This window comes from Paenibacillus pectinilyticus (assembly GCF_001700435.1).
In the GTDB taxonomy this organism is placed as follows: Bacteria; Bacillota; Bacilli; order Paenibacillales; family NBRC-103111; genus Paenibacillus_E; species Paenibacillus_E pectinilyticus.
The window spans coordinates 1-57671 of the sequence record NZ_LYPC01000030.1 but is presented as its reverse complement, the minus strand read 5'-3'; the positions used below and the strand labels follow the sequence as shown (position 1 = coordinate 57671).

The following is a 57671-nucleotide window of genomic DNA, read 5'->3' as shown; positions in this document are numbered from 1 at the left end:
AAGTCCGCCCGGAAGGACGGCACCGATCATAGCGACAGGAACCTTTTGTCCAGCATCAATATTTTTAGCTCCACACACGATCTGCAAGTCTTCGCCTTGTCCTGCGTCAATCACGCATACACTCAATTTATCAGCGTCTGGGTGCTTCTCGCGAGACTTAACAAATCCGACAACAACGTTAGATACACCTTTATTACGATCCTCGACGATATCCACTTCGATACCGCTGCGGGTTAATTTTTCAGCTAATTCCTCGGCTGTGAAGCCAGTTACATCCACGTATTCAGATAACCATTGATATGAAACTTTCATGCTTATACCCTCCTTTTCCTAGTGCTTACACATGTAAAAATTGCTTTAAGAAACGCAAATCATTGGTATAGAAATGACGAATGTCTTCAATGCCGTATTTCAACATGGCGATACGCTCAACGCCCATCCCGAATGCAAAGCCTGTGTACTCCTTCGGATCATAGCCACCCATTTCAAGAACGCGCGGATGAACCATACCTGCTCCGAGAATTTCAAGCCAACCTGTTTGCTTGCACGTACGACAGCCTTCGCCGCCACACATCGCACAGCTCACATCAACCTCAACGCTAGGCTCTGTGAATGGGAAGAAGCTTGGACGCAAGCGGATTTTTGTTTGTGGGCCATACATTTCTTGCACAAATTGAAGCAAAGTACCTTTGAGGTCACTCATCCGCACGTTGCGATCAATCACTAAGCCTTCGATTTGTGTAAACATGTGGGAGTGAGTCGCATCATCGTCATCGCGGCGGTATACTTTACCTGGGCAAATGATTTTGATCGGAACTTCACCTTTACGCTTCTCCATCGTTCTTACTTGAACAGGGGAAGTTTGTGTACGCATCAAAATTTCCTCTGTAATATAGAACGAATCTTGCATATCACGAGCCGGATGATCCTTCGGCAGGTTCAACGCTTCGAAGTTGTAATAGTCCTGCTCAACCTCTGGACCTTCAGCTACCGTGTAGCCCATCCCGATAAAAATGTCTTCAATCTCTTGAATGACTTTGCTTAACGGATGCACAGCACCTTGTTGCGATGGACGTCCTGGCAAAGTAACATCGATCATTTCTGCGCGAAGTCTATTTTCCGTTTCTTGCATCGTGTAAGCTGCTTGTTTTTCTTCAATCACAGCTTCAATCGCTGCACGAACATCATTCGCCACTTGGCCGATGACGGGTCTTTCTTCTGCGCTCAGCGCGCCCATACCGCGAAGAACCTCGGTTAACGGTCCCTTTTTACCCAAATACTTAACTCTTAGATCGTTCAGCTCCTGCTGACTCGAAACGCCGCTAAGCTCTTGCAGCGCTTCCTGCTTCAAAGCCTCTAACCGCTCTTTCATCGAAATCCCTCCTGAATTAGGCCTCTTCTCGCCATAAATGAAAACACAAAAAAAGACTTTCCGCTCCCTCGCAAGGGACGAAAAGCCGTGGTACCACCCTAATTAGAATCGTCTATGTACAGTTGCCAAATAAACGAGTCTCACTTCATTCCAGATAACGGACGATGTGTCCGGTTCCTCCTACTGAGAAGCTATGTTAACGCTTCTGTTCAAAGGACTGCTCGGGAGCGAACTTCCACAGCCTGATTCTCGGGGTCAGCTCTCAATCTTCGGCTTACCCTCCCTGTCAAGAAGCACTGCGTACTCTTCTCCGTCAAAGCATTTCCACGTATATGTACCAGTTATTATATGCAAGATACAAAGGATATGCAAGTGCACGCAACCCGCTTTTCTGAAAATTTCAGAAATCACCTATTGACTTCACCTACCGACAGGTTTATATTTTACTTAAACAGTTTAAATGTTTCTTCATTTAATTATTAGAATGTTTAATTATTAGATAATTCTAACAATTCGCATTTGCAAGGAGGTTATGATTTGGAAGAGGAATTGACGGAGTTTACCAATCGCTTCCGCGCAACATTTGAGTTAGCTCATCGCAAAATTTCGCATAGTGTTCTCAGTGAACTCAATTCTGAGTTAACAGCTCCACAATTATTCATGTTAGCGATGATTTCTAAGGAAAATACACCCAAACAATCCCATCTTGCCGATAAATTAGGCGTTAAACCCAGTGCCATTACGGTGATGATTGATCGACTCGTCCAAAGTGGGCATGTTATACGTAAACACCATGAAACGGACCGACGGATCGTGCTTGTTGAGAACACCCCTGAAGGAACCGCTGTCCTAACACAGGCCAATGAAGTTCAGAAAAAAATCATTGCCCGCGGTTTATCACAGCTTCCACCGAAAGAGTTGTCTATTTTCGTAGAAGCATTTGAAAAGTTTACTTCATCTTATTAATTTTATATTACATCTAAGGAGTGAAACACGTGGAAAACATTCAAAAAGCAGCATCTCCCAAAGATCTTGCTGAGGCAGCATCTCCGGTGCTCAAGAATCGGGGGTTACTGCTCACCGGTTTGATCATCGCCATGCTCTTCGGCGCACTGGACGGGACGATTGTAGGAACAGCAATGCCTCGTATTGTCGGTGAATTCGGTGGTCTTGGACTGATGACTTGGCTGACGACAGCTTACATGCTGACCTCAACCGTTATCGTGCCCATCGCAGGTAAACTGGCTGACTTAATAGGCCGCCGCGTCATTTATGTCACAGGTTTAATCATCTTCATCGGTGCTTCGGCCCTGTGCGGATTGTCTCAAAACATGACTGAACTTATTTTATTTCGTGGTCTACAAGGTCTAGGCGGCGGTATTATGATGCCGATGGCTATGATTATTATCGGGGATTTATTTACGGGTAAACAACGTGCCAAATGGCAAGGTGTTTTCGGGGCTATCTTCGGATTATCCTCCGTTATCGGACCCCAAGTGGGTGGTTGGATCGTTGATGCTTGGAACTGGCGTTGGGTGTTCTACATCAACCTTCCTGTTGGTGTTCTAGCTGTCATTTTGATCTCAATCGCATTGCCTAAGCATAAATCGACGGGTAAAGTTAAATTTGACGTTCCTGGTATTATTACCATGATCGTTGGGGTTGTGAGCTTACTTCTTGCTTTAACATTTGGCGGTAAAGATTACCCTTGGGGTTCTTGGCAAATTATTGGTCTATTTGTATTAGCTGTTGTATCTTTAGTTTCTTTCGTCTTTATTGAAAGTAAAGCACAAGAACCAATTCTTCCTGTTCGTTTGTTCAAAAATAGAACCTTCTCCACCATTAACGGTGTAGGCTTCCTGATGGCTGTCGGTATGTTCGGTGCCATTATGTTCGTTCCTCTGTTTATGCAAGGTATCGTCGGTATCAGCGCATCTGCATCTGGTACTGTTATGACGCCGCTCATGATTACGATGATTATTGCCAGCGTAGTGTCCGGTCAACTGATTCAAAAAATCGGTGTTCGCAGACAAATGCTAATGGGTATGATCGTTATGGCAGTAGGCTTCATTTTCTTAAGCACAATGGGCATCTCAACAACGAAGTTGATTGCATCCAGCTATATGATTCTTCTCGGTTTAGGAATGGGGCTTGTTATGCCAATTCTAACCCTTGCTCTACAAGAAAGCTTCCCGAAATCAGAGCTTGGGGTTGTAACATCTTCAAGCCAATTCTTCCGTCAAATTGGTGGTACGTTCGGGATGACCATCCTAGGCGCGATCATGAACCACAAATCAACGATCTTGCTCGAACAAAACCTTGAGCCCGTTGTAAAACAGTTCCCCGCGGAAGTTGGGACTCCGTTGATTGATATGATTCATAAGAATCCTCAATCCTTGTATTCTTCTCTATTGAGCCCTGAGGCGATGGCCAAATTGCCAAAAGAATTGATAGATAAATTGCCAATTATCAAAGATGCGCTCGTATCTTCGCTTCATCAAGTATTTATCTATGGTCTTGTGTTCGTTATTCTCGGTGCCATTCTTACGCTGTTCGTTGGGAACATTAAAGTTTCCGATCGTAAAGCGAAGAAAACCGAAGGCGATGGCGAAGACGAGAACCAAATGCCAGCTCATATGGTGTAAATCAAAAAGCTCCCTTCCTCCTACGAGGTTGGGAGCTTTTATCATCTTCTTTCTAGCTATGTGTCACGCATGATATTAAGGCTGATCTAATCAATCGTCCCCATCGAACTGAACGGAAAAATGCGGAACACTGCTTTGCCAATAATATCTTTTTCAGCTACAAAAGGTGTCGTCGGCCATAAATGGGAATCATAACTGTCATTACGATTGTCCCCTAGGAAGAAGTATTTGCCCTCGGGTACGGTTATCTTGTTGTACGTGTAGGTCATTGGGGTTTGCACATAAGGCTCGTCTACTTTGGCACCATTGCGGTAAAGGGCCCCGTTCTTGATCTCAATGGTATCCCCAGGAAGCCCGATAAGACGCTTGACATAACGATCTTTATTTCCTTCAAGCGGAGGCCAGAAAACAACAATGTCACCAAATTCAAAATCAGTTAAAGGCTTCATTTTCTCCACGATAAGCTCGTCTTTCAATTGAATGGTCGGCAGCATGGAACCCGTCGGAACCGTCATCGCTTGCGCTATATACGTGTTGACCACAAGTGCGATGATGAGAGCGAATGCGATCGTTGGTACCCATTCTTTTAACAGACTAAGCAAGTACTTCTTGATCAATAGAATCAACATCCTTTCGTTCCCCAATATGGGCTCTTACCAACGTAACCTATTTATTGCTTGCTTGCATTAAGAAAAGATAAAATCTTGTTGTATAATGAAATTGGATACTTAAAAAAGGAGAGTGTACTAGATGAAATATCGTAGACTTGGTAAGACGGACCTAAAAGTGTCCATCGTTGGCGTTGGCACTTGGCAATTTGGCGGAGAATGGGGATTAACGTATACCCAAGCTGAGGCTGATGCGATTCTGGATCAAGCGGCTGATCTCGGGATCAATCTCATTGATACGGCTGAATGCTATGGCGATCATTTGTCGGAGTCCTTTATCGGTAATTATTTATCTCGCCGCGACCGTGACAAATGGGTGGTTGCAACGAAGTTCGGCCATCATTTCCACGATCTGTTCTCACGGACCGATGAGTTCAGCAGCGAATCTGTCATTAAGCAACTTGATGCTTCGCTTCAAGCTTTACATACAGACTACATTGACTTATACCAATTCCATTCCGGGCCAGATGCGATGTTTGATAATGATGATCTCTGGACAACCCTTGATAAACAAGTTCAAGCAGGTAAAATCCGTCACTTGGGCACTTCCATCGGCAGCAATGCCAATATCCATCAGACTTCAGCATCTAGCAAAGTCAATTCCAAAGCAATTCAAGTTGTTTACAACCGTCTGGATCGTGCACCAGAAGAGCAGGTCTTCCAGTCTTGTATCGATCAAGATCTCGGCGTTCTAGCCCGTGTGCCGCTCGCTAGCGGATATTTGAGCGGAAAATACAAGCCGGGTGCCGTATTCAGCAATACGGACGTTCGTCATCGTCACGACGCGGACAGTGTTAGACAGAAGCTGGAAGAAGTTCAGCGCATCCAGCAAAATGAAGTCCCTGAAGGCATGGATATGGCCAAATGGGCCCTTGCTTGGTGTTTGAAACACGATGCTGTCACATCCGTCATCCCAGGTTGCAAAAACCCGGCGCAGGTTATTGCGAATGCCGCGGCAACTGAACTGATCAGCGATAATCATCCGCAAGCTTGGAAAGCCTAGACAGAAGGAAGGACTGACTTCACCATGCGTCACGAACAGCACGAGGCTACCTGGAAGCAACTGAATGCACATATCGATGAATGGGTTGCTAGTAGCAAAACGCATACCTCTGAAGGACATGTCGCTTCCTATATTCCCGAACTAGCGAACGCTCCAGCCGATATTCTCGGTATTTGTATCATGGATAGCGAGGGAAATACTTGCTTGGCTGGTGATTCTGATTTTCGCTTCACGCTGCAAAGTATTTCTAAAGTATTTACCTTGATTCTGGCGCTTATGGATAATGGCGAAGACGTTGTATTCTCCAAAGTAGGCATGGAACCGACCGGCGATGACTTTAACTCCATGTTGAAGCTTGAGTTGGTCGAGCCTGGCATACCTTTCAATCCTTTAATTAATGCTGGAGCTATTGCCATCTCCTCCTTAATTGCCGGCGATAGCACGGACACACAAGTGGAGCGAATCCTAAGTTTCTTCCGGGAAATTGCGGATAACCCCTCCCTTACCATCAATCAGAATGTGTTCAAATCCGAATCCGATACAGCCCACCGCAATCGTTCCTTGGCTTACTTCCTCAAGGATAACGGCGTCTTGGACCGAGAAGTGGATGATGTCCTTCGTGTGTATTTCAGCCATTGCTCCATCGAAGTGAACTGCACGGATCTTGCACGGATGGCTCTTGTACTCGCACATAATGGTGTAGATCCGATTCGGAATCAACGCCTGATCCCGCGGCGCTTCGTGCAAATCGCCAAGACCTTCATGTTCACCTGCGGCATGTACAATGCCTCTGGCGAATTCGCCATGAATGTCGGGCTGCCCGCGAAGAGCGGGGTGTCCGGCAGCATCTTGACGATGGTGCCCGGCCACTATGGCATCGGTCTTGTCGGGCCCGCGCTGAACCGCAAGGGTAACAGCACCGCTGGTGTTCATCTGCTTGGCATTCTGTCCCAAGAATTCGATTGGAGCTTGTTCTAGCGGATCCGGTGCTGCCTTACGGTGCCGGCATCAACCAAAAAAACCTTCCCACTTGCTGCAATGGCAGCTACAGGGGGAAGGTTTTTTCTCGTCATTTTACCATTATCGAATCGATTGTTTCACGCGTTGCAGGGCTTCGATCAATTCATCGACCTCATGTTCACGCAAGCGAATGGTCACATAGTTCGGTGAAATACCACCATCATTGATTTCAATTAAAGCCGTATCATCTTGATTATCGAGTTTGACTGATACATGTTCTCTATCAAGGATTTGAATCCAAGCCATGTTCGATCCACCCTTTCTTTACACGTTTCCAACGCTATGCCAAGTTCCGAATTAATACACCATGAAATCTTTGGTATAGACCGTCTCGTTATCGTCCGAATCCATCACACGCATTTCAAGCTCCCAATTCCCTCTAAACGGCAGGTAGGCGCCCTCCGATTTATAGCTGAACTTGGCGAAGCCGTACGATTCTTCCTCTGTATTATCGGTGTAAAGGGTTAATGGCACCGAAATCGGAGCGATTTCTTCGTCGTCCTTATTATGCATAATCAACAGAACTTGCTTCGGTTGACCTGATTTCTCTGGCAGCCAAACCTTGGCTACAAAAGCATTGTTTCCAGGTACTTTAGGCGTAATATCAACCGATACGTGAACTTTCTCTCCCATCTGATGCCACTGCAGCGGCTCATTCGATGGGATTGGCGCCATATAAGTGAGGATACCGACTAGCGCGACGATAACGACCATGAGAGACATATCCAGCTTCACCCAGCTGATCGATTGATTCACTTTCTTTTTGCGCAGGAAGAGGCGAATGACGAAACCGATCAGTGCGACGAGCACGACCACGCCTACTTTGACAAGGATGAGAATGCCCCATGTTGTGTACAACAAGTAGTGCAGATTCGGCAGGAATAACAAGACTGATATCGACCCTGAGATGGTCAAAATAACAATCGAGACAAGGGCAAATTTCGAAAATTTTTGCATATAGGTGCCGATATTCGCCCTGTCTTGCCGCCATTTCGCGTATAGCAGGATGAGTCCACCGACCCAGCATGCTGCGGCAACAAGGTGAACAAAGTCCAGCCCGATTGTCGCCCACAGCGGTGAAAAAGAGGCCGCGTGACCGCTAAAGCTTTTGACCCCCAATAGCGCCAAAGCCCATATAATGTCCACCCATGCGAAGCGGCCGACCAGAACAAATCCCAGGAAGGATAACACGAGCAGCAGTACCCACGAAATCCCGATGTTCGTAGAGGTCAGCAGCTGCCACACTTCATCGACACCGCCGCCACCCAAGAGGTCCTCAATATGGGTAAAAATAAGCAGCAGTAAGGCAACGATATGGGCACGTTGCAGATTGAGCGTCCAGCCAGAGAGCAGTTTCCGTGATTCAACATTCTGTACTTTCGCTAAACGCAGCCAAAATGCCCATCCGGTCAATGCTAATATCATCAGGAACCATAGGCCTCGCGAGGCGTATTGCAGCAAGCCCTTGGTCGTAAGTGGACCTGAACCATGATCATGTCCTGTATGCGCGGTTGGCACATCAAGGATATCCTCCTGTGGGGGATTACCGACCGTAATCGGATAACTTCCGCCAACGGGATGACCGTCTGCTGAGATAACGTGATAACTGATCAAGTACACACCCTCAGCTAACTTAGGCAAATCAAGTACAATGCCTGTCTGACCCTTATTCATCTGTGCTTTGCGGTCTGTGATCTCCGTTCCGCTATGGTCATACACTTTGATATAGAAGAGTCCACTATCCAATTGTTCATTGAACGTGACAGATACTTGCGCAGGTGAGCTCTCCAGCTTCGCACCTGCTTCCGGCTTCTCTTCCACGACGGAAGCGTGCGCAGAGGCTGATTGCGGCGCAATAACAGCGCTCATGATCATCAACGCTATGACTGCAAACAAGCAGGCGGGCAATCGCAGAAACCACTTCCTCGTTCGTTGGTTACTTAGTTGCATCCCCATCCCTCTATTCCGCAATCGGTCTACGGCCAGCAAAACCATCTTGCTCCCCGTGATAATAACGAATCCGATCCTCTCCTTGCTTCCAACAAAGCAGCACTTCTTGTCCATTCATCATAGCGGGAAAATCCACAAGTCCCGTATCTATGTCCTTCAGTTCAATCCCCGTCTTGGCAAAGCTTTGAATGAGTCCACGGGCCTCAATTTGCAAAAATTCAAGCGCAGCTTCCATGACAAAAAACGGATCCTTCTCCGTTCCAGGCTTTTCCGCGTGGGCATTTTTCATATGGCGTAATTCCATATATTTGTCCTCAAAATCACTCTTCAAGGCTTGCATCTTCTTCAATTCCTGATCCACAAAAGGCAATAAACCATTGGCCTCTTCCAAAGAGAACCATTTCTTCTCAGACATAACGCACCTCCATGTCCTTATTTTAGCAAAAATAAAGTTGAACTACGAATTCTACTCCTGTGTAGATGGCTTGCCAGAATCGTGATGATCGTGGTTGTGTCCATGACTATGGCTATGGTTATGGCTATGACTATGCTCGTCCACATGAGTAACGGATAACTCCGCATAGCCCACACCTTTTAACACTTGAATCCGCTGTTGTAGCTCCCGCAGCTTCTGGACTTCTCCACGCACAACGAGTATTTCCAAGCATTGCTGATGGTTTAAATGGATATGCATCGTCGAAATGATCGCCTGGTGATAGTCGTGCTGAAGCTCCATCAGTGTAATCGGCAAATCTCTAATTTCATGGTCATACACCATCACTATGGTGCCAGCAACCATTTCATTCGGCTGCATGCTGCTTGATGTTAACAGCGCTTTACGCGCCAAATCTCGGATAGCCTCCGAGCGATTATCATACCCTTGCAACGCGATAAGCCGGTCAAATTGCTCGATTAAGGATTGCGGCATGGAAATACCGAAACGGACCAAACTATCTTTATCCGACATTCATCTTACTCCTTCGTCTGTAGCCTAACTCTATATTCCTACTGTAGCAGAAAGCGGAGAAGTCGCAAACCTCAAACAAGGAGGAACTGTTACATTTCGTCAACAAAATAAAAAAAGAGAGGCACTTGGCCCCTCTGCGTCTTATTCAAGTTTCATTAATGCTTTCATGCGAGCTTCCAGCTCCACGAGGGAGAACGGCTTAGTCATATAATCATCGGCTCCCAATTGAATGCCTTTGGCCACGTCCGACTCCTTCTTCTTCCCAGAAAGCATGAGCACTTTCAAATCCTTCAAGCGCGAATCCGAATCCGATTTGATCTTCTCCAACAGTGTAAACCCATCTAGTCTTGGCAAAACACCGTCGAGAATACAAGCGTCGAAGGCTTGCTCATTCAATACGTTCCAAGCTTGCTCACCATCAGAAGCTTGTGTAATGCTTATCGGTAAATGCTCTAACTGTGAAATTAGAATCGCACGTAAAATGGCATCATCATCAACGATCAGGAGCTTTTTCTTGTGCAGCTGTGCATGAGCATGCGCGACAAGCTTCGTGAATTGTGCACCCTCATCCTCTAGATCGGCTCGTACAATGCGATTCTTACCTTGCTGCTTCGCTTGATACATCGCATCATCAGCCTTATCAACCCACTCCGGGATCATCATACCAACTTGCCATTCAGCAACACCCGCTGAGAAGGTGATTGAGAACGTCTGCCCCTCGTTCTGGGCCACTGGGTTCTGGCGCACCTTTTCAAGAATATCTTGCATAATGCCTAGTCCTTGATCCACGGTTGTATTCGGCAGCGCAATCACGAACTCTTCCCCGCCGAATCGCGCAAGCAGGTCTGTGGAACGTAAATTCACCTGAAGTAAATGAGCTAAGCCTTGCAGTACCAAATCCCCTACATGATGCCCATACGTATCATTCACCTTTTTGAAGCTGTCAATATCGATAAAAACGAGAGAAATGGGTGCCGGATAACGCTCAATCCGCTGCAGCTCTAATCCAATCTGCAGGTCGAAGTAGCGCCGGTTGAAAACCCCTGTCAACGGATCACGGAACGCCAATTGTTCAAAATTTTTGGTCCGCTTGAGCAGTCCATAGATACGCGCTGCCAGCTCTTCATACTGGAATGGCTTCGTAACGTAGTCATCGGCACCTAGGTGGAAGCAGCGTACTTTATCACTTAAATCATCCCGTCCCGATAAAACAATGAGCGGCAGCCATTTGAGTGTAGGATCTTCCTTCAAAAACTCAAATAACTCATAGCCTGACTGTGGATGCATCATCAGATCCAGGGTCACTAAATCATACGTATGCTCACGAAGCAATCTCTTCGCAGATTCGACATCGGCCGCTTCGTCAACTACACAATCATCAAGCTGCAAGCGTCTTGTCAGATAGGAACGCAATGCGTCATCATCATCTACTAATAAAATCCGGCTTTTCAGTGATCGCAGCATCGAGACCCCAGCGGTGTCCTGCTGCTCATCCATCTGAATTTCCGTAACTCCGATATCCAGTTCCATTTGCAATTCGTGTAAGAGTCCAACCGTTCGTTCTATACTTTCTTGTACAGGATTGGTTGCCAGAAGTGGCTCATTACTTTGCCCATCTAAGTTTTGCGTCCATTCCCATGTCCGCACCAAATCCTCAGCAAGCTTACCGATTCTGACATAGCCGAAAACGGGGGCACTGCCTTTGACGGTGTGCGCGATCCGATAGCATTGTTGTAACTTCTCCCGAACAGGCTCCGTTTGAAACGATTCCTGCAGCGATTGAAGCTGGTTCAACTGCTTCTCAAATTCCCGAATAAACAGCTTTCTTCCTTGTTTAAGAATTCTTGCATCTCGTTCAGATTCTGAACCTGAATCCTTCGATTTCTCTAGATTTCTATGGCTCATTACAGACATTCACCCTTTATAAGCTTAATCAATCCGGTTTCATCCTCATCTTGTTCGACCTAGCGCTGCAGCAGCTGACCAACGGTGTCTAATAATTGAAGCGGACTGAACGGTTTCACAATATAGGTAGTGACGCCTGCTGCCTTCGCTTTCTCTTTATCTTTCTCCAATGCTTTAGCTGTCAAAAGGATAACGGGCAAATCGCGATTCACATTATCACTTTGTCTCAACCATGCACATACCTCGACACCTGTGCGTTCTGGCATCATATAATCAAGAATGATTAAATCATAAGTCTCTTTATTAAGCTGGTCGATTGCGAGCTGACCATCTTCAACCTCTGTAATGACATATCCCTCATCGGATAAGGTTTCTGTCAGTAGGAACCGAAGTGCTAATTCGTCATCGGCTAATAAAATTTTGAAAGCTGACATGGTTATCTCCTCAAGTCCATTAATTACTATTAATTATAGCATCATCATCCATGGCAAGATAGGAAAATGTCGGAAATTCTCGAAACAAGTCACATCTGCTTTAGGCGCCGATGAGCTTTCCAAGACGAACCTTTAATCTCCTGAAGTCCGCGCGGGCTTGTCCAGCAATAAACCCAACCTTCTTGCTGTCCATTGACGTCTTTTACCCATATACGCTCGTATTCATTGTCTGGATGATCAGGCCCAAAGTACGTTTCTAAGACATCCATCGCGGCTAAACCATCCTCTGTAACTTCGATCCATTCGCCTTCAATCACATGTTCATCCTCCGTACGTACAAGTGCAGGATAAGGACCTACATCATATAAACGACCAGTGATCGCTCCGGGTTGCACATTCCGTAAATAAGGAGAAACCACACCATGATTGCTCTCCCCGACCAATAACGTTCCATACACAAATACCCTAATCATCCTAAGTCCCTCCTAGTCATTCGTCCTTCGTAGTCTCTGTTCTATATAAATGATTTCGCCGTGGAGGCTGGTGATACCTACAAAAAAAAAGCAGCATCGCGGTGGATGCTGCTTCTAAGCCTGACTGGCTGTTAATTCGCGTGTTTTCACGATAATTTTGCGGATACTGTCTTCGGACAAATGAAACACCTTGATCAGCTCCAACACCGTTGATCCGGTTTGATAAAGTCTGAATATCTCACGGTTTCTTCGCTCAATGATGATACGAGTTCCGTTATTTTCTCCCCATCCAGCGCGTTTCTGCTCTTTCTTAGGGATATATACGATTTCACCTTGGATATATTCTTGTAATTGTTTTAATAGGTTAGGGGGAAGAACATCTTTCCCGTTCTTGTAACTCATGGATGAAAACCTCCTCAAATTGTCGCAAAGCTAAACTTCGACGGATTTGCAGAGAGTATCTTCATCGCCCCTTAACCTCCTACCATTCTCAAAAATGGAATAAAAAAAACACGATCATAATCGTGCCTGTCGGTTGTATATGCAATTATACACAATTCAGGTGAACGGTTATTCCACGAATGATATTCAGTTAGGAGACGAGTACCTCTGCGGCGGCCGCAACATTCATCGCTACTGTCATTGTCATTGTCGTTGTGTTCATTATCAAAACACTCCCTTCACCAAAGTTTGTTTGTGTGTGTTCACTTCGTGTTCACATTTCTCATTATATGTAAAAAGCGTCTCGCTGTCTACTCGTTCGTTAAAGTTAGGCGAGGGCCGAAGCCCCCGCTTGGAACAGTGACCCCTGCTTACGCAGAGATCACCTCTGTTTGCGTTGTAATCACCTTGATCACTCCTTTCCGAAGGAATTAGCCCGGCCGGCTACATCTCTATTAACTCATATTGGCGCAGAGCTCTCAAGTGAAAGAATGGTTATAGGGATTCTTTATTGTTGTGGGGGGTTGTTTTCACCCTTACAACAGTTAGCTTGATTTTCCCAGCTCATACATTCCCTTTAATTTTGTAGATACGACAGAATTTCGGTTCCGACGATACCTCTAAGAAAACGCCTATCAGCGTCCTTGGTTCCGCGAAAAGAAAAAGGGAGAACCCCTTAGGTTCACCCAAAATGATAAACTTTTATTATGTTAAAAAACCTAGCTAGTCGCTAGGTCCCAAGCGGCATGACCGCGATGCCGCTGCTGGTCAACAGCGCGCGGATATCGCGCGCAAACTCCACGGCGTGAACGCCATCGCCGTGGATGCAGATCGTGTCCGCGCGCATGCTCAGGCTCTCTCCCTCACGGGAGAGAACCGTGCCCTCGCGGACAAGCCGCTCCACCTGCGCCGCAGCATCGGCGGCGCTCTCCAAGAGCGCCCCCGCCTGATCGCGGGGCGTCAAGCTGCCGTCCCGCTGGTAGCTGCGGTCCGCGAACGCCTCGCTCGCGGTTCGCAGCCCCGCGGCGGCACCCGCCCGCAGCAGTTCGCTGCCGGGCGGGCCATACAGCGTCAGCTCCGTGCTGACGCTGGCTGTTGCAGCCGCAATCGCGGCCGCAAGCTCATGGCGCTTCGCAGCCATGTGGTAGAGCGCGCCATGCGGCTTGACGTGCTGCAGGCGTCCGCCTTCGGCGTGGACGAACGCCTGCAGCGCCCCGAGCTGATACAACGTCAGCTCGTAAGCCTCAGCCGGCGTGATCGCGATCTCGCGCCGGCCAAAGCCTTGCAGATCGGGCAGGCCCGGATGGGCCCCGATCGCAACGCCTTTGCGCATGCACAGCTGTACGGTGCTGCGCATGGTTGCAGGATCGCCTGCATGGAATCCGCAGGCGATGTTGGCGGAGCTGACGTAGTCCAGCAGCTCCGCGTCCTTCCCCAACCGATAAGCGCCAAAACCTTCGCCCATGTCACAGTTCAAATCAATGCGCAGCATGTCCACCATTCCCCTTTCTATTTATCCAAACCCCAGTCTCCCTCATCCAAGCCCTTGTTCCCGCCTCCAACAGCTTGAGATCCATCTCTTGCAACAGCAACTGCTCTTGCGCTTCGCGATGTGTAATCTCCTGAAAACGAAGGAATCCACCAGGTTTGACTTGAGCGACCAGCGGAAGATCTGCTGTAATCACGTGTCCAATACGCGGATAGCCCCCCGTTGTTTGGCAATCCGCCATAAGCAGGATCGGTTGTCCACTCTGCGGGACTTGGATCGTTCCTGTCGCAACGGCTTCTGAGATCATTTCGAAAGAAAGGCCATCTTGAAGTTCAAGCTCGGCTTCACCCGATAACCGATACCCCATCCGATCCGATTGCGTAGTCACCTGATAACGTTGAGTCAGCAGTTTCGACCAGCTGCTTGAGGTGAAAAGGTCCTTTTCTCTACCGCGAACTATCCGTATAACCGGATTGTCCTGATAGGGAGGACGAATGTTCGTGCTCACAAATTTAGAACGAAGCTCCTGCTCCCCCTCCGCAACAGTGAACCCACCTGCTACCACATCCTCTACCTGCAAAACGTCGCCTGCCTCCAGAGCCCTTCCCTGATATCCCCCCATGCCAGCGCGCAAGTAAGTACTTCCGCTTCCGAGCACAGGGTCAGCCCTAAATCCACCATGTACAGCCAAATACGCTCTACAGCCTTGTACCGCATAACGAAATTGAAGTTCACTACCTTCATCTATGATGAACGGTCGCCACAGCGGTGCTGACCTGCCATCCACTTCCGCTCCCATATCTGCTCCGCAAATTGCAATAAGCATCTCACGATGTGCAACAAGGCAAAGTCCCTGAAGTGTCATTTCTAACGTCGCCGCCTCCGCCGTGTTGGCTGCCAGCAAGTTCGCAGTGCGGTGAGCAAAACGATCCATCGGTCCTGACACAATTACACCGTGCTTGCGATATCCATAGCGCCCTACATCCTGCAAGGTAGATAATATACCCGGTTTAACAACCTCAAAGCCCATATTGCCTATTCCCTTCATCTAGAACGTCATAACGCTCGGACGTGATCGGCACGAAACGCACTTGATCCCCGACTTTTAACAACGAGGGAGGATCGGCATCCGGACGAAACAAGCGCAGAGGTGTTCGGCCAATGAGCTGCCAACCACCCGGAGTTTCGAAAGGGTAAATACCCGTTTGCGCGCCGCCAATAGCCACTGAACCAGCAGGAATATGTGTGCGGGGCACCGATTTTCTCGGTGTCGAAAGTCCTTCCGGTAATCCGCCTAAATAGGGAAAACCCGGTGCAAAACCAATCATATACACCGGGTACAAGCCTGAGGCATGTCTAAGCACGATTTCAGCCTGACTCACCCCATGATAGGAAGCGACTTCCTCCAAATCGGGCCCAAAAGGAGCTTCATAACAAACAGGAATCTCTACGATCGCTCCTAGCTGACCTGTTAAGCCGTCGTTCTCATAATCATCTAATAACTGCTCGATGTACTGCCTTACATGATCATAGGGAAGCCACGTTGCCTTCCAATTGAAGCGTCCACTTTTTAGCACATCATCAGAAGCATAGTTATACATACGGAAAGCATCATAATAAATAGTAATCGTCGTATAGGCTGCAACAAGTTCAATAAAGCCCTCTTGCCAATTATTTTCCAAATAATTCACTACTTGCCTAACTCTATGTAAATTCGTTACCGATATGTCGGAACCGAGTCGAATGACAATGGCCGAGTCACCGAGCGGATGGCATTCATAGGCCAGACCGGTCATGCAAAACGCTGCTTTTTCAACCAATTCGCACAGACTTCAGGCCAAATATAGGCTTCAGAATGATCCGCCGCGATACCAATTCCATGGCGTCCTGACTCGAATACATGCAGATCAAACGGGACCTTATTCCGACTAAGCGCACTTGCAAAAAGCAGACTATTCTCAACAGCAACCGCTGCATCATCCGCCGTATGCCAGAGAAACGTTGGCGGTGTATCCGTTGTAACTTGAAGTTCATTACTTAGGTCGTTCACCAGTTCCTCGGACGGTGTTTCACCAATCAGATTGATGCGTGAGCCCTGATGCCCTTGTCCGCCAAACGAAATCACAGGATAACAGAGCACCATGAGATCGGGACGGGAGCTATGACGGTCGATAGGGTCGGATGCAGTTAGATCTCCTCCATCAAAATGAGTACCAGTTGTCGCGGCCAAATGTCCACCAGCCGAAAAACCGAGAATCCCAATGCGGTTCGCATCAACTCCCCATGCTTCGGCATGATGTCTTACCGTACGAATAGCACGCTGAGCATCCTGCAAAGGAATGGGGTGTTTATATGGCGCTACGCGATAGTTCAACACATAGGCAGAAATGCCAAGTCCATTGAGCCACTTCGCAATCGGCTCTCCTTCATGGTCAGCACGCATGCCGTAGCCGCCGCCTGGGCATACAATGACCGCCGCACGCAAGCCATCTCCTTCTACTGGGTATAAAGTTAAACTCGGACAGCCTTGATTATTTTCACCGAGACTCCCCTCCGTTGCACCAGGCCATAATTCAATTGTTGTTCTTGCGCTCAATGTTGAAACCCCCTTAAGTAATTAACGTACTAAGTTAATAATATCCAATCCTTACCCCGTAGAAAAGCATCTATTTTTAACACGAAGGAGCGATTCACAATGATTGTAGTTACCACAGAAAACATTGCAGGTTATGAGATTACCGAAGTTTTGGGAAGTACGTTTGGGGTTGTCGTGCGAGCAAGAGGGATTGGCGGGGATATTATGGCCTCTCTGAAAGGCTTAATTGGCGGAGAAGTCACGCAATATACCCAAATGGTGGAGGATGGGCGTAGGCAAGCTATGGATCGACTGGTCAAAAATGCGGCTGCTATGGGCGCTGATTCTATTGTCATGATGCGTTTTGATTCTGGGGATATCGGTCAAAATATGAGTGAAATCGTCGCCTACGGCACGGCCGTTCGAACGCGAAGGTTATGAGCGGATTCCTCCCTTTTTTTCTCATCTACGGCCTATGGATTGCTGGCTTCATTATCTTACTTCTACTTGGCTATTTCGTTTATGACAAACGCTACAAAAGTAACGGTGCCGCGACGCCAAAGACGCCTCCGAATGGCTATCTCTATACAACCGAAGTCTTCATTGACCCCAAGGATGGCATAACCTATCGGGTCTATTACAATCCTAGAACAGGCGATCGTGCTTACGTTCGCGAATACTAGCCCTCAGATCAACAAAAAGCCTGACATGAGCAGAGAATTCAATGATTCCCTCACTCTTGTTAGGCTTTTTCTCTATATCAAAAGCTAGTCCCAAATGACTTTCCAGTTCTTGTTCACACTAGCCTCGATCGTACCTCTTTCCATGATATATCCGGCCAACAGCTCCGCTACATCGGTAGGAATATCCTTGATTACTGGCTTATCCTGGAACATCGCATAGTTGCCGCCGCCAGCTGCACGATAATTATTCATGACAACATCAAAGGAATCATGCAGACGTATAGGCTCACCATTGTATTCCAGCTGTACAACGCGTTTCCCAACAGGGCGGGAAATGTTCAGCGTGTAGGTGATGCCTTCCCACATGTCATAATTGTAATGCGCCGGCTTCGGTTCCATGAACGATTTACTGACCCCAACTTCTCCCTGATCTGTAATTTCAAAATATTCCGCAGATTGCTCTAACGCATCTATGATATCCTGACCCGAAATACGGATGACCTTCAGTGTATTCGGATAAATGTAGTTGGAAACGATGTCACGCATCGTAATATCACTTGGAAAACCTGGTGAAACGTTATCGAACAATGCCGTGTTGGAAATGTGAGCGCCCGAAAGCTCCATCTGCACTTTGTTGATAAACTCAATGAGCGCATTGTCTCCCAAACGGATTTGCATCGGATCTTTTACAAGCATATCGCCTGTCAATTGACCAATCGGCTGATCCAACCACAACTGTGTCTTCGCCTCGTAAGGGCTAATCTGCTCGATCAACACCTCATCCGCCATTATATTCGCTACAGAAATCAATGACGATTGCTTGGTCGCGATACGCCATTTCTCTTCCACGTATTCCAGCACGATGTCTACTTTCCCAAGTGTAACGCCGGCCGTACCTGGCTGAACAATCGTTACGCCATTAATGCTCGCTCCGGCAATACTTCTGTGCTGATGGCCTGTCAGTAACACATCAATGCCTTCCACTTCCATACACAGCTGATATCCTTGGTTTTCACCCGTCAATGGCTCTGTAGGTTCTCCAGTCTCGATATCTCGTTCAAAGCCGCCATGATAAGCAACGACAACGACATCTGCTTGTTCTTGTTCCTTGAGGCGTTGTACCCATGTACGTGCTGTAGCGATAGGGTCCTCGAACCGCAAACCTGCGATATGCTTAGGGTCTTCCCAATTCGGGATATAGGGGGTCGTCAAACCCAAGATTGCAACACGAATTCCTTCTGGGAATTCCTTGATCAGATAAGGCTTTCCAAAGAAAGGCTCACCAGTCTCGGCACTCACGATATTGGCACACATCCAAGGGAAATTGGACTCTCTGACCGCTTTTTGCAGCACGTCCATGCCATAATTAAATTCATGATTCCCGAGCACAGCTCCATCATAATTCAAATAATTCAAGCCTAGCACCATCGGGTTCATCGGCTCGTTATCTAATCTCGCATGATGATACGCGAGGGGTGTTCCCTGGATCAGATCGCCATTATCAATGACAATTACATGCGCTTCCTTCGCTCTTTCCTCCGCAATTAACGTAGCGATTTTCGTTAAACCGACCTGATTCGGCTGATTATTCGCATAATGAATGGGTAACATATTACCATGGAGGTCGCTCGTTTCTAATATGGTTATATGGCTTGTCTGTCGCTGAATTGAAGACGTCAAGCGCTTCACTCCATTCCTTTATTTTGTAAGATTTTACATATGATTTGTCAGTTTAACAAATACTTCACACTATCTTCCATATCTCTTATGATAATGTTATAGTACAACTTAGACAAAAAGTAAATATTTAAACGGAGGTCAAAAAAAACATGAAAAAATTAACAGTACTAAGTTTATCCATGGTCGTAGCTGCAGGTGCACTTGTTGGCTGCGCGAAAAAAGACGAAACCCCAGCGGCTTCATCAACGGCTAAAGCAACAGCAGCAGCTACTACAGCGGCTACAGCTACACCAGCGGCAGCAGCAGGTTTTGTACCTAAAGAGCTTCGCGTTCAATTCGTTCCATCGCAAAATGCAGAGACACTTGAAGCTAAAGCAAAGCCGCTTGAGAAATTGCTTGGAGACAAGCTTGGCATTCCAGTTAAGGTATCCGTATCTACGGATTACAACGTGGTAATCGAAGCTATGGCTTCCAAACAAGTTGATGTTGGCTTCTTGCCTCCAAGTAACTATGTTGTTGCTCATGATAATCGTAAAGCGGCTGACCTGCTTGTACAAGCACAACGTTTTGGCGTTGACGATGCGACAGGTAAAGCAACAACTGAGCTTGTTGATTTCTACAAATCCGAAATTCTTGTTAAAGCGGATTCCCCAATCAAATCCGTTGCTGATTTGAAAGGTAAGAAAATGGGCTGGCAAGGTGTTACTTCCGCAGCTGGTTACGTATACCCAGGTCTAGTATTGAAACAAGCTGGCGTTGATCCTGTGAAAGACGTTACAGGCGTTCAATTCCAAGGTCACGATAAAGCGGTTATCGCACTTCTTAACGGTCAAGTTGACGCTGTAGGCGTGTTCCAAGACATCCGTACTAACATGTTAAAAGATTACCCAGATATCTTTAAACAAACTAAAGTTCTAGCGTACTCCGATAAAATTCCAAATGATACGGTTGCTGTTCGTTCCGATATGGATGCGGCTTGGAAAAAGAAAATTCAAGATGCTTTCCTTGCACTTGGTAATGATCCAGCAAGCAAACAAGTCATCATTGACGTTTATACGCATCAAGGATATACTACGACTGATGATAAGAAATTCGATATCGTTCGTGAAGCTAACAAAGCAATGGGCTTGAAGTAAGACTCCATTCTATGCATACAAACCACCGCAGCATGAGCTTTACATCCATGATGCGGTGGTTTTTTCTTTCTCATTTTACATTCTATTACAGAGTTTCCTTGCATATTATGAAGATGGCACGTCCACAAGCTCATCGTTTACTTATATCGAACAAACGTTTATGAAGTCGTTGGCCGTGTCATAAATCAATGTGGGGTGAAATCGGGATGTTCGAAGTACTGATTACAAGAAAAAAAGAAGTCCGCATCCGGTGTGGAAAAGATGAATTGCAAGGCGTTATTTCGCAGTATTATCCGGAATTTCAACTCATCAAAATAAATAACATTATGATTCCTATAGGGCTCATTGAACAAATCGAAATCATGAAACCCGATGAACCTACTAAGAAGCCCCTCTATGGTGGCCTCAGAGAACATCGTTCACTCCATTTGGTCGCTCGAGCAAGCTGTTCGAAGTAATTGGAAGCCAGACGTAGATGGATCCCAAATGAAACAATAAAGGCTGCTCCTGCAGGTCTATGACCTCGGGAACAGCCTTTTCTTATACGAATGACCGATGCACGTTCATTACACGATCCGTTTACGCAGTGTGCCTGAGATGTAATCAATGATCGAGACTGTGATAATAATCCCAATCAGGATAATCCCTACCCGCGGCCACTGTCTGGCATTAAGCGCGAAGATCAGCGGTGTCCCGATACCTCCAGCACCGATGACCCCCAGCAAAGTCGCCGAGCGAACATTGATTTCAAAACGGTACAGCGTGTACGAAATGAAATCTGGGATGACCTGCGGAATGACGGCGAACGACATTCGCTGCCAGAAGTTGGCACCTACGGCCGTCATTGCCTCTGTAGGCCCCATATCCATGTTCTCAATGGCTTCGGCATAGAGCTTGCCTAACATACCCACGGAATGCAGCCCAAGCGCCATTACGCCCGCGTACGCGTTAGGGCCAACGGCTTTGATAAAGATGAGCGCCATAATGATTTCTGGAATCGTCCGAACAATACTCAAAAACAGCTTCCCTGTGCCCGAAACAGCACGGAAACGGCTCATGTTCGCCGCTGCCCAGAACGCAAAGGGAATACAAACAACAGCAGAGACGAAATTACCTAGATAGGAAATCGATAAGGTTTCCAGCAAACCGCGAAGTAGATCTTCCCCTTCAGGAATATACACATACGCCCAGTCCGGGTGGAATAATCCTTTGAACATCGCCTTCGTCAAAATCCAAGTTGTTGGTTGGAATCCTGTCAATTCAAGTCCTGTAATGGACCAAATGATCAAACCAACAACGACCGCCCAACCGATGTACTTATAGGCGCGTGCGCGTCCTTCAGGAATCGGTTTAGCACTGCCTTTTAACAAAAAGGTACGGAAACGTGTACTCACTAAGTCGATAATCACAACCACAAGCAACGTGTAAATAACGATGGCACAAGATTGATCGTAACGGAACAAATCTAGTGTGTTTTTGAGCAGCAAGCCGATACCGCCTGCCCCAACCAAACCAAGAATCGCTGACGCACGAATACTCACTTCGAATGTGTACAGCAAATGTGCTAGATACGTTGGCGCAATTTGGGGTAACACACCGAAACGGATCAATTTCAGCTTATTGGCACCAACAGCAGTCATCGCTTCAAGCGGACCAGGATCAATCGCTTCTGTTGATTCATAGGAAAGCTTAGAAAGAATACCGAAGGTAAAGAAAATCAACGCTAAGGTACCCGCGGTAGGACCGAAGCCCACGAGAACAGCAAATAAGGCTGCATATAGCAAGTCAGGAATAGTACGGATAAAATTCAAAATAAACCGGGCTGGATAGTACAGCCATGGTGACGTTGTCACATTACGAGCAGCAAGAAGTGCCATAGGGAATGCTAATACGGCTCCAATTACAGTACCAATAATGGACATTTGCAAGGTTTGTGCCATCGGCTTCCAAATATCTGTAAAGAACGCCCAGTCTGGCGGAAACATTTCTCCGATGAATTTGATAATTTCCGGTGTTCCCGAAACTAATTTGGACAACGTAGCATCGGTTTGATAAATACTGCCAATTAAGAACAATACCATGATCGCAAGTATGGCATAAAACTTCGTACGCGAGGGCTTTTTGACAGTTGCTACGCTCATCCCTCCTGCACCCCCAGCAGCTCGTCTTTCTTAGGCGCGCGGCCGTAAATCTCGGAGAACACATCATCCGTCGCATCAGCAACAGGCCCATCATAGACAACCTTACCTGCACGAAGCCCGATAATGCGCGTCGCATACTCGCGGGCTAGATCGACGAAGTGAAGATTGACGACCGTTGTGATGCCTAGGTCTTTGTTAATTCGCTTCAGGTCATCCATAACCTGACGGGTGGTTAGTGGATCCAGTGAGGCCACGGGCTCGTCGGCCAAAATGATCTTCGCTTCCTGTGCCAGCGCTCTCGCGATGGACACACGCTGCTGTTGACCACCGGACAATTCATCCGCGCGGGAGTACGCTTTTTCACGGATATTGACCCGTTCCAGCGCTTTCAGCGAAAGCTCAATATCCGCTTTAGGGAATAAGCCGAACATCGTGCGAAGGGTTGAATGATAGCCCACACGGCCAGAAAGGACGTTGCGAATGACGGTTGATCTTTTGACTAGATTAAAAGTTTGAAAGATCATGCCGATGTCTCTGCGCATCCGGCGCAGCTCAGCACCGTTCGCTTTGGTGATGGATTTGCCATCAATGAGAATTTGACCACTGGTCGTCTCATGCAGACGGTTAATTGAACGAAGCAGCGTGGATTTACCAGCGCCTGATAAACCAACAATAACAACGAATTCCCCGGGATGTATAGTTAGGTTAATGTCATTCAAACCAACAGTTCCATTCGGATATACTTTAGAAAGATTTTTAAACTCAATCATATGCGTCCTACTTTCTTTACTCAGTTTTCGAATTACTCGACAGACTACTTTCAACGAATAGAGGGAAAATCCTTTTTTCTATCATAACCTTTAGAAAAAATTCATATGCCATTGTTCACCATGACAAAAAAAGGGGCCTCAACCGCTTTCGTTGAGGCCAGCATGATCTTATGGATGGTAATTAGCGCCCCAGCGCTCCTCAATCTTCATGCCCTTCCAGACGGCAATCGATATGATCCACGCAATGACGAACAGTCCAACCAGAATAAAGCCCAATGTACCAAAATCAATGTCCTGCAGCCACGTCCAGAACGTGCCTTCCATGCTGAATTCTTCGGAAAGCACCTGACCTAGCTCAATGATGCCAATAATTAAAGCCGCAATCACCGCAAGTGCGGTAACGGTTAAATTGTAGTAAAGCTTACGCACGGGCGTGTGGAATGCCCATTTGTATGCTTTCGTCATAAACATGCCGTCCGCGGTATCGAATAGGCTCATCCCCGCTGCGAACAGCAGCGGCAAGGAGATCACGCCGATAAAAGGGATCGCATCCTTCGCGGCATGTGCCGAAATGGCCAGCAGCGCGATCTCACTCGCGGTATCAAAGCCTAATCCGAACAGAAACCCAAGCGGGTAGACGTGCCAGCTTTTGCTGATGAATGAGAAGAGCGGTTTAATCATCCGTGCGATGAATCCGCGTGATTCCAGCAGCTCTTCAAACTCATTGTCGTCGTGCTTGCCGCCGCGAAACTTGAGGAACATTTTATACAAACTAATAAGAATGATTAAATTGATGACGCCAATTACGACAAGGAAAAGTCCTGAGACGGACGCGCCGATGACACCGCCGAAACGTTGCAGCCAAGGGAGCTCACGCGCCGCCCACGTCACTGAGAACGCGGTCACGATCGACATGATAAATACCACTGAGGAGTGTCCAAGTGAGAAATAAAAGCCGACACCTATCGGGTTTTTCTTTTGCTGAACTAGCTTGCGAACGGTATTATCGATGGCCGCTATATGATCAACGTCAAAGGCATGACGCATTCCTAAGGTATAGGCAAGAAGTCCAATTCCCCAGAAGGCTGGCGATGTTTTGGCAACGGAATAAAGCCCGATTAGTCCCACTACGTGAAGAAGAAGAATGAAAAATACGTACCCTCCCCAACTTTTTCTATCTTGTAGCAACGATTTCCACATCTACGTTTTACCACACCTTTCTCGATTCGTGTTACGATTTACTAATAATGTAGCACACGTGTGCAGGATTTGAGAAGGGTTGTGCGGATTTTTTGTGAAGAAATCTAAAGGAGATCTGCTATAATAGAATCCGTTCCAACATCTTTCTATGAAAAGGAGCTGAGCCGCTATATGTCGCTGGGCAAATATAAGCTGTTTACGGTGCTTGTACCCGTCCTTATTATCGGTGGATTTGAATATATCCGTCATGAATATTTACTTCGTTATTTAACTATGGGCGCTGGTAATTTTACGATTACCGTGATTACGTTATTGCTATCTTACCTTTTTGCTACTTGGATGTTTAATCGGATCGAACGCAGTAATGAGCAAATCCTCCGCAGCGAAGGCCGCAGAGCGGTTTTTGAAGAACGAGAACGATTGGCTCGCGAGCTGCATGACGATTTGGCCCAAACGCTCTTCTTCCTTAATGTGAAGCTGCGGCAAGGGGATATTGAAGAAGCGAAAGCCGCTGTTTCTGAGATCGACAATTCGCTGCGTCAAGCTATCTTCAACCTGCGTACGCCACCTGAAGAAGGGACTGCTTTTACACAACGCATTCATACTTACTTAGCCAATTGGCAATTAGTGTCTGGCATTGAGCTTCGAGAAGATGTGAAAATCGAAGAAAACAGCTTCTCGCCTAACGAGGAGGTTCTGCTCTTCGGCATCATCCAAGAAGCATTCACTAATATTCGCAAACATTCGATGGCGACGGATGCTGCGATTGTTTTGGAAGCAGATAAGGATCACTGGCGCTTGCATATCACAGATAATGGCTGCGGGCTGCTGCAAGATACCGAGAAAAGCACCACGTATGGGATCGACCTGATGCAGAAGCGTTCTGCGGAGCTAGGCGCTGCCTTAGAGCTCAAAACGAGCGATCATGGCTCAGGTACCGAAGTGATTGTTTATGCGGAAAGAGAGGAGAATCCTCAATGACGCTGTCGGACGTACTGCCTTTTCGTATCCTAATCGTCGATGATCATCCCCTAGCCCGCAAAGCCATCCGAAGCATGCTGGAATCCGATCCTGATTTTCTCATCGTTGGCGAAGCCAGCTCCGGCGAGGATGCCATCCGACTCTGTGGCGAAGTTGCCCCTGACGTAGTTCTCATGGATATCCATATGTCTCCGATGGACGGCCTCCAAGCCACACGCCACATCAAGCAAGCTTATGGCGCCATCCGCATCGTTATGCTCACCGTATCGGATGACGTGGCTGATCTCTTCACTGCTCTGCAATTCGGGGCACAAGGCTATCTGCTCAAAAACATGGATCCCGACGAATGGCTTAGCTATCTCCGCGCCCTGCTCGACGATAATTCGGAGGTCGCCCGAGGGATGGCGGATATGCTTTTCAATCGCTTCCGCTCGAAGGCAGGCGCGCAAACGGAAGGTCCTAGCCCGCACATGCTAACTTCTCGTGAGCAAGAAATTACCGCCCATGTCGCGCAAGGCGACAACAACCGGGTCATTGCTGAGAAGCTGCTCATTTCGGAGCATACGGTGAAAAACCACATGAAAAATATTCTCGTCAAGCTCTCCCTTGAGAATCGCGTCCAGCTTACGGCTTTTGCCATCAAGCATGGTTTGACACGCAAATAAGGGGAGCGTTATCAAGAGGTACATTCCGGACAAGTATAGGGACTCAAAAGAGACAATTATCGCATAAAGCTGATAAATGCTACGATTTAGACAAATCTAGTCGAAAAAATAGCCCACTCGAGTCATACTCATCTGCTTGTCTATCAGGTAATATGGACAACATGATAAGAGTTGAATGTGAGAGGGGAATATAATTCCATGTTTAAAAAGTTTATGTTAACGGCAAGCTCCATGATGATCGCTTCCATGCTTCTTGTGGGTATCGCAAGTGCACACGTGGTGGTGTATCCGAAAGATACGACGCAAGGCAGCTATGAGGTATTTACAGTTCGTGTACCATCTGAGAAAGATAGCCCGACGACGAAAGTCCAAGTCAAATTTCCTGTTGATTCCGTAGCTGTGTCTCGTTTCGAGCCAAAAGCGGGTTGGAAGTATGATATTGAGAAGGACTCTGCTGGTAAAATTGCAGGCGTCACATGGACAGCAACTGGCGATGGATTAGCAAGCACAGAGTTTGGCGATTTCAGTATGCAGGGAAAAGTTGCGGATACGGCTACTAAGATCACTTGGAAAGCGTACCAAACGTACAAAGATGGTTCCGTAGTTGAGTGGGTTGGCGCAGACGGATCAGACAAGCCGGCATCTGTCACAACGGTGAAAGCCAAAACCGCTTCTGGTTCTACAACTGATAGTCACGGCAATGTAACGGCAGGCACAGCGGCTTCGGATACGGATTCCGGTTCGAAGACATCCCTATACCTCTCCATTGTTGGCGTGGTGCTCGGGGCATTGGCTTTGATCGTGTCATTGGTTAGAAAACGCGCGTAGTGCGTGGGTAAGATATAAGGAAGGGCTGTTTCGCTAAGTAGATAACTTCTACTTAGCGAAACAGCCCTTTTCTTTGTCAATATAAGGTCTTCGGCGCTTGAGCAGCCTGTAAGTCGATTTTATCGACTTGCGGCTCGGGCTGGCGGCGCTTGAGCGTCCTGTAAGTCGATTTCTTCGACTTGCAGGTCAGCATGCGGCGCTGGAGCAGCATGTAAGTCGATTTTTTCGACTTGCAGATCGACTCGCAGCTATTGGGCTTCCTGTAAGTCGATTTTTTCGACTTGCAGATCGACTCGCGGGGATTAAACATCCAGCAAGTCAATTTTTCGGAGAAACCCCTGGTTCGTACTGAGCAATGGCATTATGGATGCAGGTAGTCGGGAAAACCCACTATCTCGTCATCAGCAATGGCATTAGGCGGGCAGGTAGTCGGGAAAACCGACTATTTCGCCATCAGCAATGGCATTATGGATGCAGGTAGTCGGGAAAACCCACTATCTCGTCATCAGCAATGGCATTAGGCGAGCAGGTAGTCGGGAAAACCGACTATCTCGCCATCAGCAATGGCATTAGGCGGACAGGTAGTCGGAAAAACCGATTATCTCGTCATCAGCAATGACATTAGGCGGGCAGTTAGTCGGGAAAACCGACTATCTCGCCATCAGCAAAGGCATTAGGCGGGCAGATAGTCGGGAAAACCGACTATCTCGTCATCAGCAATGGCATTAGGCGAGCAGTTAGTCGGGAAAACCGACTATTTCATCATCAGCAACGGCATTAGGCGAGCAGTTACTCGGAAAAACCGAGATAATCGACTAGTTCCGTTCGTAAACCCGGAAGTAATACTCATAGGGATTCTTCTCGTTCCGTTCGCCCTGCTCACTGGAGACCAGTGTCCAGGCGGACAAGTCCAAGTCGGACATGTACGTGTCCGCTTCGAACTCGTGCTCAATGAACGTGATATACATGCGATCAACGGTGGAGGCGAACAGCTTGAACACCTCCGCGCCGCCGATCACGAAAAGCTCTTGATCACGGAAAGCTTCTAAGGCTTCTCCCACCGAATGAAGAACTTCGCAGCCTTCAGCACGGAACGCCGTATTTTGCGTGAGAATGACGTTGCGACGACCGGGCAGCGGCTTGCCGATGGACTCGTAGGTTTTGCGTCCCATAAGGATGGGATGTCCCATGGTAACCGATTTGAAAAATTTCAAATCACCAGGCAAATGCCATGGCAATTGATTATTAACGCCAATCGCGCGGTTACGATCCATCGCAAATATAAATGAAATACTCATATTAGGAACACTCCTCTACACAACAACTGGATAGACAGGTTCTTTAAATCGCTATTGGCGCTTTAATCCCTGGTTGCGGGTTGTAATTCAGAAATTCAAAATCCTCGAAGGTGTAATCCAAAATGGAAGCTGGCTTCCTTTTGATAACGAGCGTCGGTAAATCTTGTGGCTCTCTCAAGAGCTGCTTGTTCACTTGTTCCACATGATTCTGGTAAATATGAACATCGCCGCCGTTCCAGATCAGATCTCCGACCTCCAGATCGCACTGCTGAGCAATCATATGCGTTAAGAGCGCATACGACGCCAAGTTGAACGGAAGGCCTAAGAATGTGTCCACCGATCTCATTTGGAACATACAAGATAGACGACCGTTCGCTACATAAAATTGAAAGGCATAATGACAAGGCGGCAGCGCCATGCTATCCACCTCGGCAGGGTTCCATGCACTGACCAAGTGTCTGCGCGAATCCGGATTCGTCTTGATTTGATGAATCAGCTTCTCGATCTGATCGATGACCTGTCCATTCGGAGCCAGCCATGTGCGCCATTGCGCCCCGTACACGCGGCCCAGATCTCCATTCTCGTCGGCCCACTCATCCCAAATCGTAACGCCATTGTCGCGTAAATATTGCACATTCGTGCTTCCACTCAAGAACCACAATAGCTCGTGAACGATGGATTTAATATGCAGCTTCTTCGTCGTTAACAGCGGGAAGCCTTCTTGGAGATTGATGCGCATCTGTCTGCCAAACACAGAAATCGTTCCCGTACCTGTACGGTCACCCTTCTCAACACCTGTATCTAAAACATCCTTTAACAAATCTAAATAAGCTTTCATGATTCCGTTATTCACCTCGTAAATTAGAACTCTTCCTTATTTATTGTTCTATTATAATCATTATCCTTTCCCTTGAACATCATTTGAACATCATTATTTAACATCTGAACTGCCTATTCGACAATTCCTCCCAATTTACACCCGTATACAAGAAAACAAGCATTGTTCATAATTAAACATGAATTACCATCCATTTCCAAGGAGTGATCTCATGTCCAAAAGGATCTTATTTCTAACTGGTGATGCTGTTGAAGTATTGGAAGTGTACTATCCCTACTACCGTGTGTTAGAAGAAGGGTATGACGCTGTTATCGCTGCGCCTGCGAAAAAAGTGCTTCGCACGGTGGTTCACGATTTTGTAGAGGATTGGGAAACGTATACAGAAAAACCTGCACATCTTCTTCCCTCTCATGTCGCTTTCGCCGATGTAGATCCTAGTCAGTTTGATGGACTCATCATTCCTGGCGGCCGAGCCCCTGAATACATACGTTCGAATGAAGATGTTCCACGCATCCTTCGTCATTTCCTTGAAGCCGATAAACCAATTGGCGCGATCTGCCATGGTGCGCTCGTATTCGCTGCGCTGAAAGATAATTCCTTCTTCGAAGGCCGCACGATGACGGCGTATAACGCATGCCGCTTGGATGTAGAAGCACTTGGTGCCACCTACGCCAAAGATACCCTGCATGTCGATGGTAAGCTCGTCAGCGGTCACGCTTGGCCGGATTTACCAGGCTTTATGCGTGAGTTTTTGAAATTGCTATCTTAACATACATATCCAAAAAACGGGACTACCCCAAAAGCAGATGACACTGCTTATGGGTAGTCCCGTTTCATTTTATATAAGCTCCGCAACCATCCGATTCGTCAAACTTCCGAGATGTTCGATTTCAATCGTAACGATATCCCCATCCTTCAAATACACTTGCTTCTCCAGTGGATAGCCTAAAACAACACCTTCAGGTGTCCCCGTTAGAATAATATCGCCAGGCACTAACGTCATATGATGTGAAATGTAACTGACGATTTCATCACAATGGAAAATCATATCTGATGTATTTGAGTGCTGCCGCACCTCGCCGTTTACAATGGTTTTAATGGCCAGATCGTTCGGGTTGCCCACTTCATCTGCCGTTACTACATAAGGTCCGAGTGGGGCGAACTTATCGCAGGATTTACCTAATAACCATTGCTGCGTTCTGACCTGCAGATCCCTTGCGGATAGATCATTCGCGTTGCAATAGCCAAAGACGTAATCGAGCGCATGCTCTTTCGAAACATATTTGGCTGTTTTCCCGATGATGATCGCTAATTCCGCTTCATAATCCACTTTCACCGAAACTTTAGGTAATGCAATGTCTTCGCCGTGGCCTGCTAAGGCGTTATTAAATTTGTTGAACAAGATTGGAAATTGCGGAATCTGTGCGTTCGTTTCCTCTGCATGTCTGCGATAATTAAGTCCCACGCAAATCAGTTTATTCGGATGCGTAACACATGGACCTAGGGTTAGCGTAGACTCTTCCAATAGATAAGCCCCTTGATCTGTATCCGAAGCCAGAACCCGATCTACAAAGGAATGAAGACTATTCAAAGCTTCGGCTCCGCCATCGATAACCTCGTGGATGGTTGTTGGTATGGCTGTTACTTCCGGTACTGCGGAGAGCGCGGCCACTACATCGACTACACCTTGCTCCCTTTTGACACCTAAACGATAGCGGCCTTTATGAATAAATGTGACTAATTTCATGTGCAGTATGCTCCTGACTTTGTATTATTTCTGAACCAGCTCTTTCAATACAGACTCCATAATGTCCAGTGTCGTATCTACATCCTGATCCGTATGCGAATAACTAATATGATTGCGTTTGATGTTCATCGGCATTTTAAAAATGCCTTTCTCGATCAGTCTCTTCCGGTAGGAAACGTACAGTTCTGCGTCATTTTGCTGCAAATCGGTATAGTTCTTCGGCTCGAAATCCATGAAATACGTTGTCCATACGGAACCGAACCCAGCTACATATGCCTCAATACCTAGCCGCTCATGAATGCCCCGCAAGCCGCAACGCATTTTCTCGCCCAAACGGAAAATGTGCTCATGCACAGGCTCGTTCTCCATCAATTCAAGCGTCGCAATCGAAGCGGCCGTGCCTACGGAATGGCCATTATAGGTGCCAGCAAACCAGACATCTCCACCTGGATACGTATTAAAACGCTGCATATATTCACGCTTACCCGCTACAGCTGCGATTGGATAGCCGTTCGCCATCGCTTTACCCATCGTTGTCAAATCAGGGGTAACTCCTGCCACCTTCTGATAACCACCGATGTCATGGCGGAAGCCTGTAATCACTTCATCGAAGATGAGCAGAGCGCCATGTGCGGTACAAAGCTCGCGAAGCCCTTCCAAGAAACCAGGCTGCGGCATCACACAGCCGATATTATGAGGAATGGGCTCGACAATTAACGAAGCGATTTGCCCTTTGTTCTTACGGAACGTTCTTTCCACATCGTCCAAATCATTAAATGTACAGACTAAGGTATTGTCGATCGCTTCATCTAACATGCCAGCAGAACCCGGGTCCCTTTTGCCAATCATATCCCATGAACTAAGCATGTTGCGTGCCACATAATCGTGCCAGCCGTGATAACAGCCTTGGAATTTGATCAGCTTGTTGCGTCCTGTAATCGCCCGTGTCAAACGAATCGCATGATAAGTGGCTTCCGATCCTGAGTTGCAGAAAAGCACTTGCTCCGATGAAGGAACGTGCGTACAAATCTTCCGTGCCAGTTCTACTTCCAAGTCCGTACAACCAACACCATATAAATCCGTTCGCTCAATGGCTTCAATCACCTTGCGATTCACATAAGGATGACTATGCCCCAAAATAATTGGGCCGAATGCGCCCTGATAATCGATGTACTTTTTACCATCTGCATCATAAATATAAGCGCCCTCCCCCTTGGTAAATACCATCATTGGATTCACGTTGCGAATCGACGTATGAACCCCGCCCGGTGCGTATAATTTCGATTCTTCATATAGCTCTGCATTTTTGGACATATCAAATTACCTCCTGTAGATGGTTTACTTCTTGGATGCGGTCAAGCCGAGTATCTCTGGCGTGTTGCGATGAATGATATCTTCAATAATTTGCTCGGGAATGTGCGGCATCTTCGTGCCTTCAACCAAATGGTTAATATTCCGAAACAAGTCGATGGTTTGTTGGGTAGTGAAGAACGGATAATCGGAACCGAATAAAATTTTGTGAGTGACCCCATACTCCATCGCTGAAACAAGCGCATTATAGAACTGCCAAGGTCGTGAACCAAGTGCCGACAAATCCATATACATATTGGCATTTTTACGAACAACGGCAATACATTCATCCACCCATGGGTGGCCCATGTGGGCAATGACCATTTTCAAATCAGGAAAGGCACGAGCAATCGGGTCTAGGGCAGCCGGCCTGGAAGCATCTAAGTACCCTTCAGGTACGAAGGAAGTGCCCTGGTGCCACAGAATCGGCAATCCCAATTCATCCGCCTTGGCATACAACTCAAAATGATGCTGCTCGCCTGGGTAAAAATTCTGATAGATCGGTCCAAGCTTAAGTCCGCTAAGACCATATTCTTTGATGGCTTCCTCCAGCAGACGAGCCGCGCCCGGCCTATTGGGATCGATACTTGCAAAGCCGTACAACCGTCCAGGTTGCTTGGAAACATACTCAGCAACAACGTGATTAGGCACTTGAATGCCCGTAGCAGGAGCGTCAAAAGCAAGCACAATCGCCCCATCGAATGGACGAATGTTGTCTTCATGCATCTCCGGCGTAGCGATGATATCCATGTGCTCCCCCCAACTGCGCTTCACAGCAGCTAAGAAAGGGCCATTGGTTTGACCGGGAAGAAATAAATGGGTATGACAATCGAAAATCATCTTCTGCACCACCTTTTAGCTAAATAATCTAGCATTCTAGTCATGTGTGTTGGCGTTTTATGGCATCGGAAAGAGACCGTACTCCATCCGGCATTCGCCCTATAGAGTCGATCTATTTCACATCTATTCGTAATGAGATTTAGCTAAGGTCTGTTCGTCTCATCTGTACGAGACTCCTTGCGCGACTGCAGCGGAGGCAGTGACTCCTCATCCTCCATGAATCCCTTGGTCCCTTTCTTAAACTCCCGCAAGGTCTTGCCAAATGCTCGACCTAATTCGGGCAGCTTTTTGGGGCCGAACAATACCAGAGCGGTAATAACTAATAACATAATCGTTGAAGCACTAAAATGCGGCACCACATCAATCACCCCTTTTGGATTAAAAAGCCTTAAACCTGTGGTACGTGACTGGACCTCATCTTACAAGGAACTAACGGTAAGGCGCTCTTCGATATGTGAACACAGCACTTCCTCGGTTTCTAAGCCAGCCCAATACATCTTCAATTCCTGATTGATATCAGAAAGTTCTTTGGAGCTGATGGCTAAATCCGTGAAATAGCGGAAGCCAGGAATCGTCTCGCGAAACAAGGAAAATCTAGACGGTAAATAACGTTTTTCTTCCCCCACCCACTCTGCAGCAGCTTTACGTGCAGGGAGCGTGTAGGTATGCTGACGAACGAAGAGTTGGGCCTTATAACTCGTTAAAAATTCGACTAATTTGACTGCCGCATCCTTCACTTGTGACTTTCGGTTGACGGCGAGTCCCGTGTTTAGCAGCATAGTTATCGGTGTACCGAAATGCGGTACAGGTGCAATGTCAAAGGACAATCTCTCGCCGAGCAAATAGTTCAGGTAAAAGTAACTGGTCATGATGATCGATGCTTTGCCTTTGGCCAGAAGAAGCTCCGATTCGCCGGTCGTGATCCCTTCTGATAAAGAAGGAATACTATGCTTCATTTCCCCGCAGTAGCGAAGCGCATCCATCATAGCCGTTCCGGCAAGCTTAAGTCTTCCATCTTCATGCCGCTCGAACTTCCCGCCGGTTTGCAGCAATAGCAAGGGCCAGCGATTGGATGAATACAAGTCGCAGTGAAAGCCGAGTCGTTCATTCGGAATGGCAAGCTTGGACGAATAGGTAATCAAATCCTTCCACTGCCAGCTGCTATCTGGCTCAGGCAGGTTCGCCTCATGGAAATGCTCGCGGTTATAACATAGAATAAGCGGTGAATAAATAAACGGCTGCACCAACTGACGACCATCCGCCACAAAAGCGTCTGATAAAAATGAATATAACTCTGGATTTCGTTCCGTTGGCTCCAGCATGCCTTCCTCGCCGGTTTCCACACATTCCTGGAAATCCTTAAAGTTCATCATCACCACGTCGAGCAGCCCGCTGGACAAGTACTCGCTGATGTAGCTGTAGTTATTGCTGGATGTAGGTACAGCTTGTACCCGAATATGCGGGTTTTCCTTTTGAAAACTAGACAGCAGCCGATGAATATCTGCTTCATCTGTAACGGAGCTATGGAAGCCAAATTTCACGGTTACGAAAGCGCCTTCAGGAGCACCGACAACCTTGGTGCCAACACGTGGGATTTTCTCAATTAATCCCTCTGCAACCAGAATATCCAGCCCTTTGCGCACCGATTGGTTACTTAAATTGAATTCCGCGGCGAACGTTTTCTCCGATGGCAAATATTCACCTACCGGCCGCTTTCCTGTCAAAATATCTTCCCTTAATGTGTTAACGAGTTCACTCAATCGCGTGCGGGACGAGCTGCGAGTTGTCCGATTTTCCATCTATAAACCTCATTTCCATCCGATACACTGACAAGAACAGGAGCTGTGGACTATGCCTGTATCTGCCTTGTTATTTGTATTATAGCAACGATCCACTATCACATGTCAATGTACTTCAGGTTTCACGACATAACCATGAAGGTTGCGCCCTGAAACCCTTAATTCTCTAAGCATCGCATCCTGATCACCTGTCGATCAAACGAGCAAAAAGTTACCCGTACTGTGTTTCACAGTATCGCTTTCTGCCGGCAGTGCCGCGCGGTTGACACCCTCTTCCAGGCAAGACACCATGAAGAAGTACGAGCCGTTTCCGAAGGCGCTATCCACAGCCTCGTACTTCCCACCTGTAAATTGTGATCCGTTCGCTCTGAGCTTATTCAATCCGCCTAGGATCTGAAAATGTGCCGTACTTGCGTCTGCAGCTACACTCGTACAGTTCCCGAAATTCCAGGTGATCACATTCGTCGGATCTACACTTTTCAGAAACGCCTTCTCCGCATTCGTCCCGCTGCATATCGCGCCGCCGTCAATCGTCATCCACTGATCTGGATTATTCCTTGCATTATTAACATCACCAACCTTATCCCAAGCGCCAGTGAATAAGAAGCAGCAATCGACGAGCCCGCCACCCTGCATGATGATCTCACGAGTACCGACCTTGACCGTGCCTCCGACCTGCGGAAGGCCTTTGAACCATGTATTAATGAGGGTAAGCTTATTGATGCTTCCCAGTGTAACCTCTTCGATGTTGTAAAATTCACTGTTAATGATCGTCAATTCACCGTTGCTTGGCGTATAACCGACCTGCGTCGTTCCTGTTCGGATCGGTCGGGCAATTTCGTAGCCCTTCAGCATGCCGAATGAGCAGCTATCGATCATGTTCTTCCTTTTCGCCCGCGAGGAGCCTTTCGAAATCGTCACCATCTCTTGTGCCGTGCATCCTCGCATTTGAAGGCCATCCATGTTCACCCAGAACGAGCCGGAATTCGCCATCTTCACGCCAGGCTTTGTATACGTGACAACCGCATGGCAGTCCTCCAGCGTCAAGTCCGTTAACCGTTTGCTCGCGACGATCCGTGATGCGATGTGCTTCTTGACCGTCACCCGTTTGGCGCTATCTCCCCACGTGGTACCGCTGTTCGCAAACGACAACAAACCGGAATTGTTGATGTACGTCAGATCGTGCTCGTACTGGCCATGTGTAACGAACGGACCATATTCATCACCGTCGCCATGGCAATTCTCAACCATACAATACCCTGCGCATGTAAAATCATTCAAGTGACGCGCATTGCTCGTATTGCAATCTCGAATATGCCCGTAAAGCACGTTGATCTGCTGTGTTAAATAACCAGTGCCGCCCCAGTCGCGTTCCTCGGGGTTCATCAACTGACAGCGCTCCGTCACATAATGCGTGTTATATCTGCGCATGACAACCGGCCAGAACACTTTGCTCGCCTTGATGCCCGATGCGTCGCATTCCACAGCGAATTCGTAAGCGACTGGATTCGATCCGATCTGATCCCACGTCGGGAACGGCCTAAGGCTTGTGCCATTAGGCGGCACAGGTATGCCGATAAAACTCATATTACGCACATTGCACCGGAAGGCAGGATTGATTTTTTTGTAGGTAATGGGACGTCCCTTGGCAAGCAGCCAACCGAGCTTATAATTCAACCTAACGTGGGTGGCATCGAAAATCTCCGTTACTTTGACCAGGTAATCGAGCTCACGCTGGGCACCGCCCGCTGCATTGTTTTTGACCTGGGCGTGCCACCAGCTATCGACTTCAAAGATCGATGAGTCCGCCACTTCAAATATATCTGAATATTCAGATATATCTTCGGTTAGTGTAACGGTTTGTGTCACACCGGTTGCAACCCCTTGGAAAAACATCACAGCACCGAATGGATTGTCCAATGTGTTCAGCTCAATGCCCTCGGTCGTCACGGTATGACCGTGGAAATCAACTTCGATGTCGCTGCGATGGTATACATGGCGCTTCACGAAGTTCAGATCAGAGTGCGCTTCGACACGATGGATCGCAGGGTCGTTGATTAACGCATCCAGAGCGTCATCCGCATTCTGGCTTGCACCAAAAATACCGAACCAGCGGAAATCACCTACGCCATTATGTACAACTTCAAAGCAGCCTTCTCCTTTGGGCGGCTTGCCTCCTTTGGCAGCGTCATTCGACTCGCGTCCATTGCCGCCTTTGGTCAGCTTATGTACCGTTCCGCCGTTGTCAGCCTTCGTGCTGCCGGCTACAAAACGAACCAGCTTGCCGCCTCCGTCACCGCTCTGGTTGTAGCCACCTACGAACACATGTTGACCATCCTTAAGCTGACCTGGCGGGAGTGACTTCAGCTCAGCTACGTTGTTCACTTGCTGTACGCGATCTCCGCGATCACCATCGTCGTCTTTGTATTTCTCGTTATCTGCCGAAGCAAATCGAGGGCCGAGAACGCTTCCTGCCAGCACAGCACCGCCAATGCCTATCGATGCTAATACTTTTCGCCTGCTGATCATATCACTCTTCTTATCGTGTGTCGGATTCTCCTCGTTGCTTACGTTCGTCGGATTCGATTTTCCCTTCTTGTCATCTAGGAAGAACATCGTTCTCAACAACTCCTCTTCGTAAGGGGGATAGATAAGCCTACTACTTACTTGCTATTCCGTAATTCTGGCGGCAGCAGGAAGTCGAAATCACAACCTTCGTCTGCTTGCAGCACGCGTTCCAAGAATAGGAGTCCATACCCGCGATCATACGCAGGAGTCGGCGCTTGCCACTTGGCTTTGCGTTCCCGAAGCGTTTCTTCATCGACCAGTAAATCCAGCTTACGCATGTCGATATCGAGCTCGATCTCGTCTCCTTCTTGCACGAGCGCAAGCGGTCCACCAATGGCTGCTTCCGGTGCCACATGCACAATCAAAGTGCCGTATGAAGTACCGCTGATGCGAGCATCGGAAATCCGCACCATGTCGCGTACTCCCTTCAGCAGCAGCTTCTTGGGAATCGGGATTTGCCCGATTTCCGGCATCGCTGGGGCACCTTTCGGCCCTGCGTTTTTCAACACGAGCACACTGTTCTCATCGACGTCCAGATCTGGATCGTCAATCCGTGCGTTCAGATCAGCCGGCGATTCGAAGACGACGGCACGGCCACGGTGCTTCTTCAGATGCGGCGACACCGCTGTTTGTTTGATCAGTGCACCGTTTGGGGACAGATTCCCGCGCAGTACGGCAATGCCGCCTTGCGGAGCAATAGGCTGATCAAGCGGATAGATCAGCTCGCGATCCGTGACCTGCACGCCTCGCAGGTTTTCGGTAACTGTTTGGCCTGTAACGGTCAAACAATCCCCATTCAGCAGCGGCTCAATCTCCTTCATTAATGAAGGAACACCGCCAGCTTCGAAAAACTCTTCCATCTGATATTTACCGGATGGGCGAACGTTCAGGATGAACGGTGTCGTTGCGCTGATTTCATCGAACCTTTCCAGCGGTAACCGGTAACCAAGTCGTCCGGCAATTGCTACTAAATGGATAATTGCATTGGTTGATCCTGCGCAGGCCATTGTCACTCGAATCGCGTTATCCAGTGATTCCTTGGTAATAATGTCACGAGGTCGAATGTTCCGCCTAACAAGCTCAACGATTTGCTTCCCTGTCTGTTCCGACATGTGCCGGCGTCTGGAATCGGGGGCAGGAATGGCTGCACAGCCCGGCAGTGCCATGCCCAGTGCCTCGGCGATGGCCGCCATCGTGCTGGCCGTGCCCATCACCATGCAGTGCCCATCGCTGCGGCAAATGGCATTCTCAGCGATGGTTAGCTGCTCATCTGAGATGTTCCCAGCTTTATGCTCAAGCGTAAACTGATAACAGTCTGTGCAGGCACCCAACGTCTGACCGTTCAATTTGCCATTCAGCATCGGTCCGCCAGTAAGTACAATCGCAGGAATATTGGCGCTTACAGCAGCCATCAATTGTGCAGGTACGGTCTTATCACAACCGCCGAGGAGTACAACACCATCGATCGGATGCGCTTTGACCATTTCTTCGGTATCCATCGCCATCAGATTTCGCAAAAGCATGGTCGTCGGTTTCACGTAAGGTTCCCCGATCGAAATTGTCGGGAATTCCATAGGCATGCCGCCTGCCTGCCAAACACCGCGCTTCACATATTCCGTCAACTCCCGGAAATGAGAATGGCATTTGTTCAGCTCACTGAACGTATTGCAAATGCCGATAACCGGCTTTTTCAAATCATCATCCGTGTAGCCCATGGATTTCGTGAAGGACCGATGGATAAATCCCCAAAGTCCGGTGTCGTTAAAATATTTTTCACCACGAAGCTTATCTTCACCATTGGCTCCAAGATTGTTGTCCTCATCTGCCATGTTAGTAAATCCTCCCTGCACGTAATCTCGATGTGTATTTACAAATCACAAGCGTTGGCGAGATGACCTCCATCCACAACAAGTGTCGTACCCGTTATGTAGGACGCTTCGTCTGATGCCAAAAATAGAAAAGCATTCGCCACTTCCTCGATCGTCCCTAGCCTACGCATCGGGGTGCGCTCCGTCAGCGAAAGCGTGACTTCCGATTTCTCTTTCAACTCACGATCTAGCGGTGTGTCGATGAAACCGGGCGCTACAGCATTAACACGAATGTTGTTCTGAGCCAAATCAACGGCCATAGATTGCGTTAGCAGTACAACACCACCCTTAGAAGCGTTATAATGGGCCAACAAGGCGCTTCCCGCCAAACCGTTCTTCGAAGCCATATTGACAATGGAGCCGCCAATCCCATTGGCGATCATCATCTTCGCCACCCATTGGCTCAACTGAAACGTTGCATTCAAGTTGATGTTGATCACCTGCTGCCAACGTGAAAGTGGAATATCGACGAATGATTCCCGCGTTGCAATGCCAGCGTTATTGACCAGAATGTCGATTCCGCCCCAGTAAGCCCAAGCTGTTTCGGCTGCCCTCTCCACTTGTACCGAGGAGCTTAAGTCACAGACAACAGTGGCAACATGAGCGACTTGCCCGCGATCCATCGCTTGTCTCCGAATCCTCTCCGCAGATGCTTCCAACTGATCCGCTCGGTAGTCCAGCAATATGACGCTTGCCCCTTCTTGCACGAATGCAGCTGCGATGCCTTGGCCGATGCCTCTGGCACTCCCCGTGATCAATGCTCGTTTCCCTTGCAAACGCACGCGGAAAACCTCCATTCTATAAATAGCAGGAACATCTCATACGTCAGACCGACGAAACCATGGTGCGTTCGTCAGTCTGATCGAAATGAGCAGAACACGAATTGCTAATTAGTTTTCCGATTTGAATTTGATCGTTTTGCCTTTCGCTGTGGACGTGAGCTCTGCATAGTTATCAAAAATCGCTTTGCCGCCGAATTTCGTCATCACTTCTTGGCGATATTGCGGCCAATTGGATGCATCCTTCTCTTTGTACAGGATTTGAACGTGCAGCTCGTTCATGCGTTTGCGCATTGCGCCGATGTCCATACCTTCTTTGACGGTAAGGGCAGTACCCACGGACGGAAGAATTTTGTAAGAGTTGATTTTCTCAACGATTTTCTTATCGCGCTCCGTAACCTTAGGATCAATGATATTCAATCCGAATACTTCTGGTTTACGAGGTGTGAACCATCCGTAGACTTCAATAAAATTGTTATTGTCGACAACGTCTTTTTTGTAGGCATCTTGATTGACTTCGATGTCTTTCCCGTTGCGTTTATAATCAACGTTTTCTTTCCCGTATCGCGTCAACAGGAAGCCTTCTTCACCAGCGAGCCAATCTAGAATTTCAATGGAGCGCTGAACTTTCGCGTCCGAGCTCTTGGAGCTTATCAAGAACGGATTTTGCGGAATCGTTTCAACCCATGTGCCGGTTTTTTCCCACGGATGGAATGGCTCCCAGTCTGCGGTCGTTTGACCTGCTGCCTTTGATTTCATTTGTAGTCCAGCCGGGTTGTTGTCAAATGCAAGGTCTCTGCCTTGGCCGATCACGATACCTGCTTTACCTTGTGCAGCTTTGTCAAAATGCTGGCCATACTTGTTCAGGAACCAATCCGGATCGACAACTTTCATATCCAGCAGTGTCTTAATATCGGTAAGTACATTTTGCATGCGGATATCGGTACGAACATCAATGAACTGATCATTTTCAACATACGTGTCCCCAGCTAAGCCATTTTTCAGGAATTCTGGGAAGTCCATCGACACGCTTGCGCCGCCGCCTGCCGCTGTAAAGCCATACGTATCGTTCTTGCCGTTACCGTCTGGATCATTGAACGTGAAAGCTTTCATGACGTTAACAAGCTCGTCGTAGTTGGTTGGCATTTTCAAATTAAGCTTGTCGAGCCAGTCTTTCCGAATATAGAAGGTACGGTAGTAGCTTGTTTCGTACGGAACAGGGGCACGCTTGAACGCACCTTGTACTTGGTAGGATTTCAACGTTGCTTCCGACACCCAATTTTTAAAGTAATTTGGCATTTTAGCCGGTGTGACGAGCCCCGTCAAGTCTCTCGCAACACCATCTCGGATGTAGTTATTAGAAGGAATACCGTCAGCGTAGAAAACATCAGGAATATCGCCGGAAGCGATCATCGTATTTAATTTATTGGTATAGTCTTGGCCTAGCGGCAAATAAGTCATTTTCAGAGAGACATTGAACTTCTCTTCAATCGCTTTTTTCACGAAGTCTTTATCAGCCGAAGGAAGTTGGGCGCTCGCATCAGCGATAACCATCCAACTCAAGTCTAGCTTTTCCTTCTTCGCTTCTGGACTCGCCGTCGTTGTTGACGTGTTCGCTGGAGAAGATGTCGAACTCTCATCTTTCGAATTCGAGCATGCAGCAAGGACCAGTGAAGATGCTAATAAAACAGTAGTTACTTTTGATAACGTTTTCAAATGAAAGCCCCCCCTGTTCGTTTTAGAAGAATAAGTATGAGAACGAGAATGAAACTACTATCAAGCCATTTTACTTTTGTCAATCATTGGATACGAATCGTTTGCTCGCAAACCGCTGCTGATCTTCTCCCCCTTGCCACCTCCTCGTACTTAATAAGTGAATAAGTGACTCTCCTAACACCATTGCGGCAAAGCCGCTGTTAGACTTATCCTTTGACAGCGCCTAACAGCATGCCTTTGACGAAATATTTTTGTAGAAACGGATAAACGATGAGTACCGGTACGATCGCGACTACAACGGTTGCCATTTTGATGGTTTCTGGAGGCATCGTATTCAAGGAAGATTGGGATATCGCAAGCTCCTGGCTGATAGCTGGTGACACAATCATGTTGCGCAGCACGACCTGTATCGGATACAGGCTGCGATCATTCAAATACATGACCCCGCTGAAGTAAGCATTCCAGTGATTTACCCCGTAGAATAACCCAAGTGTCGCCATAATCGGCATCGAGAGCGGCAGCACAATCCGTATCAATGTACCAATGTCGCTGCAGCCATCCACCTTCGCCGCCTCCTCAATTTCATACGGAAGCCCTTCAAAGAAAGTTTTCATGATCAGAATATTAAAAGAAGATACAAGACCGGGTATGATAAGTGCCCATAACGTATTCATCAGGCCCGTAGCTTTCACAGTTAGATAGACGGGAATGATCCCCCCTGAGAACAGCATGGTGAACACGATCCCCATTAAGACGATATTACGCCCTGGTAAAAATTTCTTCGATAACGGATAGGCCAGCATCGTTGTAATCGCTAAGTTACACGCTGTACCAACAACCGTAACAAATATCGATACTTGCAAGGCTTTGGGCACTGTGTTGCTGGAGAAAATCGTTTTGAATGCTTCGAAGGTGACCGCATGCGGTACGATGACAAATCCGCCGTTCTTCAGCACTTCGGTGTAAGGCGTGATGGACATGATGAAGACAAAGTAGAGTGGAAACAGTGTCGCTAAGCAGAAAAGCCCGAGTACGGTGTAAAGAACGGCATCTACTATTCGGTCTGTTTTCGTTTTCTTAAGTATGAATGGCATAACGATGCCTCCTTTACCAGATGCCGGACCCGCCGACTTTTTTAGCCAGTTTGTTCGCTCCAATCACGAGTACCAGACCGATCACTGATTTGAACACACCCATTGCCGCTGGAACACTGAATTCCATTTGTTCAATACCCCGGCGGAAAATCCAGGTGTCGAGAATGTCACCCACATCGTAAACGCGAGCATTCAGGAATATATATACTTGTTCGAAGCCAGCGTCCATAATGTGCCCAATTCGTAAAATCAACAGTAAGATGAATACCTCGCGAATGCCTGGAAGCGTAATATGCCACATCTGCCGCCAACGACCTGCACCATCAACGACGGCTGCTTCATATAATTCATGGTTGATCGAAGCTAGTGCTGCCAAGTAGATGATCGCTCCGAAACCAGTACTCTTCCAAATATCGGATGTGACGAGCAGCGGACGGAAAAATTCAGAGTTCGTCAGTACATCCAGATCTCCCCAACCCATATCCCGAAAGAATGTTGTGACTAACCCTGCACCGGGTGCAAAGAAAGAGAACACAAGACCATATACAATAATCCAAGACAAGAAATGAGGTCCGTAGGTGATCGTCTGTACGATTCTTTTGAACCAAGGAGCACGAATTTCATTTAAAATGAGTGCCAGCATAACATCCGGGAGCATGTTGAACAAAATACGATACACACTGATCAGAAGCGTATTTCGTACAAGACCAGGGAATTCCGGCGAAGCGAAAATCGTTCGAAAATTATCGAAGCCGACCCATTCACTGCCCCACAGCCCTTTCATGAGGTTATACTTCTTAAACGCGATTACGAGTCCGAACATCGGCACATAGTGATAAACAATGTAATAAGCAATGCCTGGAACCATAAGTAGATACAACCATTTGTAACGAAGAAACGTTTTCCAAACATGCGTGGTCATTCGTCTTCTTCCTGGATGTTCACCGGAAATCGACTTCACACTTGCTCGCATACCCCATCACCTCCTTTATAAGTTGTCAAAGGAATCTGCTGCTCCGGCGGGATTAGGCTGGTCATATCGCACGACAATACCCAAGGATTTCTGTGGCTTTTCAAAACAGCTTTGATACATGATAGGTAACTCGTCGAGTGCGCATTCATTCGTAATCAGTGATTGAATATCAATCTTATGCCCATCTATCAAACGTAAGAATTCCCCCATATTCCTGCCTTCCGTCCATCGCACATAGCCTATCGGGTAATCGACCCCTTGCTGCTCGTACGTTTCCTCGTAGCGGCCAGGACCGCCCGCACGTGAAATATGTACACTCGCTTCTTTCATAAAAAGCAGATCCCGATCAAATTCCGTGCCCGTATCCCCGACAATCACGACGCGACCACGGTCCCGCAGCCAACCAATCGCATCATCTATCATACTAAACTTCCGGTTGCTCGCACAAAGCATAACGGCATCCGCGCCCTTACATGCCTGATCAGATTCTACAGCCTTCTGAAGCTCATCTTGGTTGCGGCAAGCTATTGCCCCAATGGCCTCTAACATACGGCAGCGCTCTTCCATCAGCTCTAGACCAATCACTTTATAGGATGCTGCATGCGCAATCCGGGCGATCACTTGCCCTAAGATACCAAGCCCAGCTATGATAATCGTTTCCCCGAAGCTCAGTTTAGCTTGGCGCAACGCATGTATCGCAATGGCTCCAATACCGACAAATGCCGCTTCCTGCTGTGTCACACCATCTGGCACCGGTACAACCAAATGCTTCGGTACAAGCAGCAGTTCCCTATGAGCCGGTACCCCATAACAGGCTACGCGTTGTCCAGGAACAACATGTGTAACACCTTCCCCAACTTCCATCACAATGCCACTAGCGCTATAACCTAAATTAGCATCCCCATTATTGGTTATCATCATTAGCTCGGTGCCTACACTAACGACAGAATATTCCGTTTTCACTTTGACAAATTGAGGAATCATTTCCGGGTTCGGAAGCTCCAATACTTGCGCTGACCCATTGATGCCCTTTACTGCTCGCATAACCCCCACCCCTTTTCTGGTTTACTTCTGATTTGATAAGTGCACCACAATCTCATTTATTAAATCACTGTGGTTTGTTTCTGATTTATTTTTATTATAGTTAGCCTAGACATGTATTGTCAACACCTTTTTATAATTGAAATCGCTTACAGTGTAAGGTAACATAACATAACTGAATATAAACATCACATATAATTGACATTAAAAAAGAAGCCCATCCTCTAACAGACAGGCTTCTCCGATATTCAAGGCATGATTACATTCCCGTTTCGATGTTTTATTCTATCATTTTCAGCAGGTAGCTCTGACCTGTCTACCCCTTCTTCCACGCAAGCTATCATGAGGAAATAAGATCCTGCTTCCCCTGTTGCGAAAGCTCCTTCCGCTATCTCATACTTACCGCCAGCATAGCGAGAACCCATCGCTCTCACTTTGTTACAGCCGCCACGCATGCTGAAATGTGCTGTCTCTGCATCGATTGCTGAGCTCTTGTAGTCGCCAAAATCCCACGTCATAATACCTGACATATTTTCACGCTTGATAAAAGCCTTATCGGCATTCGTTCCACGGAAAACCGCGCCGCCATCTATTGTGATGGATGAATCCCTCTGGGCAGTCAGATCAGGCGAGAACCCTTCCTCGAATCTCAAACCGGTGTTCTCGAAACCGCCGCCTTGTATGATCACCTCAGGGCACCAGACTTGCATCGGCTTCGCTTCTGGAGAAGCTCCTTTAAACCAAGTATTCAGCAATTCAAGCCGGTCCATACTGCCAATGGCATTCTGATCAACGTTGTGAAATTGGCAATTGCGCATGGTGAAACTCGTCGTGACTGGACGAAACCCGACTTGTGTATTGCCGGGCAGACGAGCGATTTCAGCCCCCTTCGTCATACCGAAGGAACAACCGTCAGCAAGATTGCTTCGCTTCGATCGCGATGAACTCTGCGACAAGGTTAGCATCGTTTCTGCCGTACAGCCCCGCATTTGCAAGCCATCTGCATTCGCCCAAATCGTACCGGAATCCACTAAGCCATCTTTCCAGACAGCGTGAACATCCTCAAGTGTCAGATCGGTAATGCGCTTGTGCGCAACCACACGTGAGGCAACATGCTTCTTCACCGTGATTCGCTTCGCACTATCCCCCCAGGTGGTGCCGCTATTCGCAAACGAAAGTAATCCTGAATTTCCGATAAACGTGAGATCATGCTCGAATTGACCGTGGGTAACAAACGAACCATGTTCATCCCCATCACCGTGGCAGTTCTCCACCATACAGTAAGCCGCACAAGTGAAATCGTTCAAATGTCGCGCGTTACTGGTATGACAATCACGAACATGTCCGTACAAAACATTGAGCTGCTGCGTCAGATAGCCAGTCCCGCCCCAAATCACTTCCTCAGGATTCATCAGTCTACAACGTTCTGTGACAAAATGGGTACAGTAACGCCGCTCGATAACCGGCCAGAATACCTTCGAGGCTGTGATATCGCTGACATGACAATCGACTGCGAACTCGTAAGCAATGGGGTGTGATCCGACTTGATCCCAGTGCTCAAATGGCTTTTCGCTCGTTGAACCATTGTACGGCACGGCCACGCCTATAAAATTCATATTACGCACATGACTTCGTTTGACGGGTTGCATTTTCTTGAATGTTAGTTCCCGCCCTGCCGTAAGCGTCCAACCGAGCTTATAATTGATCCGAATATGACTATCATCAATAATTTCGGTGACCTGAAGCATATAATCCAGCTCGCGCTGCGCATACCCTTCCGGATGATTCTGAATCCTTACAATCCACCAATCTTCCACGGCAAAAGCCGATGCGTCGAGCACCTCTAGCACATCCGTTTGCTCCGGAAGCTCGGCAGAGAGTATGAGTGTTTGCGCGTCACCCGTTGCCTTCCCTTGAAAAAAAATAAGTGCTCCGAACGGGTTGGCCTTCGTATTTAACGCGATCCCTTCTGTCGTGACGGTATGACCGTAAAAATCAAGTTCAATATGACTGCGGTCGTATGTATGCCGTCTAACAAAATTAAGATCTGTATGTGCCTCAATCCGATGAATCGAGCTATCGTTCACCAGTGCATCCATGGCGTCGTCCGCATGCTTGGTCGTGTCGAAAATACCGAACCACCGAAAATCGCCAACGCCCTGATGTACCGTTTTCCAGCGGCCGCTCCCTCCTTGCAGAGGAGCATGGACCGTGCCTCCGTTGTCGGCTTCGGTACAGTTTGAAGACCAGCGAACAAATTTCCTGCCCTCGTCTCCCTTTTGATAATACCCATCAAGGTAGGCAAGTTGTCCATCCTCAATCGTATGAACTTGAACCGCAAACAGCTCTTCTAGGTTGGATACTTGGATCATAGCATGGCCTCCAAAGTCTTAAATTCCTAAACAAAATTCAACCCACCCGCATGTGGAAATGGGACGGGAAACAGTTGATCCAATTGATCTTTTAATCGTTCAGGAACGTTCATCTTAGGCTGTGGATCAAAAAATAGAGCAACAAGCTCCTCTGCATGCAAAGTTGCCTCTTCCCTGTTATCCAACAGCAGAATAGCCCCGCCATTCAATGTTTGTCGAAGGGACAATCGGGCAGCTGCGGCAGGTGCTTTCCCCGTTAAATAAGGCAGCAGTTCGTTAAACAGACGCTCCGGATTCACAATGTGCACGGTGCCATGGTTCCTCATCTTTTTGTACGGAAAAATCGATAAGGCCTGCAGCAGCTTAGTTTCGTGCCACACCACTGGAATTTCTAGGGCTTCCAACTTCTCCGCATGCAAAGCATACGCAAGAATAGATACTACAGCTACCGCGTCGCCGCCCCACTCCACAACAAAGGGAGATTCTTCCCCCATAGCCCTGCCTTCCATCGGTACAGCTACAATGGCATAAGCAGTCATTTGTTCAGATTCGAATGATGCATATACGGCATGCTGCATGTGATAACAACTAGCAATTGCCTCGCTGTTTATCAAAATCGGGAGTTCAGCCACTCCTTGTTCATACCGAACGGTCCGATTCGCTGCTACAGCATGAAGCTGAAACCAATCACCTGCATGGATCGAACGAATGACGGTACCATGTTTGGCCTTGAACGATTGCATCTTCTCATGACTAGCAGACACTACGAATCGGGAAACACTGCCAAAATAATGGCAACCCTCTCGCATATAGAGCGGTCCATCGCCCGAAACGAGCAGCATACTTGCACCAGCCCGTTCAGCATGAGCATACACGTCTCTCAGCATTGTCGATGCGATTTTCTTGCCCCGATAGTTCGGATGTGTACATACGGAACCTAGTGACAGCACGCTCATCCTAGCGGTTTCGACTTGCACCACAGAAGGAACAAGTCCCATGAAAGCGACAAGCTCATCTCCTTCGAATGCACCGAAAGACTGATAGAGACGAGCGTCAAACGCACTCGGAAACGCTTTCAACATAGATGCCTGCTCCGCATCACGAAACGTTTCATCAGAAAGACGAACAGCCTGTTCCATTTCGTCCGGGCGTACATGACGAATCTCAATCATGGATCTCCTCCTTCGTTCGAATTGCAACCCTTTCGAATCTGATTCACTTCTGGTTTAATTATTAAACCAGAATCAACACGTTAAATCCTTTGTGATTTGTTTCAGATTTATTTTTACATTCATAATTAATCAATTCTTAACGCTTGTCAATCTTTTTCTATTCGCATAACGCTGTGCCAATCAATTATCTTCCACGTTCATTTTGTGCAAATATTGTTTTGGCGTACAGCCGTTGAATCGTTTGAACAACTCATAGAAATGTGCCATATTTCCAATGCCGACAGACTCTGCAATCTCATTTACACTGCGTTTTTCGGTAACGAGGAGCCGTTCCGCTGTGGAGATTCGTTTCTGGTTAACGTAGTCGATAAAGGAAGAGCCCATCTTTTTCTTAAAATATTTTGAGAAATACGTGTAACTCATCCCCGCAATTTGACTGACTGCATTCATATCGATTTTCTCTGTCAAATGCTCGTCCACATACGCGACAAGTGCCCGGATCATATCCGCATCCGCTTCCACATGTACGGGGGACGTTAGCAAGTCTCGCGTATCATGCCGAAGCAGCATCAAGAGCAGATGCTTGATATGCATGCTAACGGCGATTTCATAGCCTTTATTCGTCTCCATCACTTCGTCGTGCGTATCCGTGATGATCTGAGCAATCTCCTTCTTGACGGGTTCATTCTCCCTGAAAATGTAATTGAGCTCTTCCAGCGGCTGCAAGATCTCCAAGAAATGTCGATAATACCTCATCATAGCCGGATCGAAATACGGCTGAAGGTCAATGTGCAGCACAATATAGACAAGATCCTTGTCGCTGATCTTGCGTCCTCTATGCAGCTGGGAGGAACCGATCAGCAGCACATCACCAGCTTGCAGTGTGTACACGCGGTTCGGTGTCTGAATTTCGTGGGTGCCCTGCTCGACTAAAATGAATTCAATTTCTTTATGATAATGCCACGCGTTCCCGTACTCCCTTTCTGCTCCCGATTGGGTGAAACGCCAAACTTTCATACATAACGATGGGTTCTGATAGGGGATTGGTTCTTTATAAATGTCCATGAATTCCGAACACCGCACTTTCACTGATGACAAATTTGGATACAAACTGAATAAATGTCCGCATATACGCTAACTCACAATACCTATATCATATTACTTAGTTACACATTTTCATACGATAATATGAGGAGTGAATTTGCATGAAAATAGCGATCGTTGGTTGCGGGGGAATGGGGAACGTACACGCTCACAGCTATATGAACCTGCCTGATGTAGAGTTAACAGGCGTATGCGATCTGGATATTGAGCTAGCACAAGCACTATCCCTTACGACGGGAGCACCTGCTTTTACCTCATTTGAAGCTATGTTAAACGAAGCTGATTTTGATGTCGTCAGTGTGACATTACCAAGCTTCTTACATAAGGAATATACGTTGAAAGCGGCACAAGCCGGCAAACATGTCATATGTGAAAAACCGCTTGCGCTTAACTTAGAAGATGCAGCAGCCATGATCCAAGGTTGCGAGCAATACGGCGTCCGGTTGTTTGTCGGACATGTCGTGCGCTTTTTCCCTGAATATGTGCAAATGAAGCAAGCCATCGATGAGGGCAAGTTAGGTCGAGTCGGAGTGATTCATGCCAAGCGGATCGGCTCACATCCTGGCGATGTTAGACCCTGGTTCAAAGTTGCGGAAAAAAGCGGAGGCGTCATTGCGGATCTCATGATTCATGATCTCGATTTTCTACGTTGGGCCGTCGGCGAAGTGAAGTCCGTGTATGGTTTGAACCAACGTGTGAATGACATTGATTATGCGCTTGTTACCCTCCTTTTTGAAAATGGGGCCGTTGCGAATGTGGAAGCCTTTTGGGGCTACCAGGGACCTTTCCAAACTGCCGTGGAAATCGCCGGAAGCAAAGGCATCATCCGCAGCGACAGCCAAAAAAGCAGCTCACTGCAGATCTGTAAGGCTCCTTCGAATTCAGAAGGCAAACAATTCGCAGAAGTTCCGCAAAGTCCGGGATTCTCCAGTCCATATGATTTGGAAATCGCCCATTTCATTCAGTGCATCCGCGAGGGAACGGAGCCCATCGTTACGGCTAATGATGCCTATAAAGCCTTAGAAATTACAATGGCTGCACTAGAATCAGTGAGGACAGGCAAGTCTGTCCAACTGAATACCAGTCCAACGCCTGAGGAGGAAACAGTATGAAGAAATTAAAAGTAGGTATGATCAGTTTTGCGCACGGCCATGCATACTCTTATCTGGATTCACTCCGAGCGATCTCGCAGGTGGAGGTCGTGGGTATTGCAGACGAGATCCATAGTCGCGTAGAAAAGATTACTACCAAGTACGGAATTCCCTACTTTGCGCAATATCAGGATTTGCTAGCTGCGGAACTGGATGCCGTCGTCATCTGCTCCGAGAACGTACAGCATGCAGAAATTACGATAGCAGCAGCAAAAGCCGGCAAGCATGTGCTTTGCGAAAAGCCTCTTGGCGTTTCGGTCTCAGAAATGGAAGCGATGATTGCCACTTGCAAAGAAAACGGTGTTCAGCTTATGACGGCGTTCCCATGCCGCTATTTGGCCTCGGTTGTGAAAGCCAAAGAAGCGATCGACCGGGGTGAAATTGGGGATATCGTCGCTATTAAGGGAACGAATCGCGGATCACTCCCTTCCGGCTGGTTCCTCCAACACGAGCTATCCGGCGGTGGCGCTTTATTAGATCATACCGTGCACGTCATGGACTTGATGAATTGGATGACCCAGTCCGAAGTGAAAGAAGTGTACGCCTATGCGGCCACGTTATTCAACGAAAACCTCCATATTGATGACTCAGGGATGATCCATGTCAAATTTGCCAATGGCGTAGTCGGCGTTTTAGACACCAGCTGGTCGCGGAATCCCGCATTCCCTACATGGGGCGATGTGACGATGACCATTGTGGGTACGAAAGGAACTCTTTCGATCGATGCTTTTGCACAAAAAAATGAGCTATACAGCATCGATAATGGGAAAGGACAATGGGATTTCTGGGGCGACTCGATGGATGCCTACTTAGTGAAAGCATTCGTTCAAGCGTTGTTGAATGACGAGCAAGTGCCGATCACGGGAGAAGATGGGCTACGCTCAACCGTTGTCGCGTTAGCAGGTTACCAATCCGTGGCGCTAGGACAACCCGTGGCACTGTAAGCGTGACCTAGACGATCTACGCCAGTCTGTAATAATTGCCACACGGCAGAAAGATGCTTTTTCCTGCAGAATATGATACATTTTTCATGAAATAGGAAGTCATCTCTATGAGCGGACCGACCTGCTTATAGAAGAGGTTCGCAAACTCCCTCTCTAAAAAACTATGAAATGAGGATTACCCATGTCTGCAGGCAGAAGCAATGAAGATTTGAAAGAGATTACCTTACTAGGTAATCAAGGCACGAAATACATTTTTAACTATGACCCAACACTCCTAGAAGCTTTTGATAATAAGCATCCCGATCGGGCGTACTTCGTCAAATTTAACTTCCCTGAGTTCACGAGTCTTTGCCCGGTAACAGGTCAGCCGGATTTCGCAACCCTCTACATTTCTTATATTCCTACGATTAAAATGGTCGAGAGCAAATCCCTGAAGCTGTACCTATTTAGCTTCCGCAACCACGGTGATTTCCACGAGGATTGTGTCAATATTATTATGAATGATCTCATCGATCTGATGAACCCGCGCTATATAGAGGTTTGGGGCAAGTTCACTCCTCGCGGCGGCATCTCCATTGACCCGTATTGCAACTGGGGCCAACCCGGAACCAAATACGAAGCCATGGCTGAGCATCGCTTGATGAATCATGATCTATATCCGGAAAAAATCGATAACCGATAAAACAACAAAAGCTTGGTCAATTCCCAGTAGGTTACTGGCGAATGACCAAGCTTTTTTCATGTCGATCGGATCAGCAGATGCATGTTGCTTTTTTCTTGCCGATCCGCCCCATGCTCTCTATTTTACGAATATAATCGGTCGCTAACGGAACTTTACAGGTTGTCTGACCTACATCCACATGAACCTTGCCAATCTCCTCTGCAACTTCCATCGCGGTATCGAACAAGGGAAAACAATAGGCGCCAACTGCGATGACAAAAGTGTTCATCACGTAGCGAACGCGATTTCGTTCCGTATGAATGGTTGTTCGGATCTGTTCAAGTAAGTCGGCAATCTCCGCAATATCCAACTGCTCGTCCGGCGTGATCGAGATGTAATTGGTATAGGTACTCCAACCGCAAGTTGCCATCATTTCGTCTGCCTCTTGCAGCCACTCTCTCGCTAAAACCAGTGCATGGGGGCTTTCAGCAGCGACTCCCGCGACCGTATATTCCGCCAACATGTACCAATAGGCATGTTTTGCCCACGCTTGTAACTCCTGCATCGTCATGGATCTAGGATCAATGGAAAGACCAGCTAGGTACATCGCATCCGTGTTCCCTGTCGCATAAAGTGCGAGAACGAGCTCGCGATCCTTCTTCACGATTTTGACCAGCTTCTTCAGATCGCCCACTTTCACCCCATACAGAGGTTCTTGTGCGCCATGCCGAAGAAAGGTTTTCTTCGTTTGCTCGCTGCCTAGTTCTTCAAGCTTTGCCATCATCTCGTTCAAGGTCATAAGCCACCTGCTAACCATCCATTTTTCCATATTGTAACATAAGTCACAACACCGCGTGAAATGGATGGCTGGCTCCTAATATAACGGGTGTGGATGATACACGGGCGGTTGTGGGTGCGGTTGCTGACAATGCGGGAAAGGCATGATATCTCGGACTTGATCAAATCTGTAGTGCTTGGTCGCAAATTGCGTGTGATACAAATATTCAATGACATAAATTGAACCACCATAGACACTGCACAGAACACCAGATACGCCAGTCCCATCCATGAGGGATATCCCGACGGGTCTGCCGATTAATGCGTAAGCTTTTTGCTGTATAGGCATAGATCATCATCTCCTGCTATACCGTATGCCGGCAAGCGCCCAGAGGTTCGCGATCCTTACAATTTTTCCACACCTACTCGTCCCGAGAAAAAGGTAGCGCCTCCGCCCATATCCGCCACACGATCCGGTGTCAACACATTGACACGGGTTTTGCTGCCTGGTGAATCTGCCCACAGACCTTGACTGACCACAACACCGCGTCGAACATCCTGACCTATGATGACCGTCAGCTCACATTCACCTCGTTCATTCCACACGCGTGCGAGCTCGCCATTGATAAGACCTAACGCAGCCGCATCGTCCTCATGCATATGCAGTTTCGGAATCTTTTCCATGCGGACATGCTTCTCATTATGCGCAAAAGTGGAATTCAAGAAATTATGATTCGGCGCTGGGATGAACATGAATGGCAATTCACTTTCCTGTGGAAGCGGTATGTAGGTCGGCAGAGCCGGGTAACCTTTACTCGCCATTTCAGCCGAATAGAGCTCGATTTTGCCGCTAGGCGTCCGCAACTCCCCAGAAAATAACGGCTTAACGGCTGCCTTCATGAACCCCTTGTCCACTAGGGCCTCATAGGTAATGTTGGCAAGTGCCGGGTTACCTGGATGATCAAGTGCTTGACGAACCATATCCTCATCGCTATCCTTCAGCGCCTCTTCCTCGTAGCCCATCTTCTCTGCAAGCAATCGAAATACATCCACATTCGCTTTACTCTCGCCATAGGGCGCGATCACAGGTAATTGGAGGTGCACATAGTGATGCCAGTAGGAGCGATAGAAGTCCGTATTTTCAAAAGATGACGTTGCCGGCAGTACAATATCCGCATATTTGGCCGTCTCTGTTAGAAACAAATCATGCACGACGGTGAATAAGTCCTCCCGCTCAAGCCCCTCCTTCACCTTATTCGCATGAGGAGCGACTAACGCGGGGTTGGAGTTGTAGACATATAACGCATGTATCGGCGGATCAAGCTCCAGCAAGGCACTGCCCAGCAAGTTCATATTGATCTGGCGGGCTGGCTCCGAACGCAAATCAGGCCGCTGAAGCGCAGGAATATTATGTTCCAAATGGCTGCCATTTCCCTTAATCGCACCGCCGCCTTGATGCAGCCATTGACCGGTTAATGCGGGTAAACAAGCGATCGTCCTTACACACATGCCGCCATTATCATGATGCTGAATCCCGTTCCCTATCCGTATGAACGATGGCGACGTCTGACCATATAACCGCGCAAGGCGGTAGATGTCCTCTACAGGTACGCCTGTAATGGCTGCAACGTTGGCAGGATCGTATTGCTTGACATGCTCTCTTAACTCCTCGTGTCCCACGGTGTACTGTTCGAGGAAGGCCTGATCCGTTAAATTCTCTGCGAAAAGAATGTGCATGATCCCAAGCGCAAGAGCCGCATCCGTCCCAGGCAAAATAGGAATAAACCAGTCCGCCCAGCGGCCTGTATGGTTCTTATGCGCATCAATGACGATGATTTGCGCGCCATTCTTGCGGGCCTTCTCCGCCAGCATTACCTGATGCATATTGGTGCTGACGGCATTGATACCCCACATGATGAACAGCTTCGTGTGGACGGTCTCCTCCGGATCGGTGCCATAGCTGCCGCCCATCGTGTATTTGTAGCCTTCCGTACCGGCTGCTTCGCAGATCGCGTACATCAGTCGGCTCGCGCCCATGCGATGGAAGAAGCGTCGGTCCATGCCTTCGGTCCCGATCCGTCCCATGTTGCCGTAGAAACTATACGGCAAGATCGATTCCGGTCCTTCTTTGTCGATCAGTTCCTTCCAACGAGCGGTAATGATCTCTAGCGCCTCGTCCCAGGAAATGCGTTCGAAACGGCTCTCTTCCCCCTTGGGGCCGACGCGTTTCATAGGATACTGTAATCTTTTATCATCATAGATACGTGCTGTCATGTTGCGAACTTTATTGCATATAGCTCCCTGTGTCACGGGGTGATCAGGGTCTCCTTCTATTTTCACAATCTTCCCGTCTTGTTTATGAAGCAGTAGGCCGCATTGATCTGGACAGTCCAGCGGGCAAACGGCTGGGAAGATCCCTTGTTGTTGTTCGGTCATGGGTGTTTGCATAGCGAGTTCTTCCTTTCACGTTCAATATGTTTACTATATACCGAAATGAAGGGAAGGTAAAAGTAAAAAGCCTGTGGATATGCCCACAGACTTCACGGTTAACTTTTTTTCTTGAGATTTAGTTCTTTCATAATCTTTCGCCCTGTTGGGGTTTGCGCTAAGCCGCCTTTGGCGGTCTCACGATGTTTCTCCGGCATGGCAGTGCCCACTTCGTACATCACCTGAACGACTTCATCGGATGGAATGACGGAGCGGACGCCAGCTAAAGCCATATCGGCTGCGGCCATTGCGTTGACGGCACCGAAGCCGTTGCGTACGATGCAGGGAATCTCAACGAGGCCACCGACGGGATCGCAGATGAGTCCGAGTGTGTTCTTCAGTGCAAGACCAACCGCATGCATCGCTTGTTCAGGCGTGCCGCCGCGCAGCTCGACAAGTGCGCCGGCCGCCATTCCGATAGCCGAGCCGACTTCGGCTTGGCAGCCGCCTTCGGCACCGGAGACGAAGGAATTGTTGGCGATCACATAGCCGATCGCACCGGCGCAGAGCAAGCCATTGACCAGGTGGTCATCCTCCCAGCCAAAACGCTGCTGCGAACTGATGAACACACCTGGGATAATCCCGCAGGAGCCAGCGGTTGGCGTAGCGATAATGCGGCCCATCGAGGCATTGACTTCCGAAACCGCGAGCGCGTAGGCCATCGCTTTGCAGGCCTCTTCGCCGAGCGATGCTTCCGTCGTCGTGAGATAGGAGGCAACCCGCTGCGCATCTCGCCCCGTTAACCCGCTCCGGGAGGTTGTATCCTCGGTCAGCCCTTTGGTGACAGCCTCTTTCATGATCTGATAGTAGGCGCGCATTTTATCAAAAACATACTCGGGCGGCTTGCCAGACTCATGACTCTGATCCGCCAGCATCACTTGCGCTATCGTTAAGCCTTCCGACGTACAAAGATCGGCCAGCTGTTTTAATGTTCGGAATCTCATACGCCGCCTCTTTCCGCAAGATCCACTTTTCGAATGTCGGTAATCATACTTAATTGTAAAAGTTCTTGTAACAGCTCATCTGGAATGGCTGCATCCGTCTCGATGACGGTCATGGCTTCTTGATGGCGCCCTTTGCGATCTAGATCCATGAAGCCAATATTGATATGATTCCGCCCCAATAGTGTGGTTATATCGGCAATCATTCCTGGGCGATCTTGATGAGAGATCACAAGTGTTGGGTAGTTCGCCGTAAATTTCACGTCAAATTGGTCCACATTGATGATTTCCACATTGCCACCACCGATGGAGGCGCCCCTCATGTTGACTTTGCGGTTTTCTGAGGTAAGTACAATACCCACCGTGTTCGGATGATCTGCTTTATCTTTGCTAATGTGAAAAGCAACCTCGACGCCAAGCGTTTCCGCTTCTTCTGCGGCATGAGGGATGCGTGGATCGTCTGTCTCAAAATCCAATATCCCGCCGATCAGAGCGAGATCCGTACCATGTCCGCGATACGTGTCGGCGAATGACCCATACAGCGTGATGTCCGCTTTCAGCGGCCGTTCACCCAGCAGCTGCCCAGCGACGCGTCCTAATCGAATAGCACCCGCGGTGTGCGAGGAGGAAGGGCCAATCATAGAGGGTCCGATGATGGAAAAAACATCTTTAAAACGCATCACACAGCGCTCCAATCCTAAGGTGTTACTTACTATCTTATCCTATTGTATGAAGGGAATATATAAAAGACAAGTCTTTAAATAGACCTTATGATGAGGGGAGAAAGGGCTCGATTTCTGCCCCATTGGAGGGGGGCCGGGGGATGATAGGCTCGGGTTCCGAGCCTATCGCGCGGAGTCGCGATGCTTGGGCTCGGGTTCCGGGCCTATCGCGCGGAGTCGCGATGCTTGGGCTCGGGTTCCGGGCCTATTGCGCGGGGTCGCGATGCTTTAGCTCGGCTTCCGGGCCTATTGCGCGGGGGCGCGATGCTTTAGCTCAGATTCCGAGCCTATCGCGCGGGGGCACGATGCTTTAGCTCGGGTTTGCTCTTCTGTCAAGAAAGTAGACGTCACTAAGTTAAGCCACCCGCTGATAATATAGCTGCTCAAAGAGCGCTGGGGACAT

57 protein-coding genes, 1 pseudogene, 1 riboswitch and 1 other annotated feature (1 of these 60 running past the window's edge) are annotated in these 57671 nt (G+C 47.9%); of the genes and pseudogenes, 16 read left to right on the top strand and 42 right to left on the bottom strand.

What is annotated here, in order from left to right:
* Together pheT and pheS are read right to left on the bottom strand one after the other, a co-directional pair.
* On the bottom strand, window positions 1-312 hold the 5' end (the start) of the coding sequence (pheT, locus tag A8709_RS32080) for a phenylalanine--tRNA ligase subunit beta (protein ID WP_065858981.1). It extends 2181 nt beyond the left edge of the window; only the first 312 of its 2493 coding nucleotides appear in the window; its start codon is at window positions 310-312; its stop codon lies beyond the left edge, outside the window.
* 25 nt (window positions 313-337) lie between these two features.
* A complete protein-coding gene (gene pheS / locus A8709_RS32075; RefSeq protein ID WP_065858979.1) occupies window positions 338-1372 on the bottom strand; it encodes a phenylalanine--tRNA ligase subunit alpha in 1035 nt (344 codons plus the stop codon).
* A 70-nt stretch (window positions 1373-1442) separates the two neighbouring features.
* Window positions 1443-1698, bottom strand: a binding site (T-box leader).
* Window positions 1699-1909: 211 nt separating this feature from the next.
* Between pheS and A8709_RS32070 the strand changes: the two genes are divergently transcribed.
* The gene (locus A8709_RS32070) at window positions 1910-2338 is read left to right on the top strand and encodes a MarR family winged helix-turn-helix transcriptional regulator (RefSeq protein ID WP_065858977.1); all 429 of its coding nucleotides are present in this window, start codon (window positions 1910-1912) and stop codon (window positions 2336-2338) included.
* 86 nt (window positions 2339-2424) lie between these two features.
* Window positions 2425-4017 carry an MDR family MFS transporter gene (locus A8709_RS32065; protein ID WP_279615914.1) on the top strand — a complete coding sequence of 531 codons (1593 nt, stop codon included), beginning with the start codon at window positions 2425-2427 and terminating at the stop codon, window positions 4015-4017.
* 86 nt (window positions 4018-4103) lie between these two features.
* Here A8709_RS32065 and lepB read toward each other — a convergent pair whose 3' ends face one another.
* On the bottom strand, window positions 4104-4646 hold the full coding sequence (gene lepB / locus A8709_RS32060; protein ID WP_065858975.1) for a signal peptidase I: 543 nt from the start codon (window positions 4644-4646) through the stop codon (window positions 4104-4106).
* Between the two features lie 121 nt (window positions 4647-4767).
* Between lepB and A8709_RS32055 the strand changes: the two genes are divergently transcribed.
* Complete coding sequence (locus A8709_RS32055) at window positions 4768-5688, top strand: aldo/keto reductase (RefSeq protein ID WP_065858973.1); 921 nt, start codon at window positions 4768-4770, stop codon at window positions 5686-5688.
* A gap of 24 nt (window positions 5689-5712) precedes the next feature.
* The gene (glsA, locus tag A8709_RS32050) at window positions 5713-6666 is read left to right on the top strand and encodes a glutaminase A (RefSeq protein WP_065858971.1); all 954 of its coding nucleotides are present in this window, start codon (window positions 5713-5715) and stop codon (window positions 6664-6666) included.
* 102 nt (window positions 6667-6768) lie between these two features.
* On the opposite strand, the gene A8709_RS32045 is transcribed toward glsA, so the two are convergent.
* From A8709_RS32045 to A8709_RS31990, 12 genes are all read right to left on the bottom strand, one after another.
* On the bottom strand, window positions 6769-6954 hold the full coding sequence (locus A8709_RS32045; RefSeq protein WP_065858969.1) for a hypothetical protein: 186 nt from the start codon (window positions 6952-6954) through the stop codon (window positions 6769-6771).
* A 51-nt stretch (window positions 6955-7005) separates the two neighbouring features.
* Window positions 7006-8658: a copper resistance CopC/CopD family protein gene (locus A8709_RS32040; protein ID WP_065858967.1), complete on the bottom strand. Its 1653-nt coding sequence runs from the start codon at window positions 8656-8658 to the stop codon at window positions 7006-7008.
* A 10-nt stretch (window positions 8659-8668) separates the two neighbouring features.
* Window positions 8669-9073, bottom strand: a complete 405-nt coding sequence (locus A8709_RS32035) for a DUF2203 domain-containing protein (protein ID WP_065858965.1) — start codon at window positions 9071-9073, stop codon at window positions 8669-8671.
* 51 nt (window positions 9074-9124) lie between these two features.
* Window positions 9125-9625, bottom strand: a complete 501-nt coding sequence (gene nikR, locus A8709_RS32030) for a nickel-responsive transcriptional regulator NikR (protein ID WP_065858963.1) — start codon at window positions 9623-9625, stop codon at window positions 9125-9127.
* Between the two features lie 141 nt (window positions 9626-9766).
* Entirely contained in the window at window positions 9767-11530 is a 1764-nt protein-coding gene (locus A8709_RS32025) for a GGDEF domain-containing response regulator (protein ID WP_065858961.1), read from the bottom strand.
* Between the two features lie 59 nt (window positions 11531-11589).
* Window positions 11590-11964, bottom strand: coding sequence for a response regulator (locus A8709_RS32020; RefSeq protein WP_065858959.1), 375 nt, complete (start codon window positions 11962-11964; stop codon window positions 11590-11592).
* An 89-nt stretch (window positions 11965-12053) separates the two neighbouring features.
* The gene (locus A8709_RS32015) at window positions 12054-12437 is read right to left on the bottom strand and encodes a gamma-glutamylcyclotransferase family protein (protein WP_065858957.1); all 384 of its coding nucleotides are present in this window, start codon (window positions 12435-12437) and stop codon (window positions 12054-12056) included.
* 114 nt (window positions 12438-12551) lie between these two features.
* Window positions 12552-12839 (bottom strand): CD3324 family protein, encoded by a 288-nt coding sequence (locus A8709_RS32010; protein WP_065858955.1) that lies wholly within the window; start codon window positions 12837-12839, stop codon window positions 12552-12554.
* Window positions 12840-13608: 769 nt separating this feature from the next.
* Complete coding sequence (locus A8709_RS32005) at window positions 13609-14370, bottom strand: LamB/YcsF family protein (RefSeq protein ID WP_065858952.1); 762 nt, start codon at window positions 14368-14370, stop codon at window positions 13609-13611.
* Complete coding sequence (locus A8709_RS32000) at window positions 14357-15397, bottom strand: 5-oxoprolinase subunit C family protein (protein ID WP_065858950.1); 1041 nt, start codon at window positions 15395-15397, stop codon at window positions 14357-14359. The genes A8709_RS32005 and A8709_RS32000 overlap by 14 nt, the downstream gene beginning before the upstream one ends.
* Entirely contained in the window at window positions 15387-16163 is a 777-nt protein-coding gene (pxpB, locus tag A8709_RS31995) for a 5-oxoprolinase subunit PxpB (RefSeq protein WP_065858948.1), read from the bottom strand. The genes A8709_RS32000 and pxpB overlap by 11 nt, the downstream gene beginning before the upstream one ends.
* On the bottom strand, window positions 16160-16963 hold the full coding sequence (locus A8709_RS31990; RefSeq protein WP_084225693.1) for an alpha/beta hydrolase: 804 nt from the start codon (window positions 16961-16963) through the stop codon (window positions 16160-16162). The genes pxpB and A8709_RS31990 overlap by 4 nt, the downstream gene beginning before the upstream one ends.
* 99 nt (window positions 16964-17062) lie before the next feature.
* Here A8709_RS31990 and A8709_RS31985 point away from each other — a divergent pair, with 99 nt between their 5' ends.
* Both A8709_RS31985 and A8709_RS31980 read left to right on the top strand, forming a co-directional pair.
* A complete protein-coding gene (locus A8709_RS31985; protein WP_065858946.1) occupies window positions 17063-17383 on the top strand; it encodes a heavy metal-binding domain-containing protein in 321 nt (106 codons plus the stop codon).
* The gene (locus tag A8709_RS31980; RefSeq protein WP_065858944.1) at window positions 17380-17625 is read left to right on the top strand and encodes a hypothetical protein; all 246 of its coding nucleotides are present in this window, start codon (window positions 17380-17382) and stop codon (window positions 17623-17625) included. The genes A8709_RS31985 and A8709_RS31980 overlap by 4 nt, the downstream gene beginning before the upstream one ends.
* 84 nt (window positions 17626-17709) lie before the next feature.
* Here the strand turns inward: A8709_RS31980 and A8709_RS31975 are convergent, their stop codons facing one another.
* Window positions 17710-19314: a bifunctional metallophosphatase/5'-nucleotidase gene (locus tag A8709_RS31975; protein WP_425262366.1), complete on the bottom strand. Its 1605-nt coding sequence runs from the start codon at window positions 19312-19314 to the stop codon at window positions 17710-17712.
* A 140-nt stretch (window positions 19315-19454) separates the two neighbouring features.
* Between A8709_RS31975 and A8709_RS31970 the strand changes: the two genes are divergently transcribed.
* Window positions 19455-20441: a phosphate/phosphite/phosphonate ABC transporter substrate-binding protein gene (locus A8709_RS31970; protein WP_065858942.1), complete on the top strand. Its 987-nt coding sequence runs from the start codon at window positions 19455-19457 to the stop codon at window positions 20439-20441.
* A 206-nt stretch (window positions 20442-20647) separates the two neighbouring features.
* Window positions 20648-20899, top strand: a complete 252-nt coding sequence (locus tag A8709_RS31965; RefSeq protein ID WP_065858940.1) for a hypothetical protein — start codon at window positions 20648-20650, stop codon at window positions 20897-20899.
* A gap of 108 nt (window positions 20900-21007) precedes the next feature.
* Here the strand turns inward: A8709_RS31965 and phnE (A8709_RS31960) are convergent, their stop codons facing one another.
* The 4 genes and pseudogenes from phnE (A8709_RS31960) to A8709_RS31950 all read right to left on the bottom strand — a co-directional run bounded on the left by phnE (A8709_RS31960) (window position 21008) and on the right by A8709_RS31950 (window position 24552).
* Window positions 21008-21811 carry a phosphonate ABC transporter, permease protein PhnE gene (gene phnE, locus A8709_RS31960; protein ID WP_065859359.1) on the bottom strand — a complete coding sequence of 268 codons (804 nt, stop codon included), beginning with the start codon at window positions 21809-21811 and terminating at the stop codon, window positions 21008-21010.
* 9 nt (window positions 21812-21820) lie between these two features.
* A pseudogene (gene phnE / locus A8709_RS34330) lies at window positions 21821-22582 on the bottom strand (phosphonate ABC transporter, permease protein PhnE); the annotation flags it as partial.
* Window positions 22579-23352: a phosphonate ABC transporter ATP-binding protein gene (phnC, locus tag A8709_RS31955; protein WP_065858938.1), complete on the bottom strand. Its 774-nt coding sequence runs from the start codon at window positions 23350-23352 to the stop codon at window positions 22579-22581. The gene phnC and the pseudogene phnE (A8709_RS34330), both read right to left, overlap by 4 nt.
* Window positions 23353-23520: 168 nt before the next feature.
* Window positions 23521-24552, bottom strand: coding sequence for a HoxN/HupN/NixA family nickel/cobalt transporter (locus tag A8709_RS31950; protein ID WP_065858936.1), 1032 nt, complete (start codon window positions 24550-24552; stop codon window positions 23521-23523).
* Window positions 24553-24723: 171 nt separating this feature from the next.
* Between A8709_RS31950 and A8709_RS31945 the strand changes: the two genes are divergently transcribed.
* The 4 genes from A8709_RS31945 (at window position 24724) to A8709_RS34325 (ending at window position 27378) form a co-directional block, all read left to right on the top strand.
* On the top strand, window positions 24724-25533 hold the full coding sequence (locus A8709_RS31945; protein WP_065858935.1) for a sensor histidine kinase: 810 nt from the start codon (window positions 24724-24726) through the stop codon (window positions 25531-25533).
* Window positions 25530-26198, top strand: a complete 669-nt coding sequence (locus tag A8709_RS31940; protein WP_065858933.1) for a response regulator — start codon at window positions 25530-25532, stop codon at window positions 26196-26198. Before A8709_RS31945 ends, A8709_RS31940 begins: the two co-directional genes overlap by 4 nt.
* Window positions 26199-26396: 198 nt before the next feature.
* Window positions 26397-27026, top strand: coding sequence for a YcnI family copper-binding membrane protein (locus tag A8709_RS31935; protein WP_065858932.1), 630 nt, complete (start codon window positions 26397-26399; stop codon window positions 27024-27026).
* Window positions 27027-27153: 127 nt separating this feature from the next.
* On the top strand, window positions 27154-27378 hold the full coding sequence (locus A8709_RS34325; protein WP_141692726.1) for a hypothetical protein: 225 nt from the start codon (window positions 27154-27156) through the stop codon (window positions 27376-27378).
* A gap of 463 nt (window positions 27379-27841) precedes the next feature.
* Here A8709_RS34325 and A8709_RS31930 read toward each other — a convergent pair whose 3' ends face one another.
* Window positions 27842-28324: a dihydrofolate reductase gene (locus tag A8709_RS31930; RefSeq protein WP_065858931.1), complete on the bottom strand. Its 483-nt coding sequence runs from the start codon at window positions 28322-28324 to the stop codon at window positions 27842-27844.
* A gap of 43 nt (window positions 28325-28367) precedes the next feature.
* Window positions 28368-29162: a thymidylate synthase gene (gene thyA / locus A8709_RS31925; RefSeq protein WP_065858928.1), complete on the bottom strand. Its 795-nt coding sequence runs from the start codon at window positions 29160-29162 to the stop codon at window positions 28368-28370.
* Between the two features lie 211 nt (window positions 29163-29373).
* On the opposite strand from thyA, the gene A8709_RS31920 reads away from it, so the two are divergent.
* Window positions 29374-29931 (top strand): DJ-1/PfpI family protein, encoded by a 558-nt coding sequence (locus A8709_RS31920; RefSeq protein WP_065858926.1) that lies wholly within the window; start codon window positions 29374-29376, stop codon window positions 29929-29931.
* 69 nt (window positions 29932-30000) lie between these two features.
* Here A8709_RS31920 and A8709_RS31915 read toward each other — a convergent pair whose 3' ends face one another.
* From A8709_RS31915 to A8709_RS31845, 15 genes are all read right to left on the bottom strand, one after another.
* Window positions 30001-30909: a fumarylacetoacetate hydrolase family protein gene (locus A8709_RS31915; RefSeq protein ID WP_065858924.1), complete on the bottom strand. Its 909-nt coding sequence runs from the start codon at window positions 30907-30909 to the stop codon at window positions 30001-30003.
* Between the two features lie 24 nt (window positions 30910-30933).
* Entirely contained in the window at window positions 30934-32223 is a 1290-nt protein-coding gene (locus tag A8709_RS31910) for an aspartate aminotransferase family protein (RefSeq protein WP_065858922.1), read from the bottom strand.
* A 24-nt stretch (window positions 32224-32247) separates the two neighbouring features.
* A complete protein-coding gene (locus tag A8709_RS31905; protein ID WP_065858920.1) occupies window positions 32248-33099 on the bottom strand; it encodes an amidohydrolase family protein in 852 nt (283 codons plus the stop codon).
* Between the two features lie 143 nt (window positions 33100-33242).
* The gene (locus tag A8709_RS31900; protein WP_279615909.1) at window positions 33243-33455 is read right to left on the bottom strand and encodes a twin-arginine translocase TatA/TatE family subunit; all 213 of its coding nucleotides are present in this window, start codon (window positions 33453-33455) and stop codon (window positions 33243-33245) included.
* 63 nt (window positions 33456-33518) lie between these two features.
* Window positions 33519-34898, bottom strand: a complete 1380-nt coding sequence (locus tag A8709_RS31895; RefSeq protein ID WP_065858918.1) for an extracellular solute-binding protein — start codon at window positions 34896-34898, stop codon at window positions 33519-33521.
* A gap of 195 nt (window positions 34899-35093) precedes the next feature.
* The gene (locus tag A8709_RS31890; protein WP_141692725.1) at window positions 35094-37523 is read right to left on the bottom strand and encodes a peptidase C14; all 2430 of its coding nucleotides are present in this window, start codon (window positions 37521-37523) and stop codon (window positions 35094-35096) included.
* A 38-nt stretch (window positions 37524-37561) separates the two neighbouring features.
* Window positions 37562-39295 (bottom strand): IlvD/Edd family dehydratase, encoded by a 1734-nt coding sequence (locus A8709_RS31885; RefSeq protein ID WP_065858916.1) that lies wholly within the window; start codon window positions 39293-39295, stop codon window positions 37562-37564.
* Between the two features lie 38 nt (window positions 39296-39333).
* The gene (locus A8709_RS31880) at window positions 39334-40116 is read right to left on the bottom strand and encodes an SDR family NAD(P)-dependent oxidoreductase (RefSeq protein WP_065858914.1); all 783 of its coding nucleotides are present in this window, start codon (window positions 40114-40116) and stop codon (window positions 39334-39336) included.
* Window positions 40117-40224: 108 nt separating this feature from the next.
* On the bottom strand, window positions 40225-41829 hold the full coding sequence (locus A8709_RS31875) for a type 2 periplasmic-binding domain-containing protein (protein ID WP_065858912.1): 1605 nt from the start codon (window positions 41827-41829) through the stop codon (window positions 40225-40227).
* A 206-nt stretch (window positions 41830-42035) separates the two neighbouring features.
* On the bottom strand, window positions 42036-42923 hold the full coding sequence (locus A8709_RS31870; RefSeq protein ID WP_065858910.1) for a carbohydrate ABC transporter permease: 888 nt from the start codon (window positions 42921-42923) through the stop codon (window positions 42036-42038).
* Window positions 42924-42936: 13 nt separating this feature from the next.
* A complete protein-coding gene (locus tag A8709_RS31865) occupies window positions 42937-43896 on the bottom strand; it encodes an ABC transporter permease (protein ID WP_065858908.1) in 960 nt (319 codons plus the stop codon).
* A gap of 15 nt (window positions 43897-43911) precedes the next feature.
* Window positions 43912-44940 (bottom strand): zinc-dependent alcohol dehydrogenase, encoded by a 1029-nt coding sequence (locus tag A8709_RS31860; protein WP_065858906.1) that lies wholly within the window; start codon window positions 44938-44940, stop codon window positions 43912-43914.
* Window positions 44941-45185: 245 nt separating this feature from the next.
* A complete protein-coding gene (locus A8709_RS31855; protein WP_084225687.1) occupies window positions 45186-47309 on the bottom strand; it encodes a hypothetical protein in 2124 nt (707 codons plus the stop codon).
* A 26-nt stretch (window positions 47310-47335) separates the two neighbouring features.
* On the bottom strand, window positions 47336-48481 hold the full coding sequence (locus A8709_RS31850; protein ID WP_065858904.1) for a GNAT family N-acetyltransferase: 1146 nt from the start codon (window positions 48479-48481) through the stop codon (window positions 47336-47338).
* Window positions 48482-48661: 180 nt separating this feature from the next.
* Window positions 48662-49498, bottom strand: a complete 837-nt coding sequence (locus A8709_RS31845) for a helix-turn-helix domain-containing protein (protein WP_244163372.1) — start codon at window positions 49496-49498, stop codon at window positions 48662-48664.
* Window positions 49499-49686: 188 nt separating this feature from the next.
* On the opposite strand from A8709_RS31845, the gene A8709_RS31840 reads away from it, so the two are divergent.
* The 3 genes from A8709_RS31840 (at window position 49687) to queF (ending at window position 52362) form a co-directional block, all read left to right on the top strand.
* Entirely contained in the window at window positions 49687-50697 is a 1011-nt protein-coding gene (locus A8709_RS31840) for a Gfo/Idh/MocA family protein (RefSeq protein ID WP_065858900.1), read from the top strand.
* Window positions 50694-51680, top strand: coding sequence for a Gfo/Idh/MocA family protein (locus A8709_RS31835; protein WP_065858897.1), 987 nt, complete (start codon window positions 50694-50696; stop codon window positions 51678-51680). The genes A8709_RS31840 and A8709_RS31835 overlap by 4 nt, the downstream gene beginning before the upstream one ends.
* 127 nt (window positions 51681-51807) lie before the next feature.
* Window positions 51808-51851: riboswitch (PreQ1 riboswitch) on the top strand.
* A gap of 10 nt (window positions 51852-51861) precedes the next feature.
* Complete coding sequence (gene queF / locus A8709_RS31830; RefSeq protein ID WP_065858896.1) at window positions 51862-52362, top strand: preQ(1) synthase; 501 nt, start codon at window positions 51862-51864, stop codon at window positions 52360-52362.
* 70 nt (window positions 52363-52432) lie between these two features.
* On the opposite strand, the gene A8709_RS31825 is transcribed toward queF, so the two are convergent.
* From A8709_RS31825 to sdaAB, 5 genes are all read right to left on the bottom strand, one after another.
* On the bottom strand, window positions 52433-53140 hold the full coding sequence (locus tag A8709_RS31825; protein WP_065858894.1) for a DNA alkylation repair protein: 708 nt from the start codon (window positions 53138-53140) through the stop codon (window positions 52433-52435).
* A gap of 75 nt (window positions 53141-53215) precedes the next feature.
* Window positions 53216-53467 carry a hypothetical protein gene (locus A8709_RS31820; protein WP_065858892.1) on the bottom strand — a complete coding sequence of 84 codons (252 nt, stop codon included), beginning with the start codon at window positions 53465-53467 and terminating at the stop codon, window positions 53216-53218.
* 56 nt (window positions 53468-53523) lie between these two features.
* Window positions 53524-55566: a molybdopterin-containing oxidoreductase family protein gene (locus tag A8709_RS31815; protein ID WP_244163371.1), complete on the bottom strand. Its 2043-nt coding sequence runs from the start codon at window positions 55564-55566 to the stop codon at window positions 53524-53526.
* A 98-nt stretch (window positions 55567-55664) separates the two neighbouring features.
* Complete coding sequence (sdaAA, locus tag A8709_RS31810; RefSeq protein ID WP_065858890.1) at window positions 55665-56549, bottom strand: L-serine ammonia-lyase, iron-sulfur-dependent, subunit alpha; 885 nt, start codon at window positions 56547-56549, stop codon at window positions 55665-55667.
* Window positions 56546-57226, bottom strand: coding sequence for an L-serine ammonia-lyase, iron-sulfur-dependent subunit beta (sdaAB, locus tag A8709_RS31805; protein ID WP_065858889.1), 681 nt, complete (start codon window positions 57224-57226; stop codon window positions 56546-56548). The genes sdaAA and sdaAB overlap by 4 nt, the downstream gene beginning before the upstream one ends.
* Between the last annotated feature and the right edge of the window lie 445 nt (window positions 57227-57671).

Bases quoted from the DNA above. Each gene is read 5' to 3' on its own strand.
- A8709_RS32025 (WP_065858961.1), bottom strand. From the start codon at position 11,530: ATGAGCCATAGAAATCTAGAGAAATCGAAGGATTCAGGTTCAGAATCT.
- A8709_RS32005 (WP_065858952.1), bottom strand. From the start codon at position 14,370: ATGCTGCGCATTGATTTGAACTGTGACATGGGCGAAGGTTTTGGCGCT.
- A8709_RS31885 (WP_065858916.1), bottom strand. From the start codon at position 39,295: ATGGCAGATGAGGACAACAATCTTGGAGCCAATGGTGAAGATAAGCTT.
- A8709_RS31860 (WP_065858906.1), bottom strand. From the start codon at position 44,940: ATGCGAGCAGTAAAGGGCATCAATGGGTCAGCGCAAGTATTGGAGCTT.
- A8709_RS31905 (WP_065858920.1), bottom strand. From the start codon at position 33,099: ATGATTTTCGATTGTCATACCCATTTATTTCTTCCCGGTCAAACCAAT.
- A8709_RS31915 (WP_065858924.1), bottom strand. From the start codon at position 30,909: ATGAAATTAGTCACATTTATTCATAAAGGCCGCTATCGTTTAGGTGTC.
- A8709_RS31835 (WP_065858897.1), top strand. From the start codon at position 50,694: ATGAAGAAATTAAAAGTAGGTATGATCAGTTTTGCGCACGGCCATGCA.
- A8709_RS31845 (WP_244163372.1), bottom strand. From the start codon at position 49,498: ATGAAAGTTTGGCGTTTCACCCAATCGGGAGCAGAAAGGGAGTACGGG.
- A8709_RS31855 (WP_084225687.1), bottom strand. From the start codon at position 47,309: ATGATCCAAGTATCCAACCTAGAAGAGCTGTTTGCGGTTCAAGTTCAT.
- A8709_RS31950 (WP_065858936.1), bottom strand. From the start codon at position 24,552: ATGTGGAAATCGTTGCTACAAGATAGAAAAAGTTGGGGAGGGTACGTA.
- A8709_RS32000 (WP_065858950.1), bottom strand. From the start codon at position 15,397: ATGGGCTTTGAGGTTGTTAAACCGGGTATATTATCTACCTTGCAGGAT.
- sdaAA (WP_065858890.1), bottom strand. From the start codon at position 56,549: ATGAGATTCCGAACATTAAAACAGCTGGCCGATCTTTGTACGTCGGAA.
- A8709_RS31940 (WP_065858933.1), top strand. From the start codon at position 25,530: ATGACGCTGTCGGACGTACTGCCTTTTCGTATCCTAATCGTCGATGAT.
- A8709_RS32020 (WP_065858959.1), bottom strand. From the start codon at position 11,964: ATGTCAGCTTTCAAAATTTTATTAGCCGATGACGAATTAGCACTTCGG.
- A8709_RS32045 (WP_065858969.1), bottom strand. From the start codon at position 6,954: ATGGCTTGGATTCAAATCCTTGATAGAGAACATGTATCAGTCAAACTC.
- pxpB (WP_065858948.1), bottom strand. From the start codon at position 16,163: ATGACCGGTCTGGCCTATGAATGCCATCCGCTCGGTGACTCGGCCATT.
- A8709_RS32055 (WP_065858973.1), top strand. From the start codon at position 4,768: ATGAAATATCGTAGACTTGGTAAGACGGACCTAAAAGTGTCCATCGTT.
- A8709_RS31980 (WP_065858944.1), top strand. From the start codon at position 17,380: ATGAGCGGATTCCTCCCTTTTTTTCTCATCTACGGCCTATGGATTGCT.
- phnC (WP_065858938.1), bottom strand. From the start codon at position 23,352: ATGATTGAGTTTAAAAATCTTTCTAAAGTATATCCGAATGGAACTGTT.
- pheS (WP_065858979.1), bottom strand. From the start codon at position 1,372: ATGAAAGAGCGGTTAGAGGCTTTGAAGCAGGAAGCGCTGCAAGAGCTT.
- A8709_RS31985 (WP_065858946.1), top strand. From the start codon at position 17,063: ATGATTGTAGTTACCACAGAAAACATTGCAGGTTATGAGATTACCGAA.
- A8709_RS32040 (WP_065858967.1), bottom strand. From the start codon at position 8,658: ATGCAACTAAGTAACCAACGAACGAGGAAGTGGTTTCTGCGATTGCCC.
- A8709_RS31965 (WP_065858940.1), top strand. From the start codon at position 20,648: ATGTTCGAAGTACTGATTACAAGAAAAAAAGAAGTCCGCATCCGGTGT.
- A8709_RS31840 (WP_065858900.1), top strand. From the start codon at position 49,687: ATGAAAATAGCGATCGTTGGTTGCGGGGGAATGGGGAACGTACACGCT.
- queF (WP_065858896.1), top strand. From the start codon at position 51,862: ATGTCTGCAGGCAGAAGCAATGAAGATTTGAAAGAGATTACCTTACTA.
- A8709_RS32035 (WP_065858965.1), bottom strand. From the start codon at position 9,073: ATGTCTGAGAAGAAATGGTTCTCTTTGGAAGAGGCCAATGGTTTATTG.
- A8709_RS31870 (WP_065858910.1), bottom strand. From the start codon at position 42,923: ATGCCATTCATACTTAAGAAAACGAAAACAGACCGAATAGTAGATGCC.
- A8709_RS31820 (WP_065858892.1), bottom strand. From the start codon at position 53,467: ATGCCTATACAGCAAAAAGCTTACGCATTAATCGGCAGACCCGTCGGG.
- nikR (WP_065858963.1), bottom strand. From the start codon at position 9,625: ATGTCGGATAAAGATAGTTTGGTCCGTTTCGGTATTTCCATGCCGCAA.
- A8709_RS31945 (WP_065858935.1), top strand. From the start codon at position 24,724: ATGTCGCTGGGCAAATATAAGCTGTTTACGGTGCTTGTACCCGTCCTT.
- A8709_RS31825 (WP_065858894.1), bottom strand. From the start codon at position 53,140: ATGACCTTGAACGAGATGATGGCAAAGCTTGAAGAACTAGGCAGCGAG.
- A8709_RS32015 (WP_065858957.1), bottom strand. From the start codon at position 12,437: ATGATTAGGGTATTTGTGTATGGAACGTTATTGGTCGGGGAGAGCAAT.
- lepB (WP_065858975.1), bottom strand. From the start codon at position 4,646: ATGTTGATTCTATTGATCAAGAAGTACTTGCTTAGTCTGTTAAAAGAA.
- A8709_RS31935 (WP_065858932.1), top strand. From the start codon at position 26,397: ATGTTTAAAAAGTTTATGTTAACGGCAAGCTCCATGATGATCGCTTCC.
- A8709_RS31850 (WP_065858904.1), bottom strand. From the start codon at position 48,481: ATGATTGAGATTCGTCATGTACGCCCGGACGAAATGGAACAGGCTGTT.
- sdaAB (WP_065858889.1), bottom strand. From the start codon at position 57,226: ATGCGTTTTAAAGATGTTTTTTCCATCATCGGACCCTCTATGATTGGC.
- thyA (WP_065858928.1), bottom strand. From the start codon at position 29,162: ATGAAAGCTTATTTAGATTTGTTAAAGGATGTTTTAGATACAGGTGTT.
- A8709_RS31910 (WP_065858922.1), bottom strand. From the start codon at position 32,223: ATGTCCAAAAATGCAGAGCTATATGAAGAATCGAAATTATACGCACCG.
- A8709_RS32010 (WP_065858955.1), bottom strand. From the start codon at position 12,839: ATGAGTTACAAGAACGGGAAAGATGTTCTTCCCCCTAACCTATTAAAA.
- A8709_RS31920 (WP_065858926.1), top strand. From the start codon at position 29,374: ATGTCCAAAAGGATCTTATTTCTAACTGGTGATGCTGTTGAAGTATTG.
- A8709_RS31930 (WP_065858931.1), bottom strand. From the start codon at position 28,324: ATGAGTATTTCATTTATATTTGCGATGGATCGTAACCGCGCGATTGGC.
- A8709_RS31895 (WP_065858918.1), bottom strand. From the start codon at position 34,898: ATGGAAAATCGGACAACTCGCAGCTCGTCCCGCACGCGATTGAGTGAA.
- A8709_RS31970 (WP_065858942.1), top strand. From the start codon at position 19,455: ATGAAAAAATTAACAGTACTAAGTTTATCCATGGTCGTAGCTGCAGGT.
- A8709_RS31865 (WP_065858908.1), bottom strand. From the start codon at position 43,896: ATGCGAGCAAGTGTGAAGTCGATTTCCGGTGAACATCCAGGAAGAAGA.
- glsA (WP_065858971.1), top strand. From the start codon at position 5,713: ATGCGTCACGAACAGCACGAGGCTACCTGGAAGCAACTGAATGCACAT.
- A8709_RS31815 (WP_244163371.1), bottom strand. From the start codon at position 55,566: ATGCAAACACCCATGACCGAACAACAACAAGGGATCTTCCCAGCCGTT.